At 67.3% G+C, this 57,671-nt stretch carries 50 protein-coding genes and 2 pseudogenes (1 of these 52 cut by a window edge); 30 read left to right on the forward strand and 22 right to left on the reverse strand.

The window, feature by feature from the left end; all coding sequences use genetic code 11:
- Nucleotides 1-800, forward strand: a pseudogene (gene pdxS, locus CDN38_RS04230) (pyridoxal 5'-phosphate synthase lyase subunit PdxS); the annotation flags it as partial.
- Nucleotides 801-842: 42 nt separating this feature from the next.
- On the opposite strand, the pseudogene CDN38_RS04235 reads toward pdxS, so the two are convergent.
- A pseudogene (locus CDN38_RS04235) lies at nt 843-1,340 on the reverse strand (PE family protein); the annotation flags it as partial.
- A 524-nt stretch (nt 1,341-1,864) separates the two neighbouring features.
- Between CDN38_RS04235 and CDN38_RS04245 the strand changes: the two are divergent.
- Nucleotides 1,865-2,836 carry a sterol desaturase family protein gene (locus CDN38_RS04245; RefSeq protein ID WP_142361239.1) on the forward strand — a complete coding sequence of 324 codons (972 nt, stop codon included), beginning with the start codon at nt 1,865-1,867 and terminating at the stop codon, nt 2,834-2,836.
- 10 nt (nt 2,837-2,846) lie between these two features.
- Here the strand turns inward: CDN38_RS04245 and CDN38_RS04250 are convergent, their stop codons facing one another.
- From CDN38_RS04250 to mqo, 7 genes are all read right to left on the reverse strand, one after another.
- Complete coding sequence (locus tag CDN38_RS04250) at nt 2,847-4,439, reverse strand: MFS transporter (protein ID WP_075513773.1); 1,593 nt, start codon at nt 4,437-4,439, stop codon at nt 2,847-2,849.
- A gap of 22 nt (nt 4,440-4,461) precedes the next feature.
- Entirely contained in the window at nt 4,462-5,688 is a 1,227-nt protein-coding gene (cobA, locus tag CDN38_RS04255) for a uroporphyrinogen-III C-methyltransferase (RefSeq protein WP_075513772.1), read from the reverse strand.
- Between the two features lie 123 nt (nt 5,689-5,811).
- The gene (locus tag CDN38_RS04260; RefSeq protein WP_099318793.1) at nt 5,812-7,188 is read right to left on the reverse strand and encodes a cobyrinic acid a,c-diamide synthase CobB; all 1,377 of its coding nucleotides are present in this window, start codon (nt 7,186-7,188) and stop codon (nt 5,812-5,814) included.
- A 4-nt stretch (nt 7,189-7,192) separates the two neighbouring features.
- Nucleotides 7,193-7,816, reverse strand: a complete 624-nt coding sequence (gene cobO, locus CDN38_RS04265; protein WP_075513770.1) for a cob(I)yrinic acid a,c-diamide adenosyltransferase — start codon at nt 7,814-7,816, stop codon at nt 7,193-7,195.
- A gap of 21 nt (nt 7,817-7,837) precedes the next feature.
- Nucleotides 7,838-9,691, reverse strand: coding sequence for a magnesium chelatase subunit D family protein (locus CDN38_RS04270; RefSeq protein WP_099318794.1), 1,854 nt, complete (start codon nt 9,689-9,691; stop codon nt 7,838-7,840).
- On the reverse strand, nt 9,688-10,158 hold the full coding sequence (locus CDN38_RS04275; protein ID WP_075513768.1) for a GNAT family N-acetyltransferase: 471 nt from the start codon (nt 10,156-10,158) through the stop codon (nt 9,688-9,690). The genes CDN38_RS04270 and CDN38_RS04275 overlap by 4 nt, the downstream gene beginning before the upstream one ends.
- The gene (gene mqo, locus CDN38_RS04280; protein ID WP_099318795.1) at nt 10,155-11,639 is read right to left on the reverse strand and encodes a malate dehydrogenase (quinone); all 1,485 of its coding nucleotides are present in this window, start codon (nt 11,637-11,639) and stop codon (nt 10,155-10,157) included. Before mqo ends, CDN38_RS04275 begins: the two co-directional genes overlap by 4 nt.
- Nucleotides 11,640-11,861: 222 nt before the next feature.
- Between mqo and CDN38_RS04285 the strand changes: the two genes are divergently transcribed.
- The 3 genes from CDN38_RS04285 to mtr are packed head-to-tail and all read left to right on the forward strand — an operon-like array spanning nt 11,862 to nt 16,147.
- The gene (locus tag CDN38_RS04285; protein ID WP_099318796.1) at nt 11,862-13,706 is read left to right on the forward strand and encodes a PE family protein; all 1,845 of its coding nucleotides are present in this window, start codon (nt 11,862-11,864) and stop codon (nt 13,704-13,706) included.
- Nucleotides 13,707-13,742: 36 nt separating this feature from the next.
- Complete coding sequence (locus CDN38_RS04290) at nt 13,743-14,759, forward strand: alpha/beta hydrolase (protein WP_099318797.1); 1,017 nt, start codon at nt 13,743-13,745, stop codon at nt 14,757-14,759.
- An 8-nt stretch (nt 14,760-14,767) separates the two neighbouring features.
- Nucleotides 14,768-16,147, forward strand: coding sequence for a mycothione reductase (mtr, locus tag CDN38_RS04295; protein WP_099318798.1), 1,380 nt, complete (start codon nt 14,768-14,770; stop codon nt 16,145-16,147).
- A gap of 14 nt (nt 16,148-16,161) precedes the next feature.
- On the opposite strand, the gene CDN38_RS04300 is transcribed toward mtr, so the two are convergent.
- Nucleotides 16,162-16,683, reverse strand: a complete 522-nt coding sequence (locus CDN38_RS04300; protein WP_099318799.1) for a Fur family transcriptional regulator — start codon at nt 16,681-16,683, stop codon at nt 16,162-16,164.
- Between the two features lie 499 nt (nt 16,684-17,182).
- Between CDN38_RS04300 and CDN38_RS30370 the strand changes: the two genes are divergently transcribed.
- The 21 genes from CDN38_RS30370 to CDN38_RS04405 all read left to right on the forward strand — a co-directional run bounded on the left by CDN38_RS30370 (nt 17,183) and on the right by CDN38_RS04405 (nt 35,748).
- Complete coding sequence (locus CDN38_RS30370; protein ID WP_075513789.1) at nt 17,183-17,524, forward strand: WhiB family transcriptional regulator; 342 nt, start codon at nt 17,183-17,185, stop codon at nt 17,522-17,524.
- Between the two features lie 119 nt (nt 17,525-17,643).
- On the forward strand, nt 17,644-18,780 hold the full coding sequence (gene nicT, locus CDN38_RS04310; RefSeq protein ID WP_099318800.1) for a Nickel transporter NicT: 1,137 nt from the start codon (nt 17,644-17,646) through the stop codon (nt 18,778-18,780).
- 98 nt (nt 18,781-18,878) lie between these two features.
- Complete coding sequence (locus CDN38_RS04315; protein WP_075513762.1) at nt 18,879-19,214, forward strand: hydrogenase maturation nickel metallochaperone HypA; 336 nt, start codon at nt 18,879-18,881, stop codon at nt 19,212-19,214.
- A gap of 12 nt (nt 19,215-19,226) precedes the next feature.
- A complete protein-coding gene (gene hypB, locus CDN38_RS04320) occupies nt 19,227-19,985 on the forward strand; it encodes a hydrogenase nickel incorporation protein HypB (RefSeq protein WP_075513761.1) in 759 nt (252 codons plus the stop codon).
- Nucleotides 19,986-20,244: 259 nt separating this feature from the next.
- Nucleotides 20,245-21,300, forward strand: a complete 1,056-nt coding sequence (locus tag CDN38_RS04325) for an NADH-quinone oxidoreductase subunit B family protein (protein ID WP_099318801.1) — start codon at nt 20,245-20,247, stop codon at nt 21,298-21,300.
- Between the two features lie 41 nt (nt 21,301-21,341).
- Complete coding sequence (locus CDN38_RS04330; protein ID WP_075513759.1) at nt 21,342-23,141, forward strand: nickel-dependent hydrogenase large subunit; 1,800 nt, start codon at nt 21,342-21,344, stop codon at nt 23,139-23,141.
- 83 nt (nt 23,142-23,224) lie between these two features.
- Nucleotides 23,225-24,106, forward strand: coding sequence for a NifU family protein (locus CDN38_RS04335; RefSeq protein ID WP_075513758.1), 882 nt, complete (start codon nt 23,225-23,227; stop codon nt 24,104-24,106).
- Nucleotides 24,103-24,729 (forward strand): DUF5947 family protein, encoded by a 627-nt coding sequence (locus CDN38_RS04340; RefSeq protein WP_075513757.1) that lies wholly within the window; start codon nt 24,103-24,105, stop codon nt 24,727-24,729. Before CDN38_RS04335 ends, CDN38_RS04340 begins: the two co-directional genes overlap by 4 nt.
- A gap of 8 nt (nt 24,730-24,737) precedes the next feature.
- On the forward strand, nt 24,738-25,382 hold the full coding sequence (locus CDN38_RS04345) for a DUF6084 family protein (protein ID WP_075513788.1): 645 nt from the start codon (nt 24,738-24,740) through the stop codon (nt 25,380-25,382).
- The gene (locus tag CDN38_RS04350; protein ID WP_099318802.1) at nt 25,379-26,692 is read left to right on the forward strand and encodes a hypothetical protein; all 1,314 of its coding nucleotides are present in this window, start codon (nt 25,379-25,381) and stop codon (nt 26,690-26,692) included. Before CDN38_RS04345 ends, CDN38_RS04350 begins: the two co-directional genes overlap by 4 nt.
- Before the next feature lie 12 nt (nt 26,693-26,704).
- Nucleotides 26,705-26,824 (forward strand): DUF6893 family small protein, encoded by a 120-nt coding sequence (locus CDN38_RS32830; RefSeq protein ID WP_099318803.1) that lies wholly within the window; start codon nt 26,705-26,707, stop codon nt 26,822-26,824.
- Between the two features lie 18 nt (nt 26,825-26,842).
- On the forward strand, nt 26,843-27,343 hold the full coding sequence (locus tag CDN38_RS04360; protein ID WP_099318804.1) for a hydrogenase maturation protease: 501 nt from the start codon (nt 26,843-26,845) through the stop codon (nt 27,341-27,343).
- A gap of 2 nt (nt 27,344-27,345) precedes the next feature.
- Nucleotides 27,346-27,597, forward strand: coding sequence for a HypC/HybG/HupF family hydrogenase formation chaperone (locus CDN38_RS04365; protein WP_099319322.1), 252 nt, complete (start codon nt 27,346-27,348; stop codon nt 27,595-27,597).
- Between the two features lies 1 nt (nt 27,598).
- Nucleotides 27,599-29,947 (forward strand): carbamoyltransferase HypF, encoded by a 2,349-nt coding sequence (gene hypF, locus CDN38_RS04370; RefSeq protein ID WP_099318805.1) that lies wholly within the window; start codon nt 27,599-27,601, stop codon nt 29,945-29,947.
- Entirely contained in the window at nt 29,944-30,660 is a 717-nt protein-coding gene (locus CDN38_RS04375) for a HypC/HybG/HupF family hydrogenase formation chaperone (RefSeq protein ID WP_075513753.1), read from the forward strand. The genes hypF and CDN38_RS04375 overlap by 4 nt, the downstream gene beginning before the upstream one ends.
- Nucleotides 30,660-31,322 carry a D-sedoheptulose-7-phosphate isomerase gene (locus tag CDN38_RS04380; protein WP_075513752.1) on the forward strand — a complete coding sequence of 221 codons (663 nt, stop codon included), beginning with the start codon at nt 30,660-30,662 and terminating at the stop codon, nt 31,320-31,322. Before CDN38_RS04375 ends, CDN38_RS04380 begins: the two co-directional genes overlap by 1 nt.
- Nucleotides 31,319-32,428, forward strand: coding sequence for a hydrogenase expression/formation protein HypE (gene hypE / locus CDN38_RS04385; protein WP_082277448.1), 1,110 nt, complete (start codon nt 31,319-31,321; stop codon nt 32,426-32,428). Before CDN38_RS04380 ends, hypE begins: the two co-directional genes overlap by 4 nt.
- Before the next feature lie 18 nt (nt 32,429-32,446).
- Nucleotides 32,447-32,719: a HypC/HybG/HupF family hydrogenase formation chaperone gene (locus CDN38_RS04390; RefSeq protein ID WP_075513751.1), complete on the forward strand. Its 273-nt coding sequence runs from the start codon at nt 32,447-32,449 to the stop codon at nt 32,717-32,719.
- 16 nt (nt 32,720-32,735) lie between these two features.
- Nucleotides 32,736-33,875, forward strand: coding sequence for a hydrogenase formation protein HypD (gene hypD, locus CDN38_RS04395; RefSeq protein WP_075513750.1), 1,140 nt, complete (start codon nt 32,736-32,738; stop codon nt 33,873-33,875).
- A 2-nt stretch (nt 33,876-33,877) separates the two neighbouring features.
- Nucleotides 33,878-34,627 carry a DUF6390 family protein gene (locus CDN38_RS04400; RefSeq protein WP_408632994.1) on the forward strand — a complete coding sequence of 250 codons (750 nt, stop codon included), beginning with the start codon at nt 33,878-33,880 and terminating at the stop codon, nt 34,625-34,627.
- A gap of 2 nt (nt 34,628-34,629) precedes the next feature.
- The gene (locus CDN38_RS04405; RefSeq protein ID WP_075513784.1) at nt 34,630-35,748 is read left to right on the forward strand and encodes an alkaline phosphatase family protein; all 1,119 of its coding nucleotides are present in this window, start codon (nt 34,630-34,632) and stop codon (nt 35,746-35,748) included.
- A 194-nt stretch (nt 35,749-35,942) separates the two neighbouring features.
- Here the strand turns inward: CDN38_RS04405 and CDN38_RS31675 are convergent, their stop codons facing one another.
- From CDN38_RS31675 to CDN38_RS04445, 7 genes are all read right to left on the reverse strand, one after another.
- The gene (locus CDN38_RS31675) at nt 35,943-36,065 is read right to left on the reverse strand and encodes a hypothetical protein (protein WP_267888326.1); all 123 of its coding nucleotides are present in this window, start codon (nt 36,063-36,065) and stop codon (nt 35,943-35,945) included.
- Between the two features lie 53 nt (nt 36,066-36,118).
- A complete protein-coding gene (locus CDN38_RS04410; protein ID WP_075513749.1) occupies nt 36,119-36,880 on the reverse strand; it encodes a gamma-glutamyl-gamma-aminobutyrate hydrolase family protein in 762 nt (253 codons plus the stop codon).
- Between the two features lie 142 nt (nt 36,881-37,022).
- Complete coding sequence (locus CDN38_RS04415; protein WP_075513748.1) at nt 37,023-37,577, reverse strand: alpha/beta hydrolase; 555 nt, start codon at nt 37,575-37,577, stop codon at nt 37,023-37,025.
- A gap of 71 nt (nt 37,578-37,648) precedes the next feature.
- On the reverse strand, nt 37,649-44,218 hold the full coding sequence (locus CDN38_RS31680) for a PPE family protein (RefSeq protein WP_180276286.1): 6,570 nt from the start codon (nt 44,216-44,218) through the stop codon (nt 37,649-37,651).
- Between the two features lie 259 nt (nt 44,219-44,477).
- Nucleotides 44,478-45,980 (reverse strand): cobyric acid synthase, encoded by a 1,503-nt coding sequence (locus CDN38_RS04435; RefSeq protein ID WP_099318807.1) that lies wholly within the window; start codon nt 45,978-45,980, stop codon nt 44,478-44,480.
- Nucleotides 45,981-46,059: 79 nt separating this feature from the next.
- Nucleotides 46,060-46,917, reverse strand: a complete 858-nt coding sequence (map, locus tag CDN38_RS04440; protein ID WP_075513744.1) for a type I methionyl aminopeptidase — start codon at nt 46,915-46,917, stop codon at nt 46,060-46,062.
- 129 nt (nt 46,918-47,046) lie between these two features.
- Nucleotides 47,047-47,640 (reverse strand): DUF1707 SHOCT-like domain-containing protein, encoded by a 594-nt coding sequence (locus tag CDN38_RS04445; protein ID WP_099318808.1) that lies wholly within the window; start codon nt 47,638-47,640, stop codon nt 47,047-47,049.
- Nucleotides 47,641-47,859: 219 nt separating this feature from the next.
- On the opposite strand from CDN38_RS04445, the gene CDN38_RS04450 reads away from it, so the two are divergent.
- The gene (locus CDN38_RS04450) at nt 47,860-49,266 is read left to right on the forward strand and encodes a PE family protein (protein ID WP_099319323.1); all 1,407 of its coding nucleotides are present in this window, start codon (nt 47,860-47,862) and stop codon (nt 49,264-49,266) included.
- A 10-nt stretch (nt 49,267-49,276) separates the two neighbouring features.
- Here CDN38_RS04450 and CDN38_RS04455 read toward each other — a convergent pair whose 3' ends face one another.
- The 5 genes from CDN38_RS04455 to dxr all read right to left on the reverse strand — a co-directional run bounded on the left by CDN38_RS04455 (nt 49,277) and on the right by dxr (nt 55,805).
- Complete coding sequence (locus CDN38_RS04455) at nt 49,277-51,097, reverse strand: penicillin-binding transpeptidase domain-containing protein (RefSeq protein WP_099318809.1); 1,821 nt, start codon at nt 51,095-51,097, stop codon at nt 49,277-49,279.
- Nucleotides 51,098-51,243: 146 nt separating this feature from the next.
- Nucleotides 51,244-52,101 carry a GNAT family N-acetyltransferase gene (locus CDN38_RS04460; protein WP_075513741.1) on the reverse strand — a complete coding sequence of 286 codons (858 nt, stop codon included), beginning with the start codon at nt 52,099-52,101 and terminating at the stop codon, nt 51,244-51,246.
- 53 nt (nt 52,102-52,154) lie between these two features.
- On the reverse strand, nt 52,155-53,339 hold the full coding sequence (gene ispG, locus CDN38_RS04465; protein ID WP_099318810.1) for a flavodoxin-dependent (E)-4-hydroxy-3-methylbut-2-enyl-diphosphate synthase: 1,185 nt from the start codon (nt 53,337-53,339) through the stop codon (nt 52,155-52,157).
- 23 nt (nt 53,340-53,362) lie between these two features.
- A complete protein-coding gene (locus tag CDN38_RS04470; RefSeq protein WP_075513739.1) occupies nt 53,363-54,577 on the reverse strand; it encodes a M50 family metallopeptidase in 1,215 nt (404 codons plus the stop codon).
- A gap of 19 nt (nt 54,578-54,596) precedes the next feature.
- Nucleotides 54,597-55,805: a 1-deoxy-D-xylulose-5-phosphate reductoisomerase gene (dxr, locus tag CDN38_RS04475; protein WP_075513738.1), complete on the reverse strand. Its 1,209-nt coding sequence runs from the start codon at nt 55,803-55,805 to the stop codon at nt 54,597-54,599.
- Between the two features lie 119 nt (nt 55,806-55,924).
- On the opposite strand from dxr, the gene CDN38_RS04480 reads away from it, so the two are divergent.
- The 3 genes from CDN38_RS04480 to CDN38_RS04490 all read left to right on the forward strand — a co-directional run bounded on the left by CDN38_RS04480 (nt 55,925) and on the right by CDN38_RS04490 (nt 56,996).
- On the forward strand, nt 55,925-56,182 hold the full coding sequence (locus tag CDN38_RS04480; protein ID WP_075513737.1) for a ribbon-helix-helix domain-containing protein: 258 nt from the start codon (nt 55,925-55,927) through the stop codon (nt 56,180-56,182).
- On the forward strand, nt 56,169-56,600 hold the full coding sequence (locus CDN38_RS04485; protein WP_075513736.1) for a type II toxin-antitoxin system VapC family toxin: 432 nt from the start codon (nt 56,169-56,171) through the stop codon (nt 56,598-56,600). The genes CDN38_RS04480 and CDN38_RS04485 overlap by 14 nt, the downstream gene beginning before the upstream one ends.
- Nucleotides 56,601-56,741: 141 nt before the next feature.
- Complete coding sequence (locus tag CDN38_RS04490) at nt 56,742-56,996, forward strand: DUF2631 domain-containing protein (protein WP_075513735.1); 255 nt, start codon at nt 56,742-56,744, stop codon at nt 56,994-56,996.
- Here CDN38_RS04490 and CDN38_RS04495 read toward each other — a convergent pair.
- Nucleotides 56,989-57,671: the 3' portion of a cytochrome c biogenesis CcdA family protein gene (locus tag CDN38_RS04495; protein WP_075513782.1), read on the reverse strand. It continues 184 nt past the right edge of the window; the window shows 683 of its 867 coding nt (coding positions 185-867); the start codon falls outside the window, past its right edge — the gene reads right to left on this strand; it ends in the stop codon at nt 56,989-56,991. The two genes, CDN38_RS04490 and CDN38_RS04495, sit on opposite strands and share 8 nt — an antisense overlap.

The following is a 57,671-nucleotide window of genomic DNA, read 5'->3' on the forward strand; positions in this document are numbered from 1 at the left end:
CACGGGTCAAGCGTGGTATGGCCGAGATGCTCAAGGGCGGCGTGATCATGGACGTTGTCACCGCGGAGCAGGCCCGCATCGCCGAAGGTGCCGGTGCGGTCGCGGTGATGGCGCTGGAACGGGTGCCCGCCGACATCCGCGCCCACGGCGGGGTGTCGCGGATGAGCGATCCGGAGATGATCGACGGCATCATCTCCGCGGTCACCATCCCGGTGATGGCCAAGGTACGCATCGGTCATTTCGTGGAGGCGCAGATCCTGCAGAGCCTGGGTGTGGACTACATCGACGAGTCGGAGGTGCTGACTCCGGCCGACTACACCCATCACATCGACAAGTGGAAGTTCACCGTGCCGTTCGTGTGCGGGGCGACCAACCTCGGTGAAGCGCTGCGCCGGATCAATGAGGGCGCGGCCATGATCCGCTCCAAAGGGGAGGCCGGCACCGGCGATGTCTCCAATGCCACCACCCACATGCGGGCCATCAGCGGCGAGATCCGCCGGCTGACGTCGCTGTCGGACGACGAATTGTATGTGGCGGCAAAGGAATTGCAGGCGCCCTACGAGCTTGTGGTGGAGGTGGCCCGCTCCGGCAAGCTGCCGGTGACGCTGTTTACCGCCGGGGGGATCGCCACCCCGGCCGATGCGGCGATGATGATGCAGCTCGGCGCCGAAGGCGTCTTCGTCGGCTCGGGCATCTTCAAGTCCGGCGCCCCCGAGCACCGGGCCGCCGCGATCGTCAAGGCCACCACCTTCTACGACGACCCCGACGTGCTGGCCAAGGTGTCGCGCGGGCTGGGCGAAACGCCAAAGAAATTTTTTTTTTTTAGATGTGTATAAGAGACAGCCCCCAACTCCACCACTGCCCCATAACCCCGCGTCCCCACCTCGGCCGCCGGGCTGGCCCGCCATACCAGTCCCACCGGCACCGCCGTTGCCCCACAACAATCCGCCAGCCCCGCCCGGCTGCCCCGGCGCCCCAGCGGTGCCGTCACCAATCAACGGCCGCCCCAACAGCGTCTCGGTAGGCCCATTGATCACGGTGAGTAAAGCTTGCTGAGCATTGGCGGCCTCGGCGGCGACATACGAGAGCCCGCCAGCGCTCAAAGCCTGCACAAACTGGTCATGAAAACTTGTCGCCTGGGCGCTCAGCGCCTGATATTGCTGGGCATGCGCGCCGAATAGCGCCGCGACGGCCGCTGACACCTCGTCGGCGCCGGCCGCCAATATTCCCAGGGTCTGGCCAGCCGCCGCCGCGTTGGCGGCGGTGATCGCCCCACCGATACCCGACAGGTCCGAAGCCGCCGCCGCCAGCGCCTCTGGCGCCGCAATCAAAAACGACATCACAGGCCACCTCGGCATCCTGGTCAACAGACCCGCCGCCACGCGCACGGTAAGACCAGTCATTGTATTGAGATCCAGATCACACTGGAAGGTTTCCTCCCAACCGATCGCCCACTTTGTCCGCGGCAACCCCGGCGCGGTGGAGACGGAAGTTCCGCTGACTGAAAGATTCAGTCATTCCTCAGCTGCAAGAGATACTTTGTCGCGCATGCACACGGCGCTGACCAGGGCGGAACCCGCGTATCGGGACGCGCCCGTGGTGGCGGCTCTGGGAATCTTGTACTCGGCCGAATTGATCGGGCTCGTTGGCGCCGCAGCTTTCGTCGCCACAGGCGGGCACGAGCGCCTTGACCGCGGCACGACGGTGCTTGCGATCGTGCTCGTCGCGGCTGCGGCCGTGGCCGGCTGGCACGCGATCCGCCTGCTGCAGGGTGCGCGAGTATTGAAGGTGACCGGTCTGACGCTTCAGTCGGCGACTCTGATCACCGCGATAGCGGTCGCCACCGTACGACCCGATCCTCGGAGTGCCCGCTGTCGTCGTGTCGGCCGGCGTCCTGGTCGGGTGGGGCAGGCTGGCCAGGCTCGGACGGCCAGTAGCCATAGCCGACCGCCCGGCCGTCGTCGCGAGCACCGCCACTTCCGCGTCGATCGGGCCGGCTGCGGCTCGTGGGTCAGGCGGGATTAGTCCCGGCGGCATTGCTTTGATGCTGGTCACCTCGACGCTGGTGCTGGTCGCACTGAGCGTGCGCAGCGAAATGGCGGTCAAACTGGTGGTTTTGGCACTGATCTTCATCCCGCTCGAGCAGATGTTGGCGCTTCGCCCGCTCCACGTGCTGCGCCGGGGATGGCGCACCGATGTGGTGCACTATCTGGTCAATGGGGCCGCGCGCAAGGTCGGTCTCGTCGGCGCGGTGGCGGTGGCCGGCACCGCGCTGCAGGCCCTGGTACCGGCAGCGTTTCGCGGCAACGTTGCCGCGACTCCGGGCTGGGTGCAAATCGTTGCGGCCCTTGCGATTACCGCAGTGGGCGGCTATGCGGGGCATCGCGCCATGCACGAGGTTCCGGTGCTGTGGCGATTCCATCGCGTGCACCACAGTGTCCGCGAGATGGACTGGCTCGCCGCCGGACACATGCATCCCCTCGACCAGATAGCCATCCGCTCGGCCGCGGTGGTGCCGTTGTATGCGCTCGGCTTGGGTCGTGTCAGCCTGGGCGCGATCGTCATCCTGATGACATTGCAGGACATCTTTATCCACGCCAACCTACGACTGACGTGCGGGCCACTGCGATGGCTGATCGCCACCCCGCAATTCCACCACTGGCACCACGCACGCCAGCCCCAGGCGTACAACTCGAACTACGCTGCGGAATTCCCCATCGTCGATGCCCTGTTCGGCACGCTGTACCTACCCGTCGACCGCTGGCCCGCCGAGTACGGCATCGACGATGACCAGCCCGACGGCTATCTGCGCCAGCTTGTCTGGCCGTTGCGCTGACGCCGGCGAGTCAGAGTTCTCCGGCGTCGATGGCTTCCTTGACCTCTTGCGCGTGGGCGACCTGCGCCGGGGTGTAGCCGATCAACACCGCAGCCCCGCCGACGATGACGGCCGCTCCGGCGATCCACAGCAGGCCATAGGTGTAGCCATGGTCAAGCGCGGCCAGCTGTGCGTCGTTCATGAACTTCACCGGGCCGGTGGTACCACCGAGGTACAGCGTGCGCGACGTGATCACGGCCTGGACGACAGCCAACACCAGCGGCCCGCCCAGGCTCTGCAGCATGAGCGTCATCGCCGACACCGGGCCGATCTGGTCGAAACCCACGCCGGCGATCGCCGACAGGGTCAGCGGTACGACCGCCATGCCGATACCGACCCCACCCACGACGATGGGCACTACCAGGTTGGGGAAGTACGCCACGCCACGGTGCATGAACAACCAGCCGTACAGCATGGCCAGAACTAGCAGGTATCCCCCGGCGATCGTCAGCACCCGGGGCGAAAACCGCGACACCAACTGCGAGGAAATGCCCAGGCCGATACCCATCGCGATGACGAACGGGATGAAGCCGACACCGGCGCGCAGCGCGCTGTAGCCCAGGATGTCCTGCACGTACAGGGCGATGCACACCGTCAGCGTGAACATGACACCGCCGGCCAGGAAGATCGCAATAAAGGTGACCAGCCGGTTGCGGTCGCGGAACAGGTGGAACGGCACGACGGGATTTTCGGCGGTGCGCTCCACCACGATGAACGCGAGGGCGGCAGCCAGGGCCACCGCACCCGAACCGATGGTGGTCACCGAGATCCAGCCTTTTTCCGGCCCCATCGAGAAGGCGAAGACGGCAGCGGTGCAGGCCAGCGTAGCCAGCATGGCGCCGGCCGCGTCGAGCTTCATCCGCTCACGGTTAGTTTCCCGCAGTGCGGTGCGCGCCAGGTAGATCATCACCAGGCCGATCGGCACATTCACCAGGAACGCCAGCCGCCACGAAACCTCGGTCAGCGCTCCGCCGACCACCAAGCCCATCACCGAACCGATCGCCGTCATCGCCGCGAACACCGCCGTGGCCGCGTTACGTGCCGGTCCCTTCGGGAACGTGGTCGCCACCAGCGCCAATCCGGTCGGTGAGGCGATGGCCGACCCCACACCCTGTGACAGTCGCGCGATGACCATGGTGGCCTCGTCCCAGGCGACCGCGCACAGCACCGAGGAGATGGTGAACAGCGCGACGCCGACGATGAAGGTCCGCTTGCGCCCGATGGTGTCGCCGAGGCGCCCACCAAGCAGCATCAGCCCGCCGAACGTCAACACGTAGGCGGTGATCACCCAGCTACGGCCGGCGTCGGAGAGGCTGAGCTCGTTCTGGATCTTAGGAAGCGCGACGATGGCGACGGTGCTGTCCATGGTCGCCAAGAGCTGCATCCCGCCGATGGCGATGACCGCGGCGATGAAGCGACGGGAGGGCAGCCACGCCGGGTAGTACCTGCTGACGCGTTGTAAAGCGGTCTCCGCCAAGGGCGCCGGGCGAGCCGACGCCGGACGCTCCTGCCGTCCAGACGTCCAATTGTGGGCAGCCCGCTCTGTGTCGTTGAGAGCCGTCATAACGGGTTACCTTACAGTAATCTTAAGAATTGTTTAAACCCCGAACGCCACCGAGGCCTGCAACAGCCCCGATCACAACGATCGCGGGAGGTCGGATCCCCTCCGCGCGGACCTTCTCCGGCGTGTCGGCAAGGGTTGTCCGCAACGTGTGCTGAGCCGGCGTTGTTCCGCGCTGAACCACCAGCACCGGCGTTTCCGCAGGTCGGCCGCCTTTTAGTAGAGCTTCGACGAAAAGTTCGATGCGTTCCACGGCCATCAGCAAAACAATGGTGCCCGACAATGCTGCCAACGCATTCCAATTCACTAACGATTCGGGGTGACCGGGCGGGAGATGGCCGCTGACCACCACAAACTCGTGATTTGTGGCCCGGTGAGTTACTGGAACGCCCGCCGAAGCTGGTACTGCTATGGCACTTGTCACACCTGGCACCACGGTCACCGGAATACCGGCTTCGGCGCATGCCAGTACCTCTTCATAGCCCCGGGCGAACACGAACGGGTCACCGCCTTTAAGGCGGACCACGAATTTGCCGGATTTGGCCTGTTCGATCATGGCGGCGTGGATTGCGTCCTGGGCCATGGCCCGGCCGTACGGGATCTTGGCGGCATCGATGACGTCAACATGCGGCGGGAGCTCGGCGAGCAGCTCAGGCGGTGCCAGACGGTCGGCAATCACGACATCGGCCTGGGCAAGCAGGCGCCTGCCACGGACAGTGATCAGTTCGGGATCGCCCGGACCGCCACCGACCAGCGCTACCCCACCGCGGACCACGTCGGAGCATTCGGGGCTTTCCATGGTGATGACGCCCCGCTGTAAGGCCTCGCGGATCGCCGACCGGATGGCAGCCGAACGGCGGTGTTCGCCGCCGGCCAGCACGCCCACCGACAGCCCTGCATAGCTGAATGTCGCTGGGGTTACTGCCGTTCCTTCGACCGCGATGTCGGCCCGAACGCAGAAGATCTGGCGGCGATCGGCCTCGGCAACGACGGCCGCGTTGACCTCCGCGTCGTCGGTGGCCGCGATCGCGTACCAGGCCTCTTCGAGGTCGCCGTCGCGGTATTCGCGCAGCGACAACGCGATGCCTTCCATCACCTCGACGGCGCGGGTGGCGCTACGGGAGATCACGTGCACGTTTGCGCCGCTCGAGATGAGCAGGGGTAGACGGCGTTGGGCGACACTGCCCCCGCCGACCACGACCACCTTCTTGCCGGCCAGTCGCAATCCGACGAGGTAAGGGCTCTCGGTCACCCGCCAAGCTTAGTGGTGATCGCCAGCTCGGCGGAGCCGGGCGCAGCGGATCTTGCCGAGCCGCGAATGTAACGTCACGGCGAATCTCGGCCGGATTCGTCGCCCTGGCGTTACGCTGGCGGGCTAATCCATCCTCGCCGCGGCATGTGCGACGAAGCGAGCTACCGCTTCCGGCGTCGCAGCCGGATGCGTATGCAGGTAGGACGCATGCACACCGCGATGCACGACGCCGTCTCGCACGGCGCGGTCATCATGCCCGAGCCCCCGATACACCCACGCCGGCTGGTAGCTGTCGGTGAACGTGACGGTGGTGCGGTGGAATTCGTGCCCGGCGACCCGCCGGCCGACCGAATACAGCGGTGACTCGGCGACCGCGACGGCGTCGCGGTATCCCAGTGTGAGGTGCTGGGTAAAGCGTGCCGAGCCGGCCAGCACGCCGCACATCGGGTATCCGTCCAGTTCGGATACCAGATAAATCAGCCCGGCGCATTCGGCATGCACCGGGGCGCCCGCAACCGTCAAGTGTTGGAGCTGGCCGCGGACCAGCTCATTGGCGGAGAGCTCCGCCGCGAATTGCTCCGGGAATCCGCCCGGCAACAGCACGGCTTTCGTCCCTTCCGGCAGTGCCTGATTGAGCGGGTCGAATTCGACGACATTGGCCCCCACGGCCCGCAACAGCTCGGCATGTTCGGCGTAGGCGAAGCTGAAGGCCTTGCCCGCCGCCATCGCGACGGTCGGGTGACCGCCCGTTGGCCCGCCGACGGCCGTCACCGGGTCCCACGGCGGCGCGCCGACGCGGCTTGCGGCGGCCGCGACCATGGCGGTCAGATCGACATGCCGAGCGACCAATCCGGTCATCGCCTCGACTGCCAGCCGGGCCCGGCGACCGTACTCGACGGCGGTGACGAGACCCAGATACCTTGTCGGAAGCTCCAATTCAGCGGCTCGGGGGATGGCGCCCAACACGGGGACACCGGCCTGCTCGCACGCCTGTCGCAGCACATGCTCATGCCTGGCGGTCCCGACCCGGTTGAGGATGACGCCGGCAATCCGGGTTGCTGAGTCGAAGGTGGTGAAGCCGTGCAACAGTGCGGCAATGCTGTGGCTCTGACCCCGCGCGTCGACAACCAGGACCACCGGCGCCCCCAGCAAGCCTGCGACGTGTGCGGTGGACCCCGCCGCGGGGCCGCTCATCGCTTCACCGATGCGCCCGTCGAACAGGCCCATCACACCTTCGACCACAGCGATGTCGGCGCCGACGGTGCCGTGCCCGTAGAGCGGGCCGATGAGCTGCTCTCCCACCAATACCGGGTCCAGGTTGCGGCCCACCCACCCTGAGGCGAGGGTGTGGTAGCCGGAGTCGACGAAGTCGGGACCGACCTTGAAGGGCGCGACGCGGTGACCGGCTCGGCGCAAAGCTCCCATCAAACCCGTTGCGACGGTGGTCTTTCCGCTGCCTGACGCGGGTGCGGCGATGACCAGGGCCGGTGTCGAGGTCACGGCCTCACCACTCGATGCCCTGCTGGCCCTTACGGCCCACGTCCATCGGGTGTTTGACCTTGGTCATCTCGGTCACCAAATCGGCCGCCTCGATCAATCGGGGCGGTGCGTCACGTCCGGTGATCACGACATGTTGGTGGCCGGGCCGTGCCAGCAACACCTCCACCACGTCGTCGACGTCGACCCAACCCCACTTCAGCGGGTAGGTGAACTCGTCCAGCACGTAGAACTGGTGGCGTTGCGCCGCCAGCCGCCGCGCGATCTCGGCCCAACCGTCCGCCGCCGCGGCGGCGTGATCGACGTCGCTGGCGGCCTTGCGTGATTTGCGGGTCCACGACCAGCCCGCGCCCATCTTGTGCCATTCGACGGCTCCGCCGATCCCTTGTTCGTCGTGCAGCCGACCGAGCTGACGAAACGCCGCTTCTTCGCCGACCTTCCATTTGGCACTCTTGACGAACTGGAATACCGCAACGTCGAGCCCGACGTTCCATGCGCGCAGCGCCATTCCGAAGGCGGCCGTTGATTTTCCCTTGCCGTCACCGGTATGCACCGCCAGCACCGGCAGGTTGCGCCGGGCCCTGGTGGTCAGACCGTCATCGGGGATGTAAGTCGGATTTCCCTGTGGCATAAGTGATTACTCTTCACCGACTCAAGCCGCGTTGCGGACGGCCCGCGTCAAGTGGTCGGCGTGCAGCTGCTCGAGCCGCACGGCCGGCGCACCCAGCTGACGGGCCAGCTGCCCGGCCAATCCGAGCCGAACGTATGAAGTTTCACAGTCTACGACTACGGCGGCCACGCCTTCAGCGGCCAGTCGGGCCGCGGCAATTCGACTGCGGCCCAACGGGTCCGGCCCGGAGGTGGCGCGTCCGTCGGTAAGCACCACCACCAGGGCGCGGCGAGCGAGGTCACGCGCCTTCTCCCGGACGACCAGCTCGCGCGCGGCCAACAGACCTTCCGCAAGCGGTGTTTTGCCACCGGTGTCGAAGCGGGCGAGCCGCCGGCCGGCAATGTGCGCCGACGACGTGGGCGGCAGCAACAACCCGGCCTCGTGCTGACGAAACGTGATCACCGCGACCTTGTCGCGCCGCTGGTAGGCGTCGCGCAGCAGCGACATGGTGGCGCCGCTGACCGCGGCCATGCGATCGCGGGCGGCCATCGATCCCGAGGCGTCGACGACGAAGATCACCAGGTTGCCCTCGCGTCCCTCGCGGACCGCTCGTCGTACGTCGTCCGGCCGCAGCCGCAGCGGCCCTACCCCCGACGCATGCTCTGCGGCCGACAACACGGTGGCGAACAGATGCAATCCATGGCCGCCGGCGTCGCCGCCGTCGACGGCCGCGACCACACTGCCTGATGCGTTGCGGGCCCGCGACCGTCGTCCGGGCGCGCCCTCGCCGACACCGGGAACAGTCAGCGCGCGGGTACGGAAGATTTTCGACGGTGGCCCGCTGGGCTTCGGCGGCTTTGGCGCTGCGTGCGAATTCGGTTGGGACGCGGAGTTGTTGGTGGACTGACCACCGGCGGGCGGGTCAGGCTCGGGTTCGGGGTCGGGGTCGGAACCGGCTTCCCCGCTCGCCGCTGGTGCCCCCAGCGCCAGTGCCTCGTCCAGCTGGTCTCGGTCGAGACCGTGATCGTCGAAGGGGTCTCGACGGCGCCGATGCGGCAATGCCAGTTCGGCGGCTACCCGGATGTCTTGTTCCTCGACGGTGCCCGCGCCACGCCAGGCGGCATGGGCGGCTGCCGTTCGGGCGACCACCAGATCGGCCCGCATGCCGTCGACATCGAAGGCCGCGCATAACGCGGCGATGCGCCGTAACTCGTTGTCCGGCAATACAACCTTGTCGACGAGAGCGCGTGCCGCGGCGATCTGGCGGGCCAGCTCGGCGTCCGCTTCGACGTAGCGTTCGGCGAACGCGTCGGGATCGGCCTCGTATGCCATCCGCTGCCGGATCACCTCCACGCGCACGTCGACGTCTCGCGATGCCTGCACGTCGACGGTGAGGCCGAACCGGTCCAGCAGCTGCGGACGAAGTTCGCCCTCTTCGGGATTCATGGTGCCGATCAGCACGAAACGGGACTCATGCGAATGCGATATGCCGTCGCGTTCGACATGTACCCGTCCCATCGCGGCGGCGTCGAGCAATATGTCGACCAGATGGTCATGCAGCAGGTTGACTTCGTCGACGTAGAGCACTCCGCCGTGAGCACGGGCCAGCAGGCCCGGTGAAAACGCGTGCTCACCGTCACGCAGGACCCGCTGCAAATCCAGCGAACCCACCACACGGTCCTCGGTGGCCCCCAACGGCATCTCGACCAACGCCGCGCCGGCGCCCCCGGTCGCCGCCGACAGCAGCGCCGCGAGCCCGCGCACGGCCGTCGATTTCGCGGTACCCTTCTCGCCGCGGACCAGCACCCCGCCGATCTCCGGGCGAACAGCGCACAGCAGCAACGCAAGACGCATGTGGTCGTGTCCGACGATCGCACTGAACGGATACGGTTTCACGAGTGGGCCGCCGGACCGGATGCGGGCCGAAGCATCGGCACATGCGGGATACCGTCGTCGATGAAATCGTCACCGTCGCGGACAAATCCGTGCTGAGCGTACATGTCGGCCAGATAGACCTGGGCGTCGATCCGGCACGGGTAGTCGCCCACCTCGGCCAGCGCGGCACGCAGCAGCCGGGTGGTATGTCCCTGACCGCGGGCATCCCGCCGGGTGCACAGCCGGCCGATACGGAATGTCTTCTCACCTCCGGCGTGCTCCTCCATCAACCGCAGGGTACAGATCACCTCGCCGTCAGGTGTTTCCAGCCAAAAGTGCCGGGTCTCGGAAAGCAGGTCGCGGCCGTCAAGTTCCGGATACGGGCAGGCCTGTTCGACCACGAAGACTTCCACCCGCAGCTTGAGCAATTCGTAAAGGGTTGGCGCGTCAAGGTCTTTGGCCCACACGCGGCGCAGCGCTTCTGTCATGGGCTGTCCAGTTGCAGCACTTTGGTGGTCCAGGACCGCACTTCGTCATACAGTGCGGGCTCTTCGGAGAGGTTGGTTCCCAGCGACGGCACCATCTCTTTGAGGGCGGGCAGCCACGACTGATACCGGTGGCCAAAGCAGCGCTGCAGAACCTCGAACATGATGGGCACCGCCGTCGAGGCGCCCGGCGAACCTCCCAGCAGCCCGGCGATGCTCCCGTCGGCGGCACCGACGAGTGTGGTGTTGAACTCCACCACCCCACCTTTTCGCTTGTCGCGCCGGATCACCTGCACCCGCTGACCGGCCACGGTCAGCTCCCAGTCGGAATCCTTTGCGCTGGGGGCAAATTCACGCAGCACATCGATGCGATCCGGTGCCGAGAGGCGCAGCTGGCCGATCAAATAGTTCAGCAAGGTCAGTTCGGTCGCGCCGACGCCGAGCAGCGACAGCAGATTGTCGCGCCGGATCGACCGGGGCAGATCGCTGAAGTGGCCGTGTTTCAAGAACTTTGGCGACCAGCCCGGGTACGGCCCGAACACCAGCCAGGGCTTACCGTTGACGAACCTCAGGTCGAGGTGCAGTGCCCCCAGAGGCGGCGCGCCCGGCGACGGAAATCCGTAGACCTTGGCCCGGTGCGCGGCGGTGAGCGCCGGGTTGTCGCTGCGCAGGAACCGGCCTCCGATGGGAAAACCGGCAAAGCCCTTGATCTCCTTGATGCCGGACTTCTGTAACAACAGCAGCACGTCCCCACCGGCCCCGACGAAGACGAATCTAGCGTTCAGCGTATGCTTTTGGCCGCTGCGGCGGTTGCTGACGGTCAATGTCCAACTGCCGTCGGGCTGGCGACGAAGATCACGGACCTCGTGGCCGAACAGCGCGGTGGCGCCGTTGCGTACGCAGTAGCCGATGAGCTGGCGCGACAATGCACCGAAGTCGACGTCGGTGCCGTCCGGAGCCCAGTTGAGCGCGACCGGCTCGGAGAAGTCACGTTTTGCGGCCATCAAGGGCAGCCGGCCGGCGAACTCGTCGGGGTCGTCGATCAGTTGGGTGCCGGAGAACAATGGGTTGCCGGCCAGCGCGTCGTGGCGGCGCCGCAGGTAATCCACGCGGTCGGCGCCGTGCACGAAACTCACGTGCGGGACGGGATTGAGAAAGCCGCGTACGTCGGTCAACATGCCGTTTTCCGCGGCGTAGGCCCAGAACTGCCGGGTGACCTGGAATTGCTCGTTGATCAGGACCGCTTTGGTGACGTCGATCGTGCCGCCGGGACCTGCTGGGGTGTAGTTCATTTCGCACAGCCCCGCATGGCCGGTGCCGGCATTGTTCCACGGACTGCTGCTCTCGGCGCCAACGGCATCGAGCCGTTCGATCACGGTGATCGACAAGTCGGGCTCCAGTCGCTTGAGCAGCGCTGCCAGCGTCGCGCTCATGATGCCCGCGCCCACCAGCACGACATCAGCGGTCCTGGTTAGCTCCGACACCCTGGCCCTTCCTCCGGCTGTACTGGTTTCCAAGGTTATCCCGACCGAACTGGGGCTTACCTTGCGCCAAGACCCGACGATCCCGGTAGCGGAGTTGGATAGCACAGACAATTGCTTGAAAGCGCCCAAAGCATTTTGCCGATCTCACTAAAATCTGTCCTGGCCATTCGTGGCCTGATGGGCGAGCAATTGATCGTAAGCCTCGCTGGCGGAAGGTGCCCTATGTCGTTTCTCATCGCAATACCGGACACGCTCGACGCGGCGGCCAGGGATTTCGCGCGGATTGGTTCGGCGATCAACGCGGCCAACGCCGCCGCGGCGGCCCCGACCACAGGTCTGTTAGCCGCGGCCGAGGATGAGGTGTCGATGGCCGTCGCGGCCCTGTTCGGCGCGCATGGCCAGGGATATCAGACCGTCAGCGCCCAAGTGACGGCGTTTCACGCACGGTTTGCGCAAGCATTGACCGCGTCCGGCGGCTCGTATGCCAGAGCCGAAGCCGCCAACGCGTCGCCCATGCAGGCTGTGCTGGACCTGATCAACGCTCCCACTCAGGCGGTGCTAGGGCGCCCGCTGATCGGCAATGGCGCCAACGGGTCGGCACCAGGTGAGGCCGGCGCGCCGGGGGGCTTACTGTTCGGCACCGGCGGGAACGGTGCGCCCGGTGGGCCCGGCCAAGCGGGTGGCGCCGGGGGCAACGCGGGGCTGATCGGCAATGGCGGCGCAGGCGGACCCGGGGGGACGGGCGCGGCCGGCGGTAACGGCGGTGCCGGCGGGCTGCTGTTGGGTAACGGCGGGGCCGGCGGGCAAGGCGGCTCAGGCATCGGGGGCGTCAACGGCGGCAATGGCGGACCAGGCGGTCACGGCGGCAACGCCATCCTGTTCGGAGGCGGCGGCGCCGGCGGACAGGGCGGCACCGGCGCCATTGGCACCGATGGCAGCAACCCCACCCCCGTCGGCGCGGCCGCTGCCGGCACCGCCGGTACAAGTTCAACCGTGGGTGGTACTACCAGCGCCACCGGGGGCGCTGGGGGAACTGGCAGCGACGGCGGCGTCGCAATGACCGGCGGGAAGGGGGGCGCCGGCGGCAACGCAACCGCTCAGGGTAGCGGTAACGCCACTGGCGGCGACGGCGGCAACGGTGGCAACGGCGGCAACGGCGGCAATGGCGGGGCCGGTGGGTTCGCTACCACGACGAGCGGTAGTACCGCCGCCGGTGGTGCTGGTGGTGACGGTGGTGACGCGCAGGCATCCGGCGGTGCTGGTGGTAACGGCGCGTCCGGCGGGAACGCCAATGCGGTCATCACCGCCCTCGCAGGCCACGGCGGCAACGGCGGGAACGGGCAGGACAGTAACGTGTCCGGCGGCGCCGGAGGGGCTGGAGGTGCCGGCGGTGACGGCGGGCGTGGCGGGCTGCTGGTCGGCAATGGCGGCAGCGGTGGCCTCGGGGGTACCGGCGGCACCGGCGGCGACGGCGCGTCGGCGGGTGCCGGCGGACTCGGCGGCGTTGGCGGTAACGCCAGCACCACCAGCGGCAGTGCCATCAGGGCCACCGGCGGCGACGGCGGTGCGGGCGGCAATGGCGGCAGCGCGCTCGGCACCGGGGGCACCGGCGGGGCCGGCGGTCTGGGTGGTCGCGGTGGTGCGGCCGGCATATTGCTGGGCGACGGCGGCGCGGGCGGCGTCGGCGGCAACGCCGGTGCCGGCGGTGCGGGCGGTGCTGGCGGTGCGGGCGGCGCTGGTGGCGGCGGGGGTTCCGGTACCGGCAGCAACCCCACGTCTTTTAGTTTCGTCGGCGGCGCCGGCGGTGACGGGGGTCACGGCGGCAATGGTGGGGCCGGCGGTGCCGGCGGTGCCCCGGGCCTCGGCGGCGCGGGCGGGTCTGGGGGCTGGCTGAGCGGCCGCATCGGCGGCACCGGTGCCGGTGGCATGGGTGGTACCGGTGGCCTCGGCGGCGCGGGAGGTGCAGGCGGCGCCCTTGGCGCGGGCGGCTCCGGAACATCCACGGGCGGTCCCCCAGGATCCCCAGGCGTTGCCGGCGCAGATGGCGCGGCTGGCGCGCCCGGCTGACCGACAAGAGCCCTGACCACGCTCTAAGCTGGCCCCGTGACTGGCTGGATGCCCGACGTCCTGCCCGGCTATTGGCAGCACCCGATCCGGCTGGGACCGGACCCCGACGGCGAGGGCGACGTCGTCGCGACCCTGATCCGCCGCGGAGATCCCGTCCAGACCGATCATGCCGTCCTGGCGGTGCACGGCTATACCGACTACTTCTTCCACACCGAACTGGCCGATCATTTCGCGCGCCGCGGGTTCGCCTTCTATGCACTGGACCTCCGCAAGTGCGGCCGCTCCCGGCAGGACGGCCAGACCCCGCACTTCACCACCGATCTGGCCCACTATGACGCCGAACTGGAGCACGCTCTGCGGGTCATCGGCGAGCAAACAAGGGCGGCGCGGGTTCTGGTGTACGGCCATTCCGCCGGCGGGCTCGTCGTCTCGCTGTGGCTGGACCGGTTGCGCCGGCGCAGCACGACAGCGCACGCCGCCGTCGGCGGCCTGGTGCTCAACAGCCCCTTCCTGGATCTGCACGGGCCGGCGATCCTGCGTTCGGGCCTCACCGCGGCCGCGGTCGCCGCGATCTCGCGGATGCGACCCAAGAGGGTGGTCCGGGCACCGCGTGAGGGCGGATACGGCTCCACCCTGCACCGAGACTATGACGGCGAGTTCGACTACAACCTGCAGTGGAAACCCGTGGGCGGCTTCCCGATCACCTTCGGCTGGGTGCATGCCACGCGTCGCGGACAGGCGCGGTTACATCGCGGGCTCGACGTCGGCGTGCCCAACCTGATCCTTCGGTCTGATCACACCGTGCGCGAAAACGCCGACCCGGCAGCCCTGCAACGCGGCGACGCGGTGCTCGACGTCACCCGTATCGCCCGTTGGGCGGGTTGTATCGGCAACCGCAGCACCATCATTCCGGTGCCGGACGCCAAGCACGACGTGTTCTTGTCGCTGCCCGAGCCGCGCCGGATAGCCTATCGCCACCTGGACAACTGGTTGAACCACTACCTCAGCACACTGGATGACACCGGCGCCTCGGCATCGTCGGGGAAGGGGTGAGCGCCTCCATGGAAACCTACGACCTGGCGATCATCGGAACCGGTTCGGGCAACAGCATTCTCGACGACCGCTATGCGCACAAACGGGTGGCGATCTGCGAACAGGGCACCTTCGGCGGCACCTGCCTCAACGTCGGGTGCCTGCCGACCAAGATGTTCGTCTACGCCGCCGACGTGGCCAAAACCATCCAGGGTGCCAGCCGGTACGGCGTCGACGCGCATATCGACGGGGTGCGCTGGGACGATATCGTCTCCCGGGTCTTCGGGCGCATCGATCCGATCGCGATGGGCGGTGAGCAGTATCGGCGCTCGGCCCGCAACATCGACGTCTACCCCGCCCATACCCGGTTCGGGGGTGTCCAGGCCGACGGGCGCTATCTGTTGCGCACCGACGGTGGTGACGAGTTCACCGCCGATCAGGTGGTGATCGCGGCCGGCTCGCGGCCAGTGATTCCGCCGGCGATCCTGGCCTGCCGCGTCAGGTACCACACCAGCGACACCGTCATGCGGATCGCCGAGTTGCCCAAGCATCTGGTGATCGTCGGAAGTGGTTTCGTGGCAGCCGAATTCGCCCACGTCTTCTCGGCGTTCGGGGTTCGCGTGACGTTGGTGATCCGGGGCGGCTGCATGCTGCGGCATTGCGACGACACGCTGTGCGAACGGTTTACCCGCATCGCATCGACCAAATGGGAACTGCGCACTCACCGCAATGTCGTGGCTGGGGAAAACGGCGCAACCGGCCTGTCGCTCACGCTCGACGACGGGTCCACCATCGACGCGGACCTGCTGCTGGTGGCGACCGGCCGGAGGTCCAACGCCGACCTGCTCGACGCCGACCGGGCCGGCGTCGACGTGGCCGACGACCGGATCGCGGTCGACGAATACCAAAGAACTTCCGCACGTAACGTTTTCGCACTCGGTGACGTCTCGTCGCCGTATCAGCTCAAGCACGTCGCCAACCACGAAGCCCGCGTCGTGCAGCACAACCTGCTCTGCGACTGGGACGATACCGCGTCGATGGCCGTCACCGACCATCGCTACGTACCGGCGGCGGTGTTCACCGATCCCCAGCTGGCCGCCGTGGGATTAACCGAAAACGAAGCCGTGGCAAGAGGTTTCGACGTTTGCGTCGCAATACAAGACTACGGCGACGTCGGTTATGGCTGGGCGATGGAAGACACCACCGGATTCCTCAAGCTCATCGCCGAACGCGGCAGCGGGCGCCTGCTGGGCGCACACATCATGGGCCACCAGGCGTCGTCGATCATCCAGCCGCTGATCCAGGCGATGAGCTTCGGACTCACCGCAGCCGAGATGGCCCGCGGTCAGTACTGGATTCACCCGGCACTGCCCGAGGTCGTCGAAAACGCGCTGCTGAGCCTGCGCTGACGTCAGCGCCGGCGCTACGCGGGATCGCGTCGACGGGGAGGGCGCGGATCGGTGGCGTCGCCGAGATCCTGCACGCTGTCCTGACACGCCGGGCACAGGCCGCGCAGCGTCAGACCGGCACGTTCCGACAGCGCGAACGAGCTGCCCGCCATCGCATGCTCGAGTGCCGAGCTCAGCTGCCGCGCGGGCACTTCGATGATCGCCCCACACTGGGTGCACACCGCATGATGGTGCGGCGCGGTGGCCAGCCCGTAAGTGGTTACCCCCCCATCGAGGGTCAACGCATGCAACACTCCCTGGTCGACCAGGGTGGTCACGGTGCGGTAGACGGTGGCCAGGTCGGGCGGCTGGGTATCGGCGGACAGGCAGGCGGTCAACCGCTGATAAATCTCGGCCACCGACAGATGGCCGTTGACCGGTTCGAGGACCGCCAGCACCTGAATCCGCGAGGGCATCCGCCGCAGGCCGCGGGCACGCAAGAGTTCGCCGATCCGCTCGATGACGGCCGGGTCCAGGCCCGACGGCTTTGACGCCACCTGTTCAGTGTCGCGCCGGACGGCCAGGTTCGCCAGTATCCCGTCCGGCTCGGGGTGGCGAGAAGTCAGCTGTTTGCGACGCGGCCCGTGCGCCGGGCGGACCTGCCGCCGACGCCGACGCCGACGCTGACTGCCGGGCGCCGGCAATCTCGGCGGGGCCGCGCACCCGGGCCCCGCGGGGCGGATCCGGTGCGGGTACCGCCAGGACGATGGTCACAGCCACAAGGGATTTGAAGCCTCTCGGGTGGTGACAAAGGGCCCTAGGCGCTACCTGACGCCCATGCGTACTGTCGCGACAGACGCCTGTTTGACACCGCTCTATCTCCGGACCAGCGGGGATGAGCATCACAGGGGGTTGAGCCGCCGGCGAATCTGGCGCAGGCACGCACTTGGCCGCGAGCAAAACAGGCCGTTCGAAAAGTTCATCTGTCAACACCGGCCGCAGCCTTGGGGGAATCTCGTGCCAAAATTCCGGAATTACGCCGCCCATACCGGCGCCATTACTGCAGTTGACCGCCTTCCCTACGGCTCGGACGCCGAGGCCCGCGCCGCGTGGGTGTCCAAAGCCCGGTGCCGCAACGTCGACCCAGAAGAATTGTTCGTACGCGGCGCCGCCCAGCGGGAAGCGGCGACGATCTGCCGGAACTGCCCGGTCATTCTCGAGTGCGCCGCCGATGCTCTCGACAACCGCGTCGAGTACGGGATCTGGGGCGGGCTGACGGAGCGCCAGCGTCGTGCCCTTCTCAAGCGGCACCCCGAGGTGAAGTCCTGGGCGGCCGTCATCACCGCACGGCGCAACCACCGCGCCGCAGCACCTGGGACCGGCGCCGCCAGCGCGTAGCACGCAACGCGGTGTTCACCGGCAACAACCCCCGGCGCTTCTGCAAGTGACTTGCAATAACGTGTGACGCAACCTACAGTCGTGCCTGTTGCGTTCCGCCCGCCGCTGCAAGGACCAACATGGCCCGTAGAGAACTCGACCGGCGCCCGTCACATCCCTCACAGTTGACAGGTTTCTCCCGGGTGCTCGGCGTACTGGCACCAGCGGAGTGGTGGCGCCTGGGATCGATGTCGGCCGTCATCGTCGCACTGCACCTGGTCGGCTGGATCACCCTCATCGCTTTGGTGGAGCCCGCGCAACTCGCCGTGGGCGGCAAGGCATTTGGCATCGGCATCGGCTTGACCGCATACACGCTCGGCATGCGGCACGCCTTCGATGCCGACCACATCGCCGCCATCGACAACACCACCCGCAAGCTGATGAACGACGGGCAGCGGCCACTGGCCGCCGGATTCTTCTTCGCACTGGGCCACTCCACCGTCGTCTTCGCTTTGGCGGTACTACTGGCGACCGGAGTCAAAGCCATCGTCGGACCGGTTCAACAAGACTCCTCTTCGTTGCACCACTACACCGGCCTCATCGGCACCGGCGTCTCCGGAGTGTTCCTGTATCTGATCGCCGTGCTCAACGTCATTGTTCTGGCGGGCATCCTGCGGGTGTTCGCCCGGTTGCGTCGTGGCGAGTACAACGAAGCCGAACTGGAGCAACAGCTGGATAACCGAGGACTGATCAACCGATTCCTCGGGCGGTTCACCAAGGCGATTACCAAGTCCTGGCATATGTATCCGGTGGGGTTGCTGTTCGGGCTGGGCTTCGACACCGCCACCGAAATCGCACTGCTGGTCCTGGCGAGCACCAGCGCGGCAGCCGGGTTGCCCTGGTACGCCATCCTGTGCCTGCCGGTGTTGTTCACCGCGGGCATGTGCCTGCTGGATACCATCGACGGTTCGTTCATGAACTTCGCCTACGGCTGGGCATTCTCCAATCCGGTGCGCAAGATCTACTACAACATCACCATCACCGCCCTGTCGGTAGCGGTCGCGTTGTTGATCGGCAGCGTCGAACTGCTGGGCCTGTTCGCCGACGAATTCGGCTGGCGGGGCCCGTTCTGGAGGTGGATCGCCGGATTGGACCTGAACGTGGTCGGCTTCGCGGTCGTCGCCATGTTCGTGGTCACCTGGGCCGTCGCCCTGCTCATCTGGCGCCTCGGTCGCATCGAAGAAAGGTGGGTGCCGGCGGTCGAGCGCGCGGCCTGACGTCCGGGTGTGCGCTGACGAACGATGGCCCCGTTGGTTGTCGACGGTGTAGAACAGGCTCATGGGCTCGTCCACCCGCAGGCACGCGGGGCACGGTCATGCATGAGCTCGCGCTGTGCGAGGCGATCGCCGGCGTGGTCAAGACACATGCCGACGGACGCCACGTCGACGTCGTCCGGGTGCGGGTGGGCGCGCTTCGGCAGGTGGTCCCGGAGTCGCTGTCGTTTTGCTGGACGCTGGTCCGCGACTCGGCGGACATGCCGGACGCCGAGCTGGAACTGGAATGCGTCACCGCCGAGGTGCGCTGCCGTGCCTGTGGCCGGCAATCGGAAATCACGTCGGCCTGGTCGATCTGGTGCCCGCACTGCGACAGTCCCGACGTCGAGGTGTTACGCGGCAACGAATTCCTGGTGACGTCGCTCGATGTCTCGTGAAAGGTGTTGATAATGGGTAGGTTTCACCGCCACGACGACGGGACTGTGCACATCCACGAGCACGAGCACGGGGATCACACCGGTTACCAGACCGGCGCTGCGCGCATCGACGTCCTCGAAGACATCTTCGCCGAGAACGACGCGCGCGCCGCTATCAACCGGGCGGCATTCGACGGCAACGGCATCCGCGCACTCAACCTGATGAGTTCACCCGGATCGGGAAAGACCACCGTGCTGCAGGCCACGCTCGACGAGCTCGCCGGCGAGTTCGCGATCGGGATCATCGAGGGCGACATCGCCACCGACCTCGATGCCGCCAAACTCAGCGGCCGCGGTGCCCAGGTGTCACTGCTGAACACCAGCAACGGTTTTGGCGGCGAATGCCATCTGGACGCGCCCATGGTCAACCGCGCCCTGCCGGGTCTGGAGTTGCCCGGCCTGGACCTGGTGATCATCGAAAACGTCGGCAACCTAGTCTGCCCGGCCGAATTCGACGTCGGCGAGCACGCGAAGGCCATGGTCTATTCCGTCACCGAAGGCGAGGACAAACCGCTCAAGTATCCGGTGATGTTTCGCTCGGTGGATGTGGTGCTGCTCAACAAGATTGACCTGGTGCCCTATCTGGACGCCGATGTGCAGGCCTACATCGCCCATATCCGCCAGGTGAACACCACCGCGGCGATCTTGCCGGTCAGTGCGCGCACCGGTGCGGGTATGGCCGCCTGGTTCGATTGGCTACGGCGGTTCGCCCGCGGTGTGCCCCCTGGATAACGCGTTGACGAGTCGTCAACTGCAAACTATTCGCAATGATCAGGCACATAGCCAGATTGCGAATTCCGTTCTGGCACTGACGGTAAAGAACAAAGACAGGCTATGCAACAGCCGTCGGCCGAAGCCGTCAGGTTGCCACCTGCGAACCATTGACAAGGCACAACGACACGGAGTAGACCCAAAAATAGCGCTGCGCAAGTGGGCCGACGGTCGACTCCGGCGGCGTTAGGGGTTTCAGCTCGCCCCGGAAAGCTGCACTATGCCAACAGAAGCAGCAGTCAAAGCAGAAGAAACGTTGATCCACCTGCTGTGGATCAACGCAGGTCTTAGCTGTGACGGCGATTCGGTGGCGTTGACTGCCGCCACCCAGCCCAGCGTCGAGGAGATCGCCCTCGGAGCCCTTCCCGGCCTTCCCAAGGTCGCCGTCCACTGGCCGTTGATCGATTTCGAATGCGGACCCACCGGCGGGGCCGACGACTTCCTGGCCTGGTTCTTCAAAGCCGATCGCGGCGAGTTGGAGCCCTTCGTGCTGGTCGTCGAAGGATCGATACCTAACGAAAAGATCAAGGACGAGGGCTATTGGTGCGGGTTCGGCAACGACCCGGCCACCGGCCAGCCGATGACCACCAGCGAGTGGCTCGACCGGCTGGCACCCAAGGCCACCGCGGTCGTCGCCGTCGGCACCTGCGCCACCTATGGCGGCATCCACGCGATGGCCGGCAACCCCACCGGCGCGATGGGTGTTCCCGACTACCTCGGCTGGGACTGGAAGAGCAAGGCCGGTATCCCGATCGTCTGCGTGCCCGGCTGCCCGATCCATCCGGATAACCTCGCCGAGACGTTGACCTATCTGCTCTACATGGCCACCGGCCAGGCAGCGATGATTCCCCTCGACGACGCGCTGCGGCCCAAGTGGCTGTTTGGCCAAACCGTGCACGAGGGCTGCGACCGGGCCGGCTACTACGAGCAGGGCGACTTCGCCACCGAATACGGCTCGCCGAAATGCATTGTGAAACTGGGCTGTTGGGGTCCGGTTGTGAAGTGCAATGTGCCCAAGCGCGGCTGGATCAACGGTGTCGGCGGTTGCCCGAACGTCGGCGGCATCTGCATCGGCTGCACCATGCCGGGCTTCCCGGACAAGTTCATGCCGTTCATGGACGAGCCACCGGGCGGCAAGGTATCCACCACCGCGTCGGGCCTCTACGGGACCGTGATTCGCAACCTGCGGCACATCACCGAGCGCACCGTCGACAAGGAACCACGCTGGCGCCACAAGGGCACCCAACTCACCACTGGAGCGCGCCGCACCTGGTAGGTGGCGGCCGCCGCATTCTCAGCTCACCCGGAGAGACTTCGATGACCACTATCGTCCCCGAGCCGACCACCGCCAAGCGCGAACCCGGCCAGCTCGTCGAAATGTCCTGGGATCCGATCACCCGGATCGTGGGCAGCCTCGGCATCTACACCAAAATCGACTTCGAGAACAAAGAAGTCGTCGAATGCCACAGCACCTCGTCGATTTTCCGCGGCTACTCGATCTTCATGAAGGGCAAGGATCCTCGCGACGCCCACTTCATCACCAGCCGCATCTGCGGCATCTGCGGTGACAACCACTGCACCTGCTCCTGCTACACCCAGAACATGGCCTACGGGGTCAAGCCGCCGCATCTGGGCGAGTGGCTGATCAACCTCGGCGAGGCCGCCGAATACATGTTCGACCACAACATCTTCCAGGAGAACCTGGTCGGCGTGGACTTCTGCGAGAAGATGGTCGCCGAGACCAATCCCGGGGTGCTGGCCAAGGCGGAGAAGACCGCGGCGCCGCACGCCGACGCGCACGGCTACCAAACCATCGCCGAGATCATGCGCTCGCTCAACCCGTTCAGCGGCGAGTTCTACCGGGAGGCCCTGCAAGTCAGCCGCTGGACCCGAGAGATGTTCTGCCTCATGGAGGGTCGCCACGTACACCCGTCCACGCTGTACCCGGGTGGCATCGGGACCACCGCCACCGTCCAATTGATGACCGACTACATGACCCGGCTGATGCGCTACGTGGAGTTCATGAAGAAGGTCGTGCCGATGCACGACGACCTGTTCGACTTCTTCTACGACGCCCTGCCCGGCTACGAGAAGGTCGGCCTGCGCCGCACGCTGCTGGGCTGCTGGGGTTCTTTCCAGGACCCCGAGGTGTGCAACTTCGAATACAAGGACATGGAGCGTTGGGGTAACGCGATGTTCGTCACCCCGGGCGTGGTGGTCGACGGCAAACTGGTCACCCACTCGCTGGTGGACATCAACCTTGGCATCCGAATCCTTTTGGGCAGTTCGTATTACGACGACTGGACCGGCCAGGAGATGTTCGTCAAGACCGATCCGCTGGGCAACGCCGTGGACCGGCGCCACCCGTGGAACCAGCACACCAACCCGCATCCGCAGAAGCGGGATATGGACGGCGGCAAATACAGCTGGGTGATGTCGCCGCGCTGGTTCGACGGCAAGGACCATCTGGCGCTGGACACCGGCGGCGGCCCGCTGGCCCGGCTGTGGGCCACCGCGCTGGCCGGGCTGGTTGATATCGACTATGTCAAGGCGACCGGCAACAGCGTCAAGATCAACCTGCCCAAGACCGCGCTGAAGGGTCCGGTGGAGCTCGAATGGAAGGTCCCTAAGCACGGCAGCAATACGATCGAACGGGACCGGGCCCGCACCTACTTCCAGGCCTACGCGGCCGCATGCGCATTGCACTTCGCCGATCAGGCGTTGGCGGAAATCCGCGCCGGACGCACCAAGACCTGGGAGCGCTTCGAGGTGCCCGACGAGGCAATCGGCTGCGGCTTCACCGAGGCGGTGCGCGGCGTGCTGAGCCACCACATGGTGATCCGGGACGGCAAGATCGCCAACTATCACCCGTATCCGCCCACCCCGTGGAATGCCAACCCGCGCGACAGCTTTGGCACGCCGGGCCCCTACGAGGACGCGGTGCAGGGTCAGCCGATCTTCGAGGAGAACGACCGGGAGAACTTCAAGGGCATCGACGTGATGCGCACGGTGCGCAGCTTCGACCCGTGCCTGCCCTGCGGCGTCCACATGTACCTGGGGAAGGGCAAGACGCTGGAGAGACTGCACACACCAACGCAGTCACCCATCGAGGCGTGATGATCGCAAGCGCGGCGAAGCCGGGCGCTGGGGGCACCTCCCGCTTGCGGGGGCCGGGTCATCACCATCAAAAGGAGTGATGCATGGCCGATCGCCCGGATACCCCGGAGAATGACACACAATGGCGCACCGCGGGCGATCGAATCCAGACCTTGCTGGATTCCTGCGCGGCGGCCGGGACGGCCGCGCATGAACGCGCCCAACAGCTGGTCCGCGAGGTGGTCGGGCTCTACGGAGCCGGGCTGGAACGGATCATGCAATCGCTGGACGACCCCGGTTTGGCCGAGCGGCTGGCCACCGACGACCTGGTGGCCAGCCTGCTCCTGGTACACGGCCTGCACCCGCACGACGTGCACCGGCGGGTGACCGACGCGTTGGAGCGAGTGCGGCCCTACCTGAGTTCCCACGGTGGCGACGTCGACCTGCTCGAGGTCACCGATACCGTCGTCCGGCTGGCGTTCACCGGGAGCTGCAAGAGTTGCCCGTCGTCGGCGGTGACACTCGAGCTGGCGGTGCAGGACGCCATCCGGGCGGCCGCCCCGGAGATCTGCTCGATCGAACTGGTCACGAACACCAAGCCCGACACCGTCATTGCAGCCGAATCCCTCCTGGCGCGAGTGCATTCCGACGGCCATAACGCCACCTCCTGGCACCCGGTGCCGGAGCTGGACGACCTGGCGCCCGGCGAGGTCGGCGGTTTCCTGGTGGACGGGATGACGTTGCTGGCGTGCCGGGTCGGCGACCAGACGTTCGCCTATCGCGACCACTGTCCGATGTGTGACGACACGCTGGCCGGCGCGGAATTGTCCGACGCGCTGCTGCGCTGCCCGCGCTGTGACACCGGATTCGACGTGGTGCGCGCGGGTGCCGGTGCGAACGGGGCCCACCTGGACCCGTTGCCGCTACTGCGCCGCGACGGCGTGCTCTCGGTGGCACTACCCGAAGCCATGGGAGCTTCGGCATGACAAGTCCCTATGACGTCCTGGCCCGGATCAGGACCAACCCGCGGGCCCCCGAACCGGCCGACGAACGATGTGAGATGTGCTCGGAGCCGATATCCGACGAGCATCAGCATGTGGTGAATGTGGCCGGGCGGCAACTGATGTGCGTCTGCCGCGGCTGCTATCTGCTGTTCACCGACTCCGAAGCCGAGCTGCGCTACCGCGCCGTTCCCGACCGGTATCTGGCGTTCCCCGATTTCGCGCTGGACCGGCGCACCTGGGAGGCCCTGCAGATTCCGGTCGGTGTGGCGTTCTTCTTCACCAACTCCGCGCTGGGCCGCACCGTCGCCTTCTACCCGGGTCCGGCCGGCGCTACCGAATCGCAGCTCGACCTGGACGCCTGGAACGCCCTCGGCGGGGCCGACCCCCGGCTTAGCCTAGTGGCCGACGATGTGGAGGCGCTCTTGGTGCGGGTCCCCGAATCCGGCCCGCCGCAAAGCTTTCTGGTTCCGATCGACGCCTGCTACGAATTCGTCGGCCGGTTGCGGTTGCTGTGGCGCGGCTTCGACGGCGGCCACCAGGCCCGCGAATTCATCAACGGCTTCTTCGCCAAGGTCGCCGCCCAAGCACGGGAGACGCCGCGGTGACTCAGCCGATGGACCTGACGTTCGCCGTACTCGACGTGGCGCCGGAGCCGTATACCGTCAGCCCGGTGCTCACCGCCCGCATCAGCGTCGCCGCCAGCGGCGACGACCCGGTGCACGCCGTCGCGCTGCGCTGCCAGGTCCGCATCGAACCGCTGCGGCGTTCCTACTCCGACGACGAAGCCGCCGGACTGCTCGACTTGTTCGGACCCCGGGAACGCTGGGTAAACACCCAGCGGACCTTCCTGTGGCAGCATTGCACCGCCATGGTGCCGGGTTTCACCGGCCACACCACCGCGGCGCTACCCTTGGGCTGCACCTACGACTTCGAGGTGGCCGCGGCCAAGTACCTGCACGCGCTGCGCGCCGGCGCAGTCCCCCTCCAATTCCTATTCAGCGGAACAGTTTTCGTCAAGTCCGAACGTGGTTTCTCGGTGCAGCACGTGTCCTGGGACTGCGAGGACCGCTATGACATGCCGGTCGCGGTGTGGCGCGAGCTGATGGCACAGCACTACCCGAGCACCGGGTGGCTGCGGCTCAGTCATGACACCATCAGCGCGCTGGCCCGCTACAAGTCGGCGCGCGGCCTGCTCGACCTGGACCACGCTCTCACCGCGCTGTTGGCCGACGCATCGCAACGGGAGGCAAGCCCGTGACTCCCAGCTGGGACCGCGCCCGCGCCGTCGCCGACGCGGTGCTCTACGAAGGCTATCTGCTCTACCCCTACCGCGGGACGTCGAGCAAGAACCAATCCCGTTGGCAGTTCGGCGTTCTGGGACCACCCGGGGCGGCCGAGGCCGGGCTGGGCGAAGACGACACGATGGCGGCGCAGTTGCTGGTCGACGGCGCCCGGGCGATCACCCTGGTGGTGCGATTCCTGCAGCTGCAGCACCGCCGCGCCGAGCGCGCACATGCCGGCGGCGGGTTCGAACCCGTGGCCGAACTGACCACGACGTCGGGATCGTGGCTGTCCTGGGACGAAGCCGTCGAATGTGAAAGGTCCTTCGGCCCGTTGGTATTCGAGGACCAGCCGTGGACGCTACCGCTGCTGGCACCGGAAGCGACCGACGTCGAATCCGTCGACGGCGGCCGTCTGGTTCGGCACCGCCGGGAGGTGCGTGGCGAGCTCAGCGTCTCCAGCGAACCCGACGGTGAGCTGCGCCGGGTCTCGGTACGTATCGCCAACGTCGGTCCCAGCCCTTGCGACAAGGACGATGCGATCGCGCGGTCGCTGATCGGCACCCATATCATCGCCGAAGTGGTTGGCGGCCAGTTTGTTTCGTTGCTCGAACCGCCGCCGGCCGCATCCGGGGCGGTGTCGCGGTGCACCCAGCACCGATGCTTCCCGGTGCTGGCCGGGCCACCGGGCAGCCACGACCTGTTGCTGATTTCGCCGATCATCCTCTACGACCACCCCGAGGTCGCCGAACAGAGCAGCACCGCGCTGTATGACTGCACCGAGATCGACGAGATCCTGACGTTGCGCGTGATGACCATGACCGACGAAGAAAAGGCTCAGGCGCGGGCCACCGATCCGCGGGCCGCCCGGATCATCGACCGGTGTGAGGCCATGTCGGCGCAGGACATGGCCCGGTTGCACGGGGTGCTGCGGGACCCGCACGGGGTTGCCGGGTTGGTCCCGGAGGTGCCCGTGGGGATCGACTGGTGGGATCCGCTGGCCAACGACGCGGTTCGTCCCGAGGTCGACGCGGTGCCGGTGAACGGAGTCCGGATCGCGCGGGGCAGCCGGGTCCGGTTACGGCCGAGGCGCAACGCCGACGCGCAGGACATCTTCGTCGCCGGCAAGACCGCCCGCGTCGCGTCGGTGCACCAGGACGTTGACGGCAACACGCACGTCGCCGTGGTCGTCGATGACGATCCGGCGGCCGAATTGCACGAGTGGTACGGCCGTTACCTGTACTTCTCCCCTGACGAGGTGGAACCGCTGCAAACGCAAACCATGTGAAAGGAGTTCGCCATGGACGTCTTAGGTTGGGTGTTCATTGCCCTCATCGGGCTGGTGGTGGCCGTCGCGGTGGCGTTGGGGGTGGCATCACTACCGGATGCCCGCCGCTACCTGAAGCTACGGCGGATGTAGCCGGGGCCGGGCCAGCCCATGACAGCGCGCATCCTGGTCGCCGGAATCGGCAACATTTTCCTGGGGGACGACGGTTTCGGCTCCGAGGTGCTGCGCCACGCCGAGATTCCGCAGGACGGTTCGCAGGTGCGCGTCATCGACTACGGCATCCGCGGCATGCATCTGGCCTACGACCTGCTCGAGGGTTGGGACACCCTGGTGCTGGTCGACGCGGTGCCCAGCCGCGGCAATCCGGGCGCCTTGCACGTCTTCCAGGCCGATCATGACGAGTGGTTCGACCCGGCGAGCCTGGAGGCGCACAACATGGACCCGGCCACCGTCTTCGCGAACCTGAGGGCGCTGGGGGGCACGCCGCCCTACACCGTCGTCGTCGGGTGCGAGGCGGGTAGCGTCGAAGAAGGCATGGGGCTCAGCGAACCCGTCGCCAAGGCCGTCCCCCGCGCCGCCCGCGCGGTCGAGGAGATTGTCGCGGCGTTGCGAACGACCTCGGCCCCGGAAGCGATCCGAGAGGAGTGCTGATCATGTGCCTGGGTATACCCGGTCAGGTGATCAGCATGCTCGACGGCTACGAGGGGCAGCTGGCACTGGTCGATGTCACCGGCGAGCAGCGCAAAGTCAACGTGGGCATGCTTCCGGAGGAGACGTTCGCACCCGGTGACTGGGTGATCATTCACCTGGGCTTCGTGGTCGAGAAGACCGACCGGGCCGGAGCCGAGCAGGCGATGGCCGGCCTGGAGCTGATGGGGCGGGGCCGCGATCCCGATGGCGATTGACATGACCGACACGCCCTTGTTGCTGCGCTCCGACGACTTTCGGCGGCGCATCACCGTCACCGGTGTCGTCCAAGGGGTCGGTTTTCGTCCGTTCGTCCACGTGCTGGCCACCGAGCTGGGCCTGGCCGGGTTCGTCGGCAACGATTCCGGCGCCGTCTTCATGGAGGTGCAGGGCGGGCGCGCTCAGCTCGACGAGTTCGCCCGCCGGTTGCGTGCCGAGGCGCCGCCGCTGGCTCGGATCAGCTCGGTCTCGGTGACCGAGATTGCAACCGAGACAAGCACATCCGGGTTCCGGATCGTGGCCAGCCAGTCGGTCGGCGGTGCCACGACGCCGATTCCCCCCGATGTCGCGGTGTGCGACGACTGCATCGCCGAATTGTTCGACCCCCGCGACCGCCGCTACCGGCACCCGTTCATCACCTGCACCAACTGCGGGCCACGGTTCACCGTGATCCGCACGCTGCCCTATGACCGCCCGGGTACCACCATGGCGGGGTTCGCCATGTGCGAGCGCTGCGCCGCCGAATACCACGACCCCTGCGATCGCCGGTTCCACGCGCAGCCGATCGCCTGCCCGGACTGCGGGCCGGCGCTGTGGTTTCGGTCAGCCGCCGGGCGGGTTCGCGGCTCCGACGCGGCGCTGGCGGCCACCCAACGGGCGCTGGCAGCCGGCGCGGTGGTCGCCATCAAGGGGATCGGCGGTTACCACCTGGCCTGCGCGGTCGACGACGACGCGGTGGTGTGTTCGCTGCGGTCACGAAAGGCGCGGGGCGCCAAGCCGTTCGCTATGCTGGTGCGCGATCTGGACGTGGCCCGCCGCTACGCTCACGTCGACGACACCGAGGCGGCGGTGTTGTCCGGTCCGGCCCGGCCCATCGTGTTGCTGCGCCGGCGCGACACCGCCGCGGTGGCCGACTCCGTTGCGCCCGGCAGCCCGCTGCTCGGGCTGATGTTGCCCTACTCCCCCATCCATCACCTGCTGCTGGCGCCGGTGCCCGGTGGCCGCGGCCCGGTACCCGACGCGCTGGTGCTGACCAGCGCCAACCGGTCCGACGAGCCCATCTGTTTCACCGACGCCGATGCGGCAGAGCGACTTTCGCCGCTCTGCGATGCGGTGCTCGACCACGACCGTCCCATCCACGTGCCCTGTGACGACTCGGTGGTGCGGGTGCTCAGCGAGGGCGGGTCGAGCCGCGAACTGCCGATCCGCCGCTCCCGCGGCTACGCGCCGCTGCCGATCGAGCTCGGGTGCGACGGCCCGGCCGTTTTGGCGGCGGGCGGGGAACTGAAGAACACGTTCTGCCTCACCGATGGCCGGCGCGCGTACCTGTCCGCCCACATCGGCGACATGGGTACCTGGGAGACGCTGCGCGCGTTCGAGCGCGCGGTGCGCCAGCTCAGCGAAATACGCGGTGAACCACAGCGTTTGGCTGCCGATCTGCATCCTGGGTATCACACCCGCGGTTGGGCGGAGCGCCACGCCGGCGACCGACCGCTCGATCTGATCCAGCACCACCATGCGCACGTGGTGTCGCTGCTGGCCGAACACGGGCGCCTCGGCGAACCCGTCGTCGGAGTCTCCTTCGACGGCACCGGTTACGGCTGCGATGCCACCATCTGGGGCGGGGAGATCCTGGTCCTCGGCCGCGACAGTCACCGCTTCGTCCGGGCCGGGCACCTGTTGCCGGTGCGGCTGCCCGGAGGCGACGCCGCGGTGCGCAATCCCTGGCGGATGGCGCTGGCGCAGCTGTGGCAGGCCGACCTCGACTGGACCCCGGATCTGGCGCCGGTCGCCGTCGCGACGCCCGGCGAATTACGGCTCATTCGTTCGCAATTGGAGAGCGGCGCCGGCTGTGTGCCGTGTTCGAGCATGGGCCGGTTGTTCGACGCGGTCGCGTCGATGCTCGGGGTGCGCCACCGGATCGACTACGAAGGCCAGGCCGCGATCGAACTGGAAGCGCTGGCCGAGACGGCTGGTGACCGGGCCGGGCCGTCGCTGCCCTTGACGGTGCGGACCGACGGGGTCATCGATCCGGCCACCATGGTGCAAACCATGGTGTCGGCCCTGCGCGCCGGCACCCAACCGGCGCTGCTGGCCGCAAGTTTCCACCGAGCGGTCGCCGACGCCGTCGCCAAGGTGGTCGCCCAGGTGGCCGGCGGCGTGCGGCTGGTCGGCCTGACCGGTGGGGTGTTCCAGAACGTCCTGCTGCTGCGTGGGTGCCGGGAACGGTTGCAGCACATGAGTTTCGAGGTGTTAACCCACCACACGGTGCCGCCCAACGACGGCGGGTTGGCGCTCGGTCAGGCCGTGATTTCGATGCTGACCGGGGCGGAGGCGGCCGAGCAATGAGCATTCCCACCGCCATCGACCGCGGACTCAGTGCCGAGTTGGCCGCCGACCTGGCAGCCACCGCTTTCACGCTGGCCAAGCGGTTCGCCGCGGGAGCCACCATGTGGTCGATCGCGCCGTCGTGGGAACCGCATGCCCTGCACATCGCGGTCGAGTTCGTCCATCCGGTGATCATGGGCAAACGCGCCCTGCCCGCGGTGGCCCTGACCGGACCCGACCTGGTGGATCTGGTGCGGGTATCGGTGCGGCCCGGCGACATCGTCGTCGCGGTCGCCGGCGCCGAGCAGCCGGACGTACGCTCGATCATGCGACGCGGTCCGGCCTGGGGTGCCACCACGCTGTGGATCGGTAGCGGTGAGCGCCCGAAACCCGGCGCGGCCGACCACGTGTTGTGGCTTGACGACCTCGACCCGCGGGTGCCCGCGACCGGTGGCTTCGTGCTCCTCTATCACGTGTTGTGGGAGCTGACGCATGTGTGTTTCGAGCATCCAGGGCTACTCAAACCTGAATGCGCAGACGAGGTTTGCGTCACCTGTAGCGACGAGGGGCGCCTGGGCGAGGTGGTGGCCGCTACGGCCGACGGGCTGGCCGCCGTGCGCACCGCGCGCGGCGTCGAGGATGTGGTGACCACGCTGGTCGGCCCGGTCGCGGCCGGAGATCTGGTGCTGGTGCATGCCGGCACGGCCCTCAGCCGCCTCGAGGAGGACGCCTGATGAGCGACGAGCCGACCAACTTCCTGTATCCGTTCATCGATGCGCAGGAGGAAAACCCCGAATCGCTGCTGGCCGACCTGGCCGCGTCGGCGCAGGCGAAGGCCGCCGAAAGCCTGGCGCTGCGCCGCCGCACGCTGGAAGCCAACGCCGACCTGTTGGCGGCAGCCGCCACCGAAATGGCGCGCCGGTTCGCGGCGGGCGGGCGGCTGTTCACCTTCGGAAACGGCGGCAGCTGCACCGATTCCACCACCCTGGCGCGGCTGTTCGCCCGGCCGCCGATCGGCACGCCGCTGCCGGCCTGGTCGTTGACCGCCGACCAGGCGATACTCACCGCCTTGGGCAACGACGTCGGATTCGACCTGGTATTCGCCCGCCAGCTGATCGCCCGGGCACGCGACGGCGACATCGCGATCGCCATGTCGACCAGCGGCAATTCGCCTAATCTGCTGACCGCGCTCGCCGAGGCGCGTCAGCGGGGCCTGTACACCATCGGCTTCGCCGGATATGACGGCGGCGCCTTCGCCGACAACCCCAATGTGGACACCTGCTTCATCGTTCGGTCACAAAGCGTGCACCGGATCCAGGAATCGCAGGCGCTGCTGGGCTATCAACTGTGGGTGGCGGTCCACGAACGGGGCAGCCGGGATCGAGGGGCCGCATGAGCCGCGCCGGCGACTATCTCTCGTCAGGACCGCGTTTTGCCGAGGGCGAGGTCATCGAGCGCATCGAGTCGTTCCGCCGGCGGCGGCCCCGGCTGCTCGACGAGCACGTCACCCTGGCCCACGGAGCCGGGGGCAAAGCCTCGGCGGCGCTGGTCGATGCGGTCTTCCTGGAGGCGTTCCGCAACCCGACGCTGGAGTCGCTGGGCGACGCCGCGGTGCTCCCGTTGCCCAGCGGTGAGCGTGTCGCCATGTCCACCGATTCATTCGTGGTGGCGCCCAGGCGTTTTCCCGGTGGCTCGGTCGGCGCGCTGGCCGTGCACGGAACCTGCAACGACGTGGCGATGGCCGGCGCCGTGCCGTCCTGGATCTCGGCGGCCTTCGTGCTCGAAGAGGGCTTCCCGATCGCCGAACTCAAAGAAATCGTCGCCGACATGGCGGCCGCGGCCGCCGAGGCCGGGGTGCAGATCGTCACCGGCGACACCAAGGTGGTGCCCAGGGGCGCCGCCGACGGCCTGTTCATCACCACCACCGGAACCGGGATCATTCCCGCCGGGCGGCAGCTGTCCGCCGGCGCGGTGCGTGCCGGCGACAAGGTGTTGCTGTCGGGATCGATGGGCGATCACGGCATGGCCGTGATGCTGGCCCGCGGCGATCTGGCCATCGAGGCCGACATCGCTTCCGACACCGCCTCGCTCAGCCCGTTGGTGGAACTGCTGATGGCGGCCGCGCCGTCGACCCGCTGGCTGCGCGATGCCACCCGCGGCGGGGTGGGCACCGTCTGCAACGAACTGGCCCAGGCCTGCGGACTCGGGGTGTTGCTGGAGGAGGAGCGGCTTCCGGTGGCACCCATGGTCAACGGCGCGTGTGAGCTGCTGGGTATCGACCCGCTCTATGTCGCCAACGAAGGCAAGTTCGTCGCCGTCGTCGCACCGGAGGAAGCCGAACCCGGGCTGGCCGCGGTGCGCTCGCATCCGCTGGGCGCCGATGCCGCCGAAGTGGGCGAAATCGTCGCCGAACCGGCCGAAACCGTGATACTGCGAACCGGATTCGGCGGTACCCGGATCGTCGACATGCTGGTCGGCGATCCGTTGCCGCGAATCTGCTGACCTGGGAAAGGAACTGACATGTGCCTGGGTATTCCGGGGCGGATCGTCGAGATCACCGACCCGGCAAACTATCTGGCGAAGGTCGACGTCAGCGGAGTGCAGCGGATGATCAGCGTGCGGCTACTCGACGAGGACATGCCGGCACCGGACGACTGGGTGCTCATCCACGTCGGTTTCGCGATGGCCAAGATCGACGAGACCGAGGCGCTGCTCACCCTGGACGCGATCCAGAAGCTGGGCGATGCCTACACCACCGAAATGCAAGCCTTCGATTCGTCGGCGATCATCTGAACAGGGGTGCCACACCATGAAATTCGTTGACGAATTCCGCGACCCGGCCGCGGCGCGCAAACTGCTGACGGTGATCGAGCATCTGGCCGGCTCCGGCCCCGAACACTTCAAGTTCATGGAGGTCTGCGGCGGGCATACCCACACCATCTATCGGCACGGGATCGAACATCTGCTGCCCGACAACGTCGAACTGGTGCATGGCCCCGGTTGCCCGGTGTGCGTGATCCCGATGGGCCGCATCGACGATGCCATGTGGCTGGCCGGCCAGCTCGACGTCGTCTTCACCTGCTTCGGCGACATGATGCGAGTGCCCGGCTCGGCCGGCAGCTTGCTGGACGCCAAGGCTCGCGGCGCCGACGTGCGCTTCGTCTATTCGCCGTTGGACGCGCTCAAGATCGCGGTCGACAACCCGGACAAGCAGGTGGTGTTCTTCGCGATCGGCTTCGAGACCACCGCGCCGTCGACGGCGGTCACGCTGGTGCGAGCCCGCGACCTTGGGCTGCCCAACTTCAGTGTGTTCTGCAACCACGTGACCATCGTGCCGCCGATCAAGGCCATCCTGGAATCACCGGACCTGCGGCTGTCGGGCTTCATTGGCCCCGGCCATGTTTCGACCGTCGTCGGCAACCGGCCGTACCGGTTCGTGCCGCAGGTGTACGGAAAGCCGTTGGTGGTCTCCGGGTTTGAGCCGCTGGACATCCTGGCGTCGGTCGCGATGCTGCTGCGCCAGATCCGTGAGGGCCGCTGCGAGGTGGAAAACCAGTACAAGCGGGTGGTGCCCGAACAGGGCAATCCGGCCGCACTGGCGCTGATGGGCAAGGTGTTCGCATTGCGTCCGCACTTCGAATGGCGCGGGCTGGGTTTCATCTCGCAGAGCGCGCTGCGGCTGCACGACGATTTCGCCGGCTTCGACACCGAACTGCGGTTCGCGATGCCCGGGGTGCGGGTGGCCGACCCGAAAGCGTGCCAGTGCGGTGAGGTGCTCAAGGGTGTGCTCAAGCCCTGGGAATGCAAGGTTTTCGGCACCGCGTGCACCCCGGAGACACCGATCGGCACCTGCATGGTGTCCCCGGAGGGAGCATGTGCGGCCTACTACAACTTCGGTCGCATGCACCGTGACGCCGTCAAGTTGGTGGGGTCCTCGGGACGGGGGTGACGGTGGCCGACGCGATCAGCCGCGACCTCGAGCCGGGCACCGAGATGTTCGCCCGGTATGCCTATGCCCCTAACGCGCTGGGTTATTGTGGTCCCCCGCTGGGAGCCACCCTGCGCGACGGCTCGGCCGACGACGTGCGGGTGGCGGCGACGAAGTTCTCCGGGGCCTGGCCGTACCTGCGCGTGCTGTCACGGCTGACCGGCATCGCCGACCCGCTGGACTACCGGCTGGTCGAATCGTATTGGCTCGGCGGCGGCGTCGGCGCCGACGTCGATCCCGGCCGGTTCTTCGAGGAACTGCTGGCCATCATCGGCCCGCAGGCGGGACGCTACTGGTCGCACCTCCCGCAGCTGGCCGACGAGGCCGCCGCCAATCACTGCTTTCACGTCTTCGGCGTCTATCCGTGGACCCGGTTTCTGGGCCGGGGCATGGACGAGCACCCGTTGAGCGTCTTGGACAACTGCCGGATCACCTGGGGCACAGTCCTTTCCCGCACCGGCGATGCCGTCGAAATCCACTGCCGAAGGCTGGTTTGGAACGGCGCGACGCTGGAGCTGTCAGAGCCCTCGCCACGGGTACTCGACGTCTGGGCCGACGGGTACAGCGCCGTTCCCGACGTCGCCGCCGGCGACGACGTCGCCGTGCACTGGGGCCGGCTGTGCGGGCGGCTATGGCCGCACCAGCTGCGCGCGCTGGCCGACAGCACCGACCGACAACTGCGGGTGACCAGCCGGCGCCTGGCGCCGGTCTAGTGGTGCTCGGTTCGATCTGCGACGTGCTGCCCGCCGCGGCCGCGCTGCTCGGGGTCTCCGCAGCGGTCGACAAGCTGGGGATTGCGGACCGCGTCGGCCGGGTCGATCGCGTCCTGGTGATCCTCGTCGACGGGTTGGGCTGGCACCTGCTGCCCGAATTGGCCGGCGACGCACCGCTTCTCGCCGCGGTCCTGGCCGGTGCCACCGGGCGGCTCAGCCAGCTCGTGTGCACGTTCCCGTCCACCACCCCCACCAACCTGGTCTCCTTGACCACCGGAGCCCAGCCCGGCGAGCATGGCATCCTGGGCTTCACGCTCAATATCCCGGGTACCGGCACGGTGCTCAATCACATCCGGTGGCGCGACGATCCGCCGCACACCCAATGGCAACCGCTGCCCACCTGGTTCGAGCGACTGGCCCGGGCCGGCGTCGAGGTGCGCGCCGTGCTGCCGCAGTGGTTAGTCGGCAGCGGGCTGACCGCCGCGGCATACCGGGGGGCGCAACTTCGCGCGGCGTATCAGGACCAGGACTACGTCGAGCAGATCGCCGACGAGTTGGCTGCGGCGCCCGGGCTGGTCTACGGCTACACCGCCGAACTCGACACTGCGGCGCACCTATTCGGCCTCGGTTCGCAGCAATGGCACGCCGCGGCGAGCAGCGTCGACGACCTACTGACCCGGCTGGTCGAGGCGCTGCCCCCGGATGCGGCGCTGCTGGTGACCGCCGACCATGGCGGTCTCAACGTGCCCGCGGTTGCGCGGCTCGATCTCGATGCCGACCCGCGGCTGACGGCGGGAATCCGGGTGGTCGCCGGCGAACCGCGGGTGCGCTACCTGCACACCCAACCCGGCGCCACCGCCGATGTGCTGGCCACCTGGAGAGAAGTGCTGGCCGGCCGGGCGGACGTGCACAGCCGCCAGGAGGCGGTGGCGACGGGACTGTTCGGCCGGGTGACCCCGCGGCACCTGCCGCGGATCGGCGACGTCGTGGTCATCTGCCGCGGCGAAACGGCCGTGCTGGCAACCGGCCACGAGCCTCCGGAAACGGCCCGGCTCATCGGTTTTCACGGTGCGGCCACGGACGCCGAGATGGCCATCCCGCTGATCGCCTTCGGGGTCTGACCCCTCGGCGACAACCATTCGCCAAAGTTGTCCTGCGAACCGATTGCATCTGGACGGAGACTGTAGTTTTGTATTTTGCAGGAACAGGCTTCCGAGACTTGAGGTGAAGCCATGGCCGGTGCGTCGTTTCGCCGGCGCCTTGCGCGCCGGGGCGGGGCCTTCGGTAAGCCGCTGCGCCAGTTGCCAATCCGCACCTACCGCCAGATCGGACCGACGTGGACGGCCCCGGCCGGATGCCCCGGAGCCGACTTATCCATGGCCTTGCCGTCGAGTGCCGCCGGGACCGCACCGGAGTTTTCGGGAGCAATGCCCGGCATGCTCGGCGGGATGCTGCTGAGCGGCCTGGGCGGGCGCAGCTCTGCACCGGCACTTACCGGTCCGCGTACCCGCGGGCCGCGGTTACCAGTCCGGCGAACAACCGCAAGTCGTCCAGCGACTTCTCCGGATGCCATTGCACCGCAAGCGCAAATCCGTTGCCGGGCAATTCCAGCGCTTCCACTACGCCGTCGGCGTCCGTCGCGCTGACCACCAGGCCCGCCGCGACTTCGTCGACCGCCTGGTGGTGATAGCAGGGCACGTCGGCGGACTCGCCGATCAGCCCGGCCAGCCGAGTGCCCGGCACGGTGCGGACCGGCAACGGCGTGAACACCGCGTTGCCCGCGCAATGCCCGCCGTGGCCGATGACGTCGGGAAGGTGCTGATGCAGCGTGCCGCCGAGCGCAACGTTGAGCAGTTGCACACCACGACAGATCCCGAACACGGGCAGCTCGCGGGCCAGTGCACCCTTCAGCAGCGCGAATTCCCAGGCGTCGCGCTCGGCTCGGGGCCGGTCGGTGGCCGGATGCGGGTACTGTCCGTATGCGGCGGGCTCGATGTCGTAGCCCCCGGTGATCACCAAAGCATGCAGGCCGTCCAACACCCGGTTCGCGTTCTCCGGATCCACCGGCTGCGGCGGCAGCAATACCGCGTTACCACCGGCCATGATGACGGCGTCGGAGTAGTCGGCAGGCAGGTAGCTCGCGGGTACGTCCCAGATCCCGGTCTGCACCCGCTCCCGATACGTCGTCAGACCGATCACCGGCCGCCGGCCCCTAGAGCTGTTCGAAACCACGCTGGCTCCCCAATCAATCACCGCCGCATTGAAACTGATTTGACCGCCGCCTGCCCACTCGGGCTTGCCAGCCGGGCAACACCGCGAAACGCATTGTAGGACAATAATTTCGACGTCGTGCGTACCACTGCGCCGAGCACGTTGATGCAGAGCCGGCGCCGCACTACCAGCCGCTGGTCCGCAGGACGATCTCGGTGGCCAACTGCGCGGTCGAGTTGTGTGCATTGCGCCGCGCCGGCAGGTCCACGACCCGGTAATCGGCGTAGACCAGTCGCTGGCTGTCGCGGGCAACCTTGCGCGTAGCCGGAGAACTCACCAGCACGGTGGTGCTGATCTCCACCGGCGGGCAGTGGTCGTCGCGGACCACGCCGTTGACATCGGCCACCTGCGGATGTCCGCGATCGATGGCCACCAGACCGGCGAACCGCCCCAGCCTGGTCGCCGCCAGTTCCCAGGCGAGCTCGCCGCCGGCGCGGTCACCGACCACCACCGCCCAGCCGATCGCCAGGACGTCGAGGATGCCCATCACGGACTTGGCGGTCAGCCGCGGGTCAGCGCCGATAACGACGGTCCGAAGCGATGCGGTGTGCAGGCGCTCACAAATGGCACCGTAGGCCGCGACGGCACGCTGTTCGGCGCCCAGAATGGTGACGACGACGCCCGTTGCCGGACCCGATACCGCTACCGGAACCGGAAATCCGTCGAGCGTGGTCATCATCGCGGACACCTACGCCAAAGTACAGGGAATTGGGCTGGGTGCGCACCGGTTCCAGACGCTCGTGCGGACCGTTACAGACCCGTCAGCGCACCGAAGATGAGGTTGGCGACGTAGAGCGCGCGCGGCACATAACCGATGTCCTCGGTTCCCGAGGTGTAGATCCCGAGGTTCTTGACGCCGGACAACAGGGTGCCTAAGTTGAGCAGGCCGGAGTTGGTCGCACCGAAGTCCAGCAAGCCCGAAACCCCCGCACCCAGGTTCAGCGCTCCGGAGTTCCCGAAACCGGCCAGCAGGCCACCCGAGTTTCCCGCGCCCGGTGTCAACAGGCCCGAATTCCCCGCACCCGGCGTCAGCAAGCCCGAGTTGCCCAGGCCGAACGCCAGGTAGCCGGAGTCCCCGGCGTAGATGTTGAGCAGCCCCGAGCTGCCCGCGCCCGGGTTCAGCGTCCCCGAGTTTCCGGCGCCGGGGTTGTAGCGCCCGGAACTGCCGAAGCCCAGGTTCTGGTTGCCGGAGCTGCCCGCGCCCGGGTTGCTGGTGCCCGAGCTGCCGGCGCCAACGTTGCCGGTGCCCGCATTGCCGGCACCTGGGTTGTTGGTGCCCGAACTGCCAGCCCCGATGTTGGTCGTGCCCGAGCTGCCGAAGCCGATATTGCCGGTGCCGGCATTGCCGCCGCCGATGTTGCTGCGGCCCGAGCTGCCGGCTGACCCGTTGTTGTTGAAGCCCGAACTTCCCGCGCTTCCCGCGTTGTCTTTGCCCGAGTCCCCGCCGGTGCCCGAGTTGCCCGAACCCGAGCTGCCCTGCGCCGCGATGTTGCCGGTCCCCGAGCTGCCGAATGTCACCGCGTTGTTGCCGGTGCCCGAGTTGCCGGCGCTGCCGTTGTTGTTGAAGCCCGAGTTACCGCCGCTACCGTTGTTGCCTTTGCCGGAATTGCCGGCGGTTCCGTTGTTGCCCGAGCCGGAGCTGCCGCCAGAGGCGTTGTTGTTGGAGCCCGAAGTTCCTGCGCCACCGTTGTTTCCGGTGCCCGACTGTCCGCCGCTGCCGTTGTTGTTGAAGCCGGAGTTACCGGCGCTTCCGTTGTTACCGGTGCCCGAACTTCCCCCGGCCGCCGCATTGGTGCTGCCCGAGCTTCCGAAGGTGGCTCCGGTGTTGTTAGCGCCTGAGTTGCCGCCGCTGCCGCTGTTGTTCTGGCCGGAGTTGCCCGCGCTTCCGGCGTTGCCGGTACCCGAGTTGCCGCCGCTGCCCGAGTTGCCGGTGCCCGAACTGCCGCCGGCCGCAAAATTGTTGGAACCGGAGCTTCCGAAGGTGACTCCGGTGTTGTTGTTGCCCGAGTTACCGCCGCTGCCGCTGTTGCTTTGGCCGGAGTTGCCGGCACTTCCGGAGTTGCCGCTGCCCGAGTTGCCCGCGCTGCCGCTGTTGCCGTTGCCGGAGTTGCCGCCAGCCCCACCGTTGTTCTGCCCTGAACTCCCGGAGGACCCGTTGTTGTTGGTGCCCGAGTTCCCGACACCCCCACTGTTGCCGGTGCCCGATTGGCCGGCACTACCGCTGTTGCCGAAGCCCGAATTCCCGCCGGCCGCCGAGTTTCCGACGCCCGAGGTGCCATTGCCGCCGGTGTTGCGGCTACCAGCGTTGCCGCCACCGGCCGTCCCGTTATTGTCACCCGAATTGCCGCCGCCAGCACCGCCGTTGAAGGAACCTGAATTCCCGCCGCCGGCAACGTTATTGCTGAAACCGGAGTTACCACCACCGGGACTGCTGTTGTTTTCGCCCGAGTTTCCGCCGTTGGCGAAGCCGCCGTTGTTCTTGCCGGAATTGCCCGAACTGCCGGCACCACCGTTGTTGGACCCCGAGTTTCCGCCGCCCACGCCACCGTTGTCGGACCCCGAGTTCCCGCCGCCCACGCCACCGTTGTTCGAGCCGGACCACCCGCCGCCCACGCCATTGTTGTCCTGACCCGATGAGCCGAACGATAGGTTGTTCAAGCCGGACGAACCTGCGAGGTTGCCCGTACCCGAAGCCAGCACCAGGGGCCCATCGCCGGTGTTGCCGTTACCGATGTTGTAGTTGCCCGAATTGTTGTCGCCGGTGTTGAGGTTTCCGGAATTATTGTTGCCGGTGTTGGTGTCACCGGTGTTTCCGTCACCCGTGTTGGTGCTGCCCGAGTTGTTATTGCCGGTGTTGGTGCTACCGCTGTTGCCGTTGCCGGTGTTCGTGTCGCCGGAATTGTTGTCGCCGGTGTTGGTGTTACCCCGGTTGCCGTTGCCGGTATTCGTGTTGCCGGAGTTGTTATCACCGGTGTTCGTCCTGCCGCTGTTCCCGCTGCCGGTGTTGGTGTTGCCGGCGTTGTTGTTTCCGGTGTTGGTGTTGCCCGAGTTGCCGTCGCCGGTGTTGGTGAAGCCGGAGTTCTTGCTGCCGGTGTTGGTGTTGCCTGAGTTGAAGTCGAATCGGTTGGTGTTGCCGGAGTTCGCATTACCGGTGTTGGTGAAGCCAGAGTTCTTTTCGCCGGTGTTGGTGTTGCCGGAATTGCGGTCGCCGGTGTTGGTGTTGCCCGAGTTGCGGTTGCCGGTGTCGGTGAAGCCCGAGTTGTAGTCACCGGTGTTGGTGTTACCCGAATTGTAGCTGCCGGTGTTGGTGTTGCCCGAGTTGTACCCGTCCGGCCGGCTGGGATCGCCATAGGTGTTGGTGTTGCCCGAATTGAAGTTGCCGGTGTTGGTCTTGCCCGAGTTGTGGTTGCCGGTGTTGGTGTTGCCCGAATTGAAGTTGCCGGTGTTGGTGTTACCCGAATTGTAACTGCCGGTGTTGGTGTTGCCCGAGTTGTACCCGTCCGGCCGGCTGGGATCGCCGTAAGTGTTGGTGTTGCCGGAGTTCAGATTGCCGGTGTTGGTGTTGCCCGAGTTCAGGTTTCCGGTGTTGGTGTTCCCCGAATTTTGATTGCCGGTGTTCGTGTTGCCGGAGTTGTAGCTGCCGGTGTTTGTGTTGCCCGAGTTGTATCCGTCGGGGCGACTTGCGTCCCCGTACGTGTTGGTATTCCCGGAGTTCAGGTTGCCGGTGTTGGTGTTGCCGGAGTTCAGGTTTCCGGTGTTGGTATTGCCGGAGTTCAGGTTTCCGGTGTTGGTATTGCCAGAGTTCTGGTTGCCGGTGTTGGTATTGCCAGAGTTCTGGTTACCGGTGTTGGTATTGCCCGAGTTGAGGTTGCCGGTGTTGGTGTTGCCCGAGTTGAGGTTGCCGGTGTTGGTGCCACCTGAGTTGTAGTTGCCGGTATTGGTACCACCTGAGTTGTAATTGCCGGTATTGGTGCCGCCGGAGTTGTACAGGCCCGTGTTGGTGCCACCGGCGTTGTAGCTGCCGGTGTTGGTGCCACCGGAGTTGTAGTCACCGTAGTTGGTGCCACCGGCGTTGTAGTTGCCGGTGTTGGTGCCGCCGGCGTTGTAGTTGCCGGTGTTGGTGCCGCCGGCGTTGTAATTGCCGTAGTTGGTGCCACCGGCATTGTGGTGGCCGGTGTTGGTCCCGCCGGCGTTGTAGTCACCCGTGTTGGTGCCGCCGGCGTTGTAGCTACCGGTGTTGGTCCCGCCGGCGTTGTAGCTGCCGGTATTGGTGCCGCCCGAGTTGTAGCTGCCGGTGTTGGTGCCGCCGGAGTTGAAGTTGCCGGTGTTGGTGCTGCCGGAGTTGTACAGGCCGGTGTTGGTGCTGCCGGAGTTATACAGGCCGGTGTTGGTGTTGCCGGAGTTGAACAGGCCGGTGTTCGTGTGGCCCGAGTTGTACAGACCGGTGTTGGTGTTGCCCGAATTCCAGAAACCCGTGTTGTAGTTGCCGGAGTTGGACGCCAGCGTGTTCCCGATACCGGAATTCCACCAGCCGGTGTTCCCGTTGCCCGCGTTACCGAAGCCGATGTTGTAATTACCTGAATTCCCGAAGCCGATATTTCCGCTGCCCGAGTTACCGAACCCGATGTTGAAGTTTCCGGAATTTCCGAGGCCGAGGTTGAACCATCCCGAATTCAGCCCGCCGATGCCCACCTGGTTGTCGCCGGTAAGCCCCAGACCGAAGTTGTTGTTGCCTCGGTTACCGAATCCCATGTTGTTGTTTCCGGTGTTGCCCCAGCCGACGTTGTTGCTGCCGTTGTTGCCGCCGCCCTGATTGGCGTTGCCGATGTTACCCATGCCGGGATTGTTGTTGCCGAGATTGCCGCTGCCGGTATTGCCGTCACCCCGGTTTCCCTGGCCGGTGTTTCCGGTGCCGTAGTTGCCGGCACCCTGGTTGGTGTTGCCGAAGTTGCCGCTGCCGGAGTTGCCGGTGCCGGTGTTGCCGCTGCCCGAGTTGTTGTTGCCGATGTTGCCGTGGCCGACGTTGCCGCTGCCCTGGTTGCCGCTGCCCTGGTTGTTGTCGCCGGACGAAAGCAGTCCGATTCCCCGGTTGCCGCTGCCGGAGTTGCCGCTGCCGATGTTGCCGCTACCGGAGTTGTCGTTGCCGATGTTGCCGCTGCCCGAGTTGTTGGTCGCCCCGCCGCCGAAGGGATTCTGATTGCCGCTACCGGAATTGCCGCTGCCGATGTTGCCGCTACCGATGTTGTTGTTGCCGATGTTGCCACTGCCGAGGTTGCCGCTGCCCAGGTTGCCGGAGCCCGGGTTGTTATCGCCCCTGTTGCCGTAGCCGGAATTGCCGCTGCCGAAGTTGCCGTCACCGGTGTTGTTGTTGCCGCGGTTGCCCAGGCCGGAATTGGCGTCACCGAAGTTTCCGTTGCCGGTGTTGTTGTTGCCGGTATTCCCGTTGCCCTGGTTGTTATCGCCCTTGTTGCCGAAGCCGGAGTTGCCGTTGCCGAAATTTCCGTCACCGGTGTTGTTGTTGCCCGCGTTGCCGAAGCCGGAATTGGCGTCGCCCTTGTTGCCATCACCGGTATTCCCGCTGCCCACGTTGCCGGTGCCGCGGTTGTTGTCGCCCTTGTTGCCGTCGCCGGCGTTGGTGTTGCCCAGGTTGCCGTCGCCGGTGTTCGTGTCGCCCTTGTTGCCGTCACCGACGTTGGTGCCGCCCAGATTGCCATTTCCGGAATTGGTGTCGCCTTTGTTGGCGTTGCCGGTGTTGCCACTGCCCAGGTTGCCGTCACCGGAGTTGTTGTCGCCCTTGTTGCCGTCGCCGCTGTTGCCCAGCCCCAGGTCGCCGTCGCCGGAGTTGTTGAAGCCCTTGTTGCCATCGCCGATATTTCCGTTGCCGAGGTTTCCGTTACCGGAGTTGTTGTCGCCCTTGTTGCCGTCGCCGGAGTTGCCGCTGCCGAGGTTGCCGTCACCCGGGTTGCCGACCGCCGGGTTGCCGCTGTTGTTGTCGCCATCGCCGGCGTTGTTGTTGCCGATGTTTCCGTCACCGTCGTTGCTGTTGCCCGTGTTGCCACTGCCCACGTTGTTGTTGCCGCGGTTGCCGTCGCCGGAGTTGCCGGTCCCCTGGTTACCGTTGCCGCCGTTGCCGTCCCCGGTGTTACCGCTACCCGGATTGTTGGCGCCGATGTTGCCGTCGCCCTGGTTTCCGTTGCCCCGGTTGCCGTCACCGGCGTTGAAGTTGCCGGTGTTGCCGCTGCCCGGATTGTTGCTGCCCCGGTTGCCGTCGCCGGTGTTGCCGCTGCCCTGGTTACCGCTGCCCTGGTTACCGCTGCCGGTGTTACCGCTACCGACGTTGTTGGCGCCGATGTTGCCGTCGCCCTGGTTTCCGCTGCCCTGGTTGCCGCTGCCCGGGTTGTTGTTGCCGATGTTGCCGCTACCGGGGTTGTTGTCGCCCTGGTTGCCGCTGCCCACGTTGCCGCTGCCCAGGTTGCCATTGCCCTGGTTGCCGTTGCCCTGGTTACCGCTGCCGGAGTTGTTGTTGCCGATGTTGCCGTTGCCGGTGTTTCCGCTGCCCTGGTTGCCGCTACCCGGAAGCGCCAGCGCCGCAGCAGCATTCACGCTCATCGCCCGTGCTGCCGCGGCCGGATCGCCAGCCGGGGTGACGGCCGGGGTGACGACCTGGGCGGAATTGCCGGTCATCGCGGTGGCACCGGAAGAGGCGGCCTTCGTGGTGACGGCGTCGCCGTTACCCGCAGCGCTGGTGGCCGGGGCGCGGCCGGGGCCGCCGAGAAGGCCGCGTAGCGGGCCGGTCAGGTTGTGCAGCGAGCGTTGCCACGGCGTCAGCCGGCCAGCGGCGGCCGAGACCCCGGAATAGTAGCCCGACATGGCCGCCGCATCCTGGGCCCACATCCGCTCGTAGTCGGCCTCGGCAGCCGCGATCGCCGGGGCGTTCTGCCCGAACAGGTTTGAGAACACCAGCGACAGCAGCCGACCCCGGTTGGCCACCAACGCAGCCGGATGTACCGTCGCGGCCTTCGCCGCCTCGAATGCGCCGGCGGCGACCCGGGCCTGGCCCGCGGCCTCCTCGGCCTGTGACGCCGCCGCATTAAGCCAACCCAGATAGGGGGTGGCTGCGCCGGCCATCGCCGCCGCCGCGGGGCCCCGCCACGATCCGTTCGCCAGTCCCGACGTCACCGAACCGAAAGCCGCTGCCGCCGAGGCCAATTCGAAGGCCAATCCGTCCCAGGCCACCGCCGCGGCCAGCATCGGGCCGGACCCGACGCCGGAAAACATCCGCGCCGAGTTGACTTCCGGCGGTAACACCAAGAAATTCATCGAGGGCCTTCTTCCAGCCTTACCCGCGCGGCCGCAGGTCGCCGGCCCCCCGCACCATGTTGGGCAGCAAGATTCGCGCCGCCACACACATGCGCGCCTCCAAGCAGCAAGCACCGGCAATCGTGGTGATCCCAGAAAGCTACAGCAAACGCCCGCGGGATATCGGCAATTCAGCAAATGACGGCCCAGCCGGTGTGCCCGGCTCTGACCCGGCTCTGTTGGTGGCTCCGCCGGGAATGGTGCATTCCCCGGTGTCGGCCTAAACCCGCAGTTCGCTGACCAGATGGGGCCGCTGCGGCGGCGGCCCGGCAAGCAGGCCGAGCACCGCCTTCACATCGACATGCGACGCCAACAGATCAGCCATCAGGTCCAGCTGAGCGTCGCGTCGCGCCGCCACGTTGACGCCGTCGGCGACGACGAATCCGCTCCGGCCGGCGGCGGCGGCCACCTGGTTGAGCCAGGCGCGACGGAAGTCGTCGTTGTCGAGCAGGCCGTGCCAGTGGGTGCCGAAAACCGCGCCGCTCCTGATGCCGTGCATGCCGGAGTCGACGTCGAACCAACCCGTCTCGGCGCAGCGGGCCAGCCGCCCGTGATGGATTTCGTAACCGGTCAGCGGCCGCTGCCAGCGCCGCAGCCTCTTGTCCGTGGCGAACACGATGTCGGCGTCCAACAACCCCAGCCCGGCCACCACCCCGGCCCCGGATTCGATCGTGTCTTCGATGCTGCGGCACAACATTTGGAAGCCGCCGCAGATGCCCAGTACCGGCTTGCCCGCCCGCACGTGGTCGACGATACCGCCGGCCAGGCCACGATCGCGCAGCCACGACAAATCTGCGACCGTGGCCTTGCTGCCGGGCAGCACGATCAGGTCGGCGTCGGCCAGGTCGGCGGGGTCAGTGATCCAGCGCACCAGCACGCCGGGCTCGCACGCCAGCGCCTCGATATCGGTGGAGTTGGAGATCCGCGGCAGGCGCACCGCCGCCACCCGCAGCCACTGGTCGCCGCGGGGCGGCTCGGGCGTGCCGACGACGCGGTGCGCCACCACCGACAGCGAGTCCTCGGCGTCGAGCCAGAGCTCGTCGGTGTACGGCAACACCCCGTAGGTTGGGCGCCCCGTCGACTCCAGCAGCTGCTGTAGCCCCGGCTGCAGCAGCTCAGGGTCACCGCGAAACTTGTTGACAATGAAGCCCGCAATGTGTGCCTGGTCGTCGGGGTCGAGCACCGCGACCGTCCCGAACAGATGGGCCAGCAAACCGCCGCGGTCGATGTCGCCGACCACCACCACCGGCAGGTTGGCCGCGCGCGCCAGCCCCATATTTGCCAAATCCGTTGCCCGCAGATTGATTTCGGCTGGAGAACCGGCTCCCTCGCAGATTACGGCATCGAACTCGGCTCGCAGACAGGCTAATTCGTCGAGAACGACACCAGCTAGCCGGTCGCGATGCCGCAGGTAGCCGGCCGCGGTGACGCTATCGGCGACTCGGCCCCGGATGACCAGTTGCGACGTCCGGTCGCTGCCCGGCTTGAGCAGGATGGGGTTGAACCGCACGCTGGGCTCCAACCCCGCCGCGCGAGCCTGGATGGCCTGGGCCCGGCCGATCTCGCCGCCTTCCACGGCGACGGCTGAATTGTTGGACATGTTCTGCGCCTTGAACGGCGCCACCCGGACGCCGCTGCGGGCCAGCAATCGGCACAGGCCCGCGACCACCACGGACTTGCCGGCATCGGAGCTGGTCCCGGCAACCAGCAGCGCGCCGCTCACCGTGTGGCGGCGAGCAGACGCAGACTCGCACCGCTGCGGTGACGATCATGCGAGTTTGCGACTGCTCGCGCCGGAAAGTTCACGGCAACGTGAGGATTTCGACGCCGGTGTCGGTCACCAGCAGCGTGTGTTCGAACTGCGCGGTCCACTTGCGGTCCTTGGTGACCACCGTCCAGCCGTCGTCCCAAATCTCGTAGTCCAGGGCGCCCAGGTTGATCATCGGCTCGATGGTGAAGGTCATACCCGGCTGCATGATCGTTTCCACCGCGGGCTGGTCGTAATGCAGCACGACCAACCCGTTGTGGAACGTGGTCCCGATGCCGTGACCGGTGAAGTCCCGAACCACGTTGTAGCCGAACCGATTTGCGTAGGATTCGATAACCCGCCCGATGACCGACAACGCGCGTCCGGGTTTGACGGCGTTGATCGCCCGCGTCGTCGCCTCCCGGGTCCGCTCCACGAGCAGGCGGTGCTCTTCGGCGACGTCGCCGGCCAGGAAGGTCGCATTGGTGTCGCCATGCACGCCGTCGAAGTAAGCGGTGACATCGATGTTGACGATGTCGCCGTCGGTGATCACCGTCGAGTCGGGGATTCCGTGGCAGATGACTTCGTTGAGCGACGTGCAGCACGACTTCGGGAATCCCTTGTAGCCCAGCGTCGACGGGTAAGCGCCGTGGTCGACCATGTACTCGTGCGCTATCCGGTCCAGTTCGTCGGTGGACACCCCTGGGGCCACGGCCTTACCGGCCTCGGCCAGGGCGCCGGCCGCGATCCGGCCGGCGACGCGCATCTTCTCGATTACCTCCGGCGTTTGCACCCACGGTTCGGTCCCCTCCTTGGCCGTCGGCTTGCCGACGTATTCGGGGCGCGCGATCCACTTGGGCACCGGCCGCGTCGGGGACAGGGCGCCGGGGGAAAGCGCGGTGCGAGCAGGCATCCCGCTAGCTTAGCCGGGCCCGCGGGACGAGCCGTCAAATGCCGCCCACCGCTGCGATGCCTCGCCACTTGCGCCTCATTGGCCGCTGCCCGGGGAATTGCCCACCTCTCAGCTGTACCCGCGCCACGATCAAGCCTGATGGCGACGCAGCAACGCCCGGCGTGGGCCCCGAATCACCACCGAACCGCAGACCATCCGACCGGTCAGCACCACATGCGGTGTCCCTTCCGCCGGTGCGTCTTTGCGGCGGTCGCTGGCGCTGCCCACATACACTTCGACGTCGTCGATCGAGGCGCTGGCGCCGTCGGGCAGCCGCAGGTCCAGTGAACCGAACTTCATGTCGAGCTCGATGACCACCACCGGCCCGGCGAAACGGGCCCTGGTGAGGTCGAGGTCGATCGAACCCAGGCGGCGGACCAGCGCCAGCCGGGTGGGCACCATCCATTCGCCGTGGCGCTTCAACGACCCGGCCCAGCCGCGCAGTTGCACCCGGTCGGCTGCGGACGTGACGATCGCGCCGGGCCCGGGCAGGTCGCAGACCAGCCCCTCCAGTTCGCTGTGGGTACGCGCGAAGGACACCCGAGACGAGCGTTGCTCGAATTCGTTGATATCGATCAACCCGAGCGCGACGGCGTTGTGCAACCGCCGCATGGTGCCGTTGCGGTCGGCGTCCGAGACCCGCAGTGTCATTGGAGCCACCATGTCCCCACCGCTGTCCGTCATGACCTTTCCTGATCGTTCTGTCGTCGCCTCACCCTCGCAACTTACCTCCGTTACCGGGACGGCGCGGCCCGGCAAGTCGGCTGCATCGTCGGCAAACACCCGGTCCCGCCAACGCGATCGCGATACGATCCTTCGGCCGCGGCTTCGACTTGGGTGAGACTTGGGTGAGGCTTGGGTGCGGCGAATCTGCGGATCGCCACGACGCAATGCGAGATGCACATGTCCTACCTGATCGCCGCTCCGGACTCGATCCTCGCGGCAGCCTCGAGCGTATCCGGTATCGGGTCGACGATCACGTCTGCCAACGCAGCGGCCGCGCCCGCCACCCTCGAGGTGTTGGCCGCGGGCGCCGACGAGGTGTCAGCCGGCATTGCGGCCCTGTTTTCCGCGCACGCCCGCGTCTACCAGACGCTCAGCGCCCACGTTGCGACGTTTCACGACCAATTTGTCCGCGCCTTGACGACCGGTGGCGCGGCGTATGCCGGCGCTGAGGCCGCCAACGTGCAACAGAACCTGCTCGACGTCATCAATGCACCCACGCTGACCCTGTTGGGCCGCCCGCTGATCGGTAACGGGACGGCCGGCGCCCCGGGCTCCGGGGCAAACGGACAGGACGGCGGACTGCTGGTCGGCAACGGGGGCGCCGGCGGCTCCGGCGCAGTCGGCCAGCGGGGCGGCAACGGCGGGGCCGCCGGGCTGTTGTTCGGCAATGGCGGCAACGGCGGCAACGGCGGCGGCTCGGCAGCCGTCATCGCCGGCGACGGCGGAAACGGCGGTGCCGGCGGGCTGTTCGGTACCGGCGGGACCGGCGGCACCGGCGGCTTCGGTCTCAACGGCGGTGCCGGCGGCGCCGGCGGTGCGGCCGGCCTGTTCGGCACCGCCGGATCCGGCGGTGCCGGTGGGCTTGGAGTGGTCGGCTCCCCGGGCAACAGCGGGGCCGGCGGCGCCGGCGGTGCCGGCGGATTGTTCGGTCCCGGTGGTGCCGGCGGCACCGGCGGAGCCTCGCTGGCCCAAACGGGCGGGACCGGGGGCGCCGGCGGCGCCGGCGGGCTGTTCGGCTCCGGCGGCAGCGGCGGAGCCGGTGGCGCCGGCCACAACGCCGGCGGGGTCGGCGGCGTCGGTGGTACCGGTGGGGTGATCTTCGGCTCCGGTGGGGCCGGCGGCGACGGGGGCCCCGCAGGAATAGGCGCCGCCCTCGGCGGTAATGGCGGGGCCGGCGGCCACGCTATCGGCCTGTTCGGCAATGGCGGTGCCGGCGGCGCCGGCGGCGCCGGCGACTTCACCGGAGGCGTCGGCGGGGCCGGCGGGAACGCCGGCATTCTGTTCGGGTCCGGCGGGATGGGCGGTAGCGGCGGCTTTGCGCACGCCGCCGGAGGCAGCGCCGGCCCCGGCGGCCACGGCGGCAAGGCCGGGCTGATCGGCGACGGCGGCGCCGGCGGCGCCGGCGGCGCATCGGTTGACGGGCTCAGTCCCGGCGGTGACGGCGGTAACGGCGGCGACGCCTGGCTGTTGGGCAGCGGCGGCAGCAGCGGCAACAGCGGTAGTGGCGCACCTGCGGGCAAGCCCGGCGGTGGCGGTGCCGGCGGTCTGATCTTCGGCCAGAACGGCCTCCAAAACGGCTCGTAGCCAGGACCTGCTACGCCAGGTAACCGGGCGGCAGGATGTCGAACATCATCTTGGTCATCCGGACCGCGTACTCAGAACTGCCGCCACCGACGATCAGCGACGCGAACGCCAGATCGCCGCGATACCCCGCGAACCAGGAATGCGATCCGCCCGGGAATTCGGCTTCACCGGTCTTTCCGAAAATCTCACCGCAGCCGGCGATCTCCTTGGCGGTGCCGTTGGTCACCACCAGCCGCATCATCGGCCGCAGCGCGTCGATCATTTTCGGGCTGATCGGCGTGCCGTCGCCTTCCACCGCCGTCGGCCGGCCGACGATCAGCTGTGGCATCGGGGTCTTGCCCGCCGCCACGGTCGCCGCCACCAACGCCATGCCAAACGGGCTGGCCAGGACCCGACCCTGACCGAACCCGTCCTCGGTGCGCTCGGCCAGATCGACCGTCGGCGGCACCGAACCGGTCACCGTGGTGATGCCTTCCACCCGATAGTCCAGGCCGATCCCGTAGCGACTGGCCGCCTGGGTCAGACCACGCGGCGGTAATTTGCTGCTCAGTTCGGCGAAGGTGGTGTTGCACGAACTGGCGAAAGCCCGCGACAACGGCACCACGCCCAGATCGAAGCCGCCGTAATTGGGAATGGTGCGGTGTCCGATGTCGAGGTGGCCCGGGCAACCCAGCATGGTGTTGGGGGTGGCCATATCGCGCTCGACGGCCGCGCCAGCGGTGATCATCTTGAACGTCGACCCCGGCGGGTACAGGCCGGTGGTGGCGACCGGGCCGTCGGCGTCGGCACCCGCATTCTGTGCGATGGCCAGAATCTCGCCGGTCGACGGCTTGAGCACCACGATCATCGCCTTGCCGCCGCGGGCGTCCACCGCGCGCTGGGCGGCGTTCTGCACGGTCCGGTCCAGCGTGATCGTGATCGACGGCGCCGGTGACGGCTCGACTTCGTGCAGCACCGCGACGTCGACCCCGTTCTGGTTGACGCTGACCACCCGCCAGCCCGCCTGTCCGTCGAGCTGGTCGATCACGGCCTTTTTCACCTCGGTCATGACGACCGGCGCGAAATGGTCGTCGGTGGGCAGCAGGTCGGCCTGCGGTGTGACCACGACGCCGGGCAGTTCTCCGATCGCGCCGAAGACCCGATTGCTGTCGTCGGCGCGCAGCGTGACCCCCAGATCCAACGGCTGGGTCGACGAGCTGGCCTGTTCGGCGAGCAGCTGCGGGTCGTTCAGCGCATCCAGAGCCGGATTGAACGGGTGCAGGGCCTCGACCACCGCGTGTGCGGTGCCGATCAGGTCGGCACCGGCCGCAGTCGCGTCCAGCGAGTAGTGGTACAGGTAACCCGGCGCCAAGACGTCGGTACCGCCGAGTTCGTTCACCGAGGCCCGTCTGGGTGCATCGGAGCGCAGCGAAAAGGTCTGGTGCTCACCGAGTTTCGGATGCAGCCCGGTGGTCGACCAGCGGACCTCCCAGTTGCCCTCGTCGCGGGCCATCTTCAGCTGGCCGTCGTAGCTCCAGGTCCGGTTCTTGGGCAGATGCCAGGTGAAGCGATACGCGGCAGTGCCCATATCCTCGGCGTACTTGGAGCTGAGGAGCTGCACGTCCAGGTGGGTGGCTTGCAGTCCGGCCCAGGCCGCGTTAAGTGCTTCGCGGGCTTCGTTGGGGTTGTCGGTGAGTTGGGCCGCGGTAGCGGTGTCGCCGATAGCCAATGCGGCGAAGAACTTTTCGGCGGCCGGGCCGGGGCCTTCGGGCCGAGGAGTGCACCCTGGCAGTGCGACGACCGCGGCCAGAGCACCTGCGACAACCGAGGCTAACGTTATGCGAGTTACCATCGTGACTGATGTTAAGAAGACTGACAGCGGCGGCCGCGCAGACACACCGAGACCCAACTGTTATTGGAGCCCCGCACACGCGTACGTAACGTCAGGGCGAGAATCGGGCCAGATTTTCGCCGCGGCGTTACGCTCGCGGATCGGGGTCAGTCGAGCAGCACCGTGGCGAAGGTGCCCACTTCCCGGAAGCCGACGCGGGTGTAGGCGGCGCGGGCGACGGTGTTGAAGCTGTTCACATACAGGCTCGCGATGCGCCCGCTGCCGACGATCACCGCGGCCACCGTCGCGGTGCCCGCGGTGCCCAAACCCAGGCCACGTCGTTCCGGATGAACCCACACCCCCTGGATCTGCCCGACCGATGGCGACTGCGATCCCACCTCGGCCTTGAAAACCACCTCGCCATGCTCGAACCGGGCCCAAGCCCGTCCGGCCGCGATGAGGCTGGCCACCCGACGGCGGTAGCCACGGCCACCGTCGCCCACCCGCGGGTCGATGCCCACTTCGCCGATGAACATGTCCACGGCCGCCACCAGGTAGGCATCCAGTTCCTCCGGCCGCACCTGCCGCACCTCGGTGTCGATCGGACAACTGGGGTGGCTGTTGATGGCCATCAGCGGTTGATGGTCGCGCACGTCACGCGCGGGGCCCCAGGTTGACTCGAGCCGCTGCCACATGGGCAACACCAGGTCGGCCCGGCCGACCAGCGACGAACACCGCCGCGCTGTGCTCTTGGCCTCGTCAGCGAACGCGTTCAGATCGATCAACCCGCCGCGCAGCGGAATGAGGTTGGCGCCGGCGAAGCACAACGACTCCGCCACGCCGCCGCGTCGGGTCCACAATTCGCCGCCAATCGAATTCGGCTCGATGCCATAGTCGGCGACGCGCGCGGCGACCATGCACGATTCGACCGGATTCTCGTCGAGCACCCGCCATACCACGGCGGCATCACGCACCACAGCCACCCGTCGTTCGCCGACCAGGCGCAAGATGGGCGGAGCCGACATCTGAAGGACTCTCTATGGTGCGAACCGAAACCAGGACCGAGGGCTGGCGCCTATCAGCTTACGGTCACAATCGGCGAACCGCTCGATGTCGCGCCCGGATCCTGTTCGGCGTCGGCTGCCATGTCGGCTGCCATGTCGGCGGCCAGCCGCATCGCCTCTTCGATCAACGTCTCGACGATCTGCGCTTCGGGCACGGTTTTGATCACTTCGCCCCGAACGAAGATCTGTCCCTTGCCGTTTCCGGATGCAACGCCCAAGTCCGCCTCGCGCGCTTCCCCGGGACCATTGACGACACAGCCCATCACGGCCACCCGCAACGGCACGTCCAGCCCGTCGAGACCCGCGGTCACCTCGTTGGCCAACGTGTAGACGTCGACCTGGGCGCGACCGCACGACGGGCAGGACACGATCTCCAGCGTCCGCGGTCGCAGGTTCAGCGATCCGAGGATCTGATTGCCGACCTTGACTTCCTCGACCGGCGGGGCCGACAAGGACACCCGGATGGTGTCGCCGATGCCCTTGGACAACAGCGCGCCGAAGGCGACGGCGGATTTGATGGTGCCCTGGAATGCGGGACCGGCCTCGGTGACGCCGAGGTGCAGCGGGTAGTCGCACTGGGCGGCCAGCAGCTCGTAAGCGCGGACCATCACCACCGGATCGTTGTGCTTGACGCTGATCTTGATGTCGCCGAAACCGTGCTCCTCGAACAGCGAGGCCTCCCAGAGCGCCGACTCGACCAGCGCTTCCGGCGTGGCCTTGCCGTGCTTCTGCAGGAACCGCTTGTCCAGTGAGCCGGCGTTCACGCCGATCCGGATCGGGATCCCGGCGTCACCGGCGGCCTTGGCGACCTCGCCGACCCGGCCGTCGAATTCCTTGATGTTTCCCGGGTTTACCCGTACCGCGGCGCAGCCTGCGTCGATGGCGGCGAAGATGTACTTCGGCTGGAAGTGGATGTCGGCGATCACCGGAATCTGGCTGTGCCGGGCGATCTCGGCCAGCGCGTCGGCGTCCTCCTGACGCGGGCAGGCCACCCGGACAATGTCGCAGCCGGCCGCGGTCAACTCGGCGATCTGCTGCAAGGTCGAGTTGACGTCGTGGGTTTTGGTGGTGCACATCGACTGCACCGAAATCGGGTGGTCGCTGCCGACGCCGACGTCACCGACCATCAGCTGACGGGTGGGGCGCCGAGGGGCGAGCGTGGGCGCCGGCGGTTGCGGCAGGCCCAGGCCAACGGTCACTGTCGGTCCTTCTCTCTAGGTCGCTATTGGAAAAGCCGGATCGGGTTGACCAAGTCAGCGGTGACGGTCAAGAGCATGTATCCGACAACGAAGAACAGGACCACGTAAGTGGCCGGCATGAGTTTGAGATAGTTCACCGGCGCTGCGGCCACCTTGCCGCGGGCGGACCGAATCATATTGCGGATCTTCTCGAATATCGCGACGGCGATATGACCACCGTCGAACGGCAGCAACGGCAGCAGGTTGATCGCGCCCAGGATGAGGTTCAACTGGGCCAGGAAGAACCAGAACGCCACCCACAGCCCGTGGTCCACGGTGTCGCCGCCGATGATGCTGGCGCCGACCACGCTCATCGGGGTCTGCGGGTCACGCTGCCCGCCACCGATGGCATGGACCAGCGCGCCGACCTTGGTCGGGATGGCAGCCAGTGCCTTGCCCACCTCGATGGTCAGGTCGCCGGCGAACGCGAAAGTAGCCGGAATCGCGGACAATACGCCGTAGTGGGTGGGCCCGGGACGGACGGCTCCGACCCCGATGGCGCCGACCGTGGCGGGCTGGAGTTGGCCACTCTGCCCGGCCGGCAGCCACCGTCGAGTTGGTTCGATGGTGACGTTGGCGGTGATGGTGGCGCCGTCCCGCTCGACGACGACCGGCACGCTGCCGTGCATTGCCCGTACCGCAGCGGCCATCTCGTCGAACGTGGACACCGGGGTGTCGCCAACCTTGACGACGACGTCGCCGGCGCGCAGTCCTGCCAGGGCGGCGGGGCCGGGCCCGACGCACTGTTCGAGCTTGCCCTGACTGGTTTCGGCTGCGACGCAGCCGGTTTCGCCGATCACGGCCCGGGTTGGCGGATGCAGGTTGGGCAGGCCCCAGATCAGCGCGATGGCATAGATCAGCATCAGGCAGATCACAAAGTTCATCCCCGGGCCGGCGAACAGCACCGCGACCCGCTTCCAGGTCGCCTGCTTGTACATGGCCCGATCACGTTCGTCGGGAGCGAGCTCCTCGACCGGGGTCATGCCGGCGATGTCGCAGAAACCGCCCGCCGGAATCGCCTTGACGCCGTATTCGGTTTCACCGCGGCGCGTCGACCACAGGGTGGGACCGAAGCCGACGAAATAACGGCGCACCTTCATCCCGGTAGCGCGCGCTGCCCACATATGGCCGCATTCATGCAACGCCACCGAGATCAGGATGGCGAGTGCGAACAGCACAATGCCGATAACGAACATCATCAGGCTGTATGGACCTTTCTCACGCCTTTCCGGAGACCTTTTCGCAGGCACCGGCCGGCCTTGCTGTGGCAACCGCGTGCTGCGCCCGTTCCCGCGCCCAGCGCTGCGCGTCGAGTACGTCATCCACGGTAGCGGGTGGAAGCGCCCATTGGTCGGCATCGTGCAGCACGTCGGCGATCGTCCCGACGATCGCCGGGAAGCCGATGCGCCTGGCAAGAAACGCTTCGGCCGCTTCTTCGTTGGCGGCGTTGTAGACGGCGGTCATGCAGCCGCCGGTTTCGCCGGCGTGCCGGGCCAGTTCCACCGCCGGGAAAACATCGCTGTCCAGCGACTCGAACTCCCAGGTCTGCGGGCGACCAAAGTCGCAGCAGCTGGCCGCGCCGGGCACCCGGCGCGGCCAGCCCAACGCCAACGAAATGGGCAGCTTCATGTCCGGCGGGCTGGCCTGGGCGATCGTCGAGCCGTCGATGAACGTGACCATTGAATGAATGATCGACTGCGGATGTACGACGACGTCGATGCGGTCATAGGGAATGCCGAACAACAGGTGCGTTTCGATCAGCTCCAGGCCCTTGTTGACCAGCGAGGCCGAATTGAGCGTGTTCATCGGGCCCATCGACCAGGTGGGATGGGCGCCGGCCTGCTCCGGGGTGACGCTCTCGAGGTCGGCCGCAGCCCAGCCCCGGAACGGCCCGCCGGAGGCGGTGAGCACCAGTTTGGCCACCTCGTCCGGAGTGCCGCCGCGCAGGCATTGGGCCAGCGCGGAATGCTCGGAGTCCACCGGCACGATCTGGCCGGGCCGCGCAGCCCGCAGCACCAGTGGGCCGCCGGCCACCAGCGACTCCTTGTTGGCCAGGGCAAGCCGGGCACCGGATTCCAGCGCCGCCAGCGTCGGCCGCAGGCCCAACGCACCGACTAATGCGTTGAGCACGACGTCGGCTTCGGTTTCCTCGATCAGCCTGGTGACGGCATCGGGTCCGTGGAAGGGAATGTCACCAACGGCCTGCGCCGCTTGATCGTCGGCGATGGCGATATTGGTCACCCCGGTCTCGGCGCGTTGCCGCAGCAGCGTGTCGAGACTTTTGCCGCCGGCGGCCAACCCCACCACCTCGAAGCGGTCCGGATTGGCGGCGATGACCTGCAGCGCCTGCGTGCCGATCGAACCGGTGCTGCCCAGCACCAGGACACGCAAGCGGCTGCCGTCGTGCCTGTCGCTCGGGTTTGTCACCTCCTCATTGTGCCGCCAAAGTCTCGCGTCGTCGCCACGCCCACGGCGATCGTCGAGTCGGGTGACCAGCGTCCCCCTGATGTCATCTTGATGTCTGAGCTTGATGCTAAGATGCCGCAATGCGCACGACGATCCGGATCGACGACGAGCTCTACCGCGAGGTGAAGGCAAGGGCCGCGCGCTCCGGGCGCACTGTCGCCGCGGTCCTCGAGGACGCGGTGCGGCGTGGTCTCAATCCGCCTGAACAGCCGGCGGCCGGCCGCTATCGGGTCCAGCCGACGGGCAGGGGCGGGCTTCGGCCCGGTGTGGACCTGTCTGCCAACGCTGCCGTCGCGGAGGCGATGGACGAGGGCGTGTCGGTCGATGCTTTGCGTTGACGTCAACGTTCTCGTCTATGCACATCGCGCGGACCTCCGTGAACATTCGAGCTATCGGAGTTTGCTCGAGCGGCTGGCCAACGACGACGAGCCACTCGGACTGCCGGACGGCGCACTCGCCGGCTTCGTCCGGGCGGTGACCAACCGGCGCGTCTTCACCGAGCCGACCAGCCCGCATGACGCGTGGCAGGCGGTCCACGCCCTGCTCGCGGCACCCGCCGCGGTGCGGCTTCGACCCGGCGAGCGGCACTGGATGCTGTTCCGGCAACTCGTCGCCGATATCGATGCGAGCGGCAACGACATCGTGGACGCGTATCTGGCCGCCTACGCCCTGGAGAACAACGCGACCTGGGTGAGCGCCGACCGCGGTTTCGCCCGCTTTCGCCGGTTGCGCTGGCGTCATCCGCTGGATATGTGAGCGGCATGGCGGAGCGACGACGTGCATGCGGCCACGGCTGCTTGCTCGGCAGGTGACGCCAGGCAAATCCCGCGTGTGTCAAAATGTCGGAAACCGCCGATCCGAAGCCCAAAAAGCCAAACCCGAACCGGAGGAGTCGCCGTGGCAAGTACCGAGGTGGAGCAGTACACCGGCGTTGACCCCGCCGAGGTGCCGTCGGCGAAGTGGGGCTGGAGCCGGATCAACCACCGCACCTGGCACATCGTCGGGCTGTCCACATTCCTATTCCTGCTGGCGATGCTGCGGGGCAATCATGTCGGCCACATCGAGGACTGGTTCCTGATCGGCTTTGCCGCACTGGTGCTCGTTGTGCTGGTGCGCGACTTGTGGGGCCGCCGGCGCGGCTGGCTCAGGTAGAACGCCGCGCCCGGCGATACCAAGCACCGGCAAGCCCGCCGAGCGTCAGCATGGCCAACGCCGCAACCCACGGCCAGGCCCCGTGGTCGTTCACCCAGCCAGCGAGGACCCCTTGGAGCCGGCCGGCGGCGGTAATCACCCCGTCCCGGGGGTTCACCGTGGCAGCTGCGAACAGGCGCAGCTCGTAGAGGCCGTAGTAACCCACGTACAGTCCGGTCAGTACCAGCAGCGCGCCGCTGATCCGGTTGACCAACGGCAGCACCCGCCGGATGCGGTCGGCCAGAGCCGAACTCGCGGCCGCGACACCCACCGCAAGCACGCCGACGACCAGGGTGAGACCGGCAACATAAGCCAGATAGATCGCGACGCTGCCCGCGATCGAACCACCCCGAAACCCAGCCGCGGTGACCGCCAGGAATGGGCCGATGGTGCACGACAGCGATGCCGTCGCATAGCTGACGCCGTAGCCGTATGTGGATCCCAGCCGGGCCGTCGGTGCCCATCGCGGGCCGAACCGCCGGGGCGTCAACGCCGTCAATTCTCGACCCGCCACCAGCCAAACCCCCAGGGCGACAAGGACAATCCCGATCAGAACCGTCGCATAGGGCAGGTAGCGCTGCACCGTCGTGGCCGCTGAGATGGTCAGGGCACCGAACAACCCGAACACCGTTGTGA

It is taken from the genome of Mycobacterium ostraviense (assembly GCF_002705925.1).
GTDB lineage: Bacteria > Actinomycetota > Actinomycetes > Mycobacteriales > Mycobacteriaceae > Mycobacterium > Mycobacterium ostraviense.

Coding starts and splice junctions, on each gene's coding strand:
- CDN38_RS04250 (WP_075513773.1), bottom strand. CDS start 4,439: ATGACGGCTCTCAACGACACAGAGCGGGCTGCCCACAATTGGACGTCT.
- cobO (WP_075513770.1), bottom strand. CDS start 7,816: ATGCCACAGGGAAATCCGACTTACATCCCCGATGACGGTCTGACCACC.
- CDN38_RS04275 (WP_075513768.1), bottom strand. CDS start 10,158: ATGACAGAAGCGCTGCGCCGCGTGTGGGCCAAAGACCTTGACGCGCCA.
- CDN38_RS04285 (WP_099318796.1), top strand. CDS start 11,862: ATGTCGTTTCTCATCGCAATACCGGACACGCTCGACGCGGCGGCCAGG.
- mtr (WP_099318798.1), top strand. CDS start 14,768: ATGGAAACCTACGACCTGGCGATCATCGGAACCGGTTCGGGCAACAGC.
- nicT (WP_099318800.1), top strand. CDS start 17,644: ATGGCCCGTAGAGAACTCGACCGGCGCCCGTCACATCCCTCACAGTTG.
- CDN38_RS04315 (WP_075513762.1), top strand. CDS start 18,879: ATGCATGAGCTCGCGCTGTGCGAGGCGATCGCCGGCGTGGTCAAGACA.
- hypB (WP_075513761.1), top strand. CDS start 19,227: ATGGGTAGGTTTCACCGCCACGACGACGGGACTGTGCACATCCACGAG.
- CDN38_RS04325 (WP_099318801.1), top strand. CDS start 20,245: ATGCCAACAGAAGCAGCAGTCAAAGCAGAAGAAACGTTGATCCACCTG.
- CDN38_RS04330 (WP_075513759.1), top strand. CDS start 21,342: ATGACCACTATCGTCCCCGAGCCGACCACCGCCAAGCGCGAACCCGGC.
- CDN38_RS04335 (WP_075513758.1), top strand. CDS start 23,225: ATGGCCGATCGCCCGGATACCCCGGAGAATGACACACAATGGCGCACC.
- CDN38_RS04340 (WP_075513757.1), top strand. CDS start 24,103: ATGACAAGTCCCTATGACGTCCTGGCCCGGATCAGGACCAACCCGCGG.
- CDN38_RS04345 (WP_075513788.1), top strand. CDS start 24,738: ATGGACCTGACGTTCGCCGTACTCGACGTGGCGCCGGAGCCGTATACC.
- CDN38_RS32830 (WP_099318803.1), top strand. CDS start 26,705: ATGGACGTCTTAGGTTGGGTGTTCATTGCCCTCATCGGGCTGGTGGTG.
- CDN38_RS04360 (WP_099318804.1), top strand. CDS start 26,843: ATGACAGCGCGCATCCTGGTCGCCGGAATCGGCAACATTTTCCTGGGG.
- CDN38_RS04365 (WP_099319322.1), top strand. CDS start 27,346: ATGTGCCTGGGTATACCCGGTCAGGTGATCAGCATGCTCGACGGCTAC.
- hypF (WP_099318805.1), top strand. CDS start 27,599: ATGACCGACACGCCCTTGTTGCTGCGCTCCGACGACTTTCGGCGGCGC.
- CDN38_RS04375 (WP_075513753.1), top strand. CDS start 29,944: ATGAGCATTCCCACCGCCATCGACCGCGGACTCAGTGCCGAGTTGGCC.
- CDN38_RS04380 (WP_075513752.1), top strand. CDS start 30,660: ATGAGCGACGAGCCGACCAACTTCCTGTATCCGTTCATCGATGCGCAG.
- hypE (WP_082277448.1), top strand. CDS start 31,319: ATGAGCCGCGCCGGCGACTATCTCTCGTCAGGACCGCGTTTTGCCGAG.
- CDN38_RS04390 (WP_075513751.1), top strand. CDS start 32,447: ATGTGCCTGGGTATTCCGGGGCGGATCGTCGAGATCACCGACCCGGCA.
- hypD (WP_075513750.1), top strand. CDS start 32,736: ATGAAATTCGTTGACGAATTCCGCGACCCGGCCGCGGCGCGCAAACTG.
- CDN38_RS31675 (WP_267888326.1), bottom strand. CDS start 36,065: ATGCCGGGCATTGCTCCCGAAAACTCCGGTGCGGTCCCGGCGGCACTC.
- CDN38_RS04415 (WP_075513748.1), bottom strand. CDS start 37,577: ATGATGACCACGCTCGACGGATTTCCGGTTCCGGTAGCGGTATCGGGT.
- CDN38_RS31680 (WP_180276286.1), bottom strand. CDS start 44,218: ATGAATTTCTTGGTGTTACCGCCGGAAGTCAACTCGGCGCGGATGTTT.
- map (WP_075513744.1), bottom strand. CDS start 46,917: ATGCCTGCTCGCACCGCGCTTTCCCCCGGCGCCCTGTCCCCGACGCGG.
- CDN38_RS04445 (WP_099318808.1), bottom strand. CDS start 47,640: ATGACGGACAGCGGTGGGGACATGGTGGCTCCAATGACACTGCGGGTC.
- CDN38_RS04450 (WP_099319323.1), top strand. CDS start 47,860: ATGTCCTACCTGATCGCCGCTCCGGACTCGATCCTCGCGGCAGCCTCG.
- CDN38_RS04455 (WP_099318809.1), bottom strand. CDS start 51,097: ATGGTAACTCGCATAACGTTAGCCTCGGTTGTCGCAGGTGCTCTGGCC.
- CDN38_RS04460 (WP_075513741.1), bottom strand. CDS start 52,101: ATGTCGGCTCCGCCCATCTTGCGCCTGGTCGGCGAACGACGGGTGGCT.
- CDN38_RS04470 (WP_075513739.1), bottom strand. CDS start 54,577: ATGATGTTCGTTATCGGCATTGTGCTGTTCGCACTCGCCATCCTGATC.
- CDN38_RS04480 (WP_075513737.1), top strand. CDS start 55,925: ATGCGCACGACGATCCGGATCGACGACGAGCTCTACCGCGAGGTGAAG.
- CDN38_RS04485 (WP_075513736.1), top strand. CDS start 56,169: ATGCTTTGCGTTGACGTCAACGTTCTCGTCTATGCACATCGCGCGGAC.